This is a genomic window from Neolewinella agarilytica, from assembly GCF_900110645.1.
In the GTDB taxonomy this organism is placed as follows: Bacteria; Bacteroidota; Bacteroidia; order Chitinophagales; family Saprospiraceae; genus Neolewinella; species Neolewinella agarilytica.
This window is the reverse complement of record NZ_FOFB01000008.1, coordinates 173015-227453: the sequence shown is the minus strand read 5'-3', so window position 1 is coordinate 227453 and position 54439 is coordinate 173015. Positions and strand designations below refer to the sequence as shown.

Annotated in this window: 39 protein-coding genes (1 of these 39 only partly in view); 20 read left to right on the top strand and 19 right to left on the bottom strand. The window is 53.7% G+C overall.

Annotated elements, in window-relative coordinates:
• The first annotated feature begins 120 nt into the window (after positions 1–120).
• The 3 genes from clpX (at position 121) to BM123_RS09565 (ending at position 4409) form a co-directional block, all read left to right on the top strand.
• On the top strand, positions 121–1398 hold the full coding sequence (gene clpX / locus BM123_RS09575) for an ATP-dependent Clp protease ATP-binding subunit ClpX (RefSeq protein WP_245748490.1): 1278 nt from the start codon (positions 121–123) through the stop codon (positions 1396–1398).
• A gap of 174 nt (positions 1399–1572) precedes the next feature.
• Positions 1573–4068, top strand: coding sequence for a T9SS type A sorting domain-containing protein (locus BM123_RS09570; protein WP_090167675.1), 2496 nt, complete (start codon positions 1573–1575; stop codon positions 4066–4068).
• 47 nt (positions 4069–4115) lie between these two features.
• Positions 4116–4409, top strand: a complete 294-nt coding sequence (locus BM123_RS09565) for a rhodanese-like domain-containing protein (RefSeq protein ID WP_090167673.1) — start codon at positions 4116–4118, stop codon at positions 4407–4409.
• Positions 4410–4574: 165 nt separating this feature from the next.
• Here the strand turns inward: BM123_RS09565 and BM123_RS09560 are convergent, their stop codons facing one another.
• The 3 genes from BM123_RS09560 to BM123_RS09550 all read right to left on the bottom strand — a co-directional run bounded on the left by BM123_RS09560 (position 4575) and on the right by BM123_RS09550 (position 7702).
• Complete coding sequence (locus tag BM123_RS09560; RefSeq protein WP_090167672.1) at positions 4575–5102, bottom strand: GAF domain-containing protein; 528 nt, start codon at positions 5100–5102, stop codon at positions 4575–4577.
• A gap of 147 nt (positions 5103–5249) precedes the next feature.
• Positions 5250–6104 carry a DUF2911 domain-containing protein gene (locus BM123_RS09555; RefSeq protein ID WP_090167670.1) on the bottom strand — a complete coding sequence of 285 codons (855 nt, stop codon included), beginning with the start codon at positions 6102–6104 and terminating at the stop codon, positions 5250–5252.
• Positions 6105–6193: 89 nt separating this feature from the next.
• Positions 6194–7702 carry a glycoside hydrolase family 10 protein gene (locus BM123_RS09550; protein ID WP_090167667.1) on the bottom strand — a complete coding sequence of 503 codons (1509 nt, stop codon included), beginning with the start codon at positions 7700–7702 and terminating at the stop codon, positions 6194–6196.
• A gap of 229 nt (positions 7703–7931) precedes the next feature.
• On the opposite strand from BM123_RS09550, the gene BM123_RS09545 reads away from it, so the two are divergent.
• Positions 7932–11483: a M36 family metallopeptidase gene (locus tag BM123_RS09545; RefSeq protein ID WP_090167665.1), complete on the top strand. Its 3552-nt coding sequence runs from the start codon at positions 7932–7934 to the stop codon at positions 11481–11483.
• Positions 11484–11614: 131 nt separating this feature from the next.
• Here the strand turns inward: BM123_RS09545 and BM123_RS09540 are convergent, their stop codons facing one another.
• Both BM123_RS09540 and hisIE read right to left on the bottom strand, forming a co-directional pair.
• Positions 11615–12061 carry a GatB/YqeY domain-containing protein gene (locus BM123_RS09540; protein ID WP_090167663.1) on the bottom strand — a complete coding sequence of 149 codons (447 nt, stop codon included), beginning with the start codon at positions 12059–12061 and terminating at the stop codon, positions 11615–11617.
• A gap of 201 nt (positions 12062–12262) precedes the next feature.
• On the bottom strand, positions 12263–12877 hold the full coding sequence (gene hisIE / locus BM123_RS09535; RefSeq protein WP_090167661.1) for a bifunctional phosphoribosyl-AMP cyclohydrolase/phosphoribosyl-ATP diphosphatase HisIE: 615 nt from the start codon (positions 12875–12877) through the stop codon (positions 12263–12265).
• Between the two features lie 58 nt (positions 12878–12935).
• Between hisIE and BM123_RS09530 the strand changes: the two genes are divergently transcribed.
• A complete protein-coding gene (locus BM123_RS09530; protein ID WP_090167659.1) occupies positions 12936–13406 on the top strand; it encodes a hypothetical protein in 471 nt (156 codons plus the stop codon).
• A gap of 157 nt (positions 13407–13563) precedes the next feature.
• Here BM123_RS09530 and hisF read toward each other — a convergent pair whose 3' ends face one another.
• The 5 genes from hisF to BM123_RS09505 all read right to left on the bottom strand — a co-directional run bounded on the left by hisF (position 13564) and on the right by BM123_RS09505 (position 18278).
• Complete coding sequence (hisF, locus tag BM123_RS09525) at positions 13564–14322, bottom strand: imidazole glycerol phosphate synthase subunit HisF (protein WP_090167657.1); 759 nt, start codon at positions 14320–14322, stop codon at positions 13564–13566.
• A 234-nt stretch (positions 14323–14556) separates the two neighbouring features.
• Entirely contained in the window at positions 14557–15138 is a 582-nt protein-coding gene (locus BM123_RS09520; protein ID WP_090167655.1) for an energy transducer TonB, read from the bottom strand.
• A 204-nt stretch (positions 15139–15342) separates the two neighbouring features.
• Complete coding sequence (locus BM123_RS09515) at positions 15343–15771, bottom strand: nuclear transport factor 2 family protein (RefSeq protein WP_090167653.1); 429 nt, start codon at positions 15769–15771, stop codon at positions 15343–15345.
• A gap of 23 nt (positions 15772–15794) precedes the next feature.
• Positions 15795–17078, bottom strand: coding sequence for a PQQ-dependent sugar dehydrogenase (locus BM123_RS09510; protein ID WP_090167652.1), 1284 nt, complete (start codon positions 17076–17078; stop codon positions 15795–15797).
• 138 nt (positions 17079–17216) lie between these two features.
• Positions 17217–18278, bottom strand: a complete 1062-nt coding sequence (locus tag BM123_RS09505; RefSeq protein ID WP_090167650.1) for an AraC family transcriptional regulator — start codon at positions 18276–18278, stop codon at positions 17217–17219.
• A gap of 194 nt (positions 18279–18472) precedes the next feature.
• Between BM123_RS09505 and BM123_RS09500 the strand changes: the two genes are divergently transcribed.
• From BM123_RS09500 to BM123_RS09470, 7 genes are all read left to right on the top strand, one after another.
• Positions 18473–20164, top strand: a complete 1692-nt coding sequence (locus BM123_RS09500) for a hypothetical protein (protein WP_090167648.1) — start codon at positions 18473–18475, stop codon at positions 20162–20164.
• A gap of 238 nt (positions 20165–20402) precedes the next feature.
• Positions 20403–21050 (top strand): HAD family hydrolase, encoded by a 648-nt coding sequence (locus BM123_RS09495; protein WP_090167645.1) that lies wholly within the window; start codon positions 20403–20405, stop codon positions 21048–21050.
• 103 nt (positions 21051–21153) lie between these two features.
• Complete coding sequence (locus BM123_RS09490) at positions 21154–22725, top strand: glycine--tRNA ligase (RefSeq protein ID WP_090167642.1); 1572 nt, start codon at positions 21154–21156, stop codon at positions 22723–22725.
• A 129-nt stretch (positions 22726–22854) separates the two neighbouring features.
• Positions 22855–23214, top strand: a complete 360-nt coding sequence (locus BM123_RS09485; RefSeq protein WP_090167641.1) for a VOC family protein — start codon at positions 22855–22857, stop codon at positions 23212–23214.
• A gap of 56 nt (positions 23215–23270) precedes the next feature.
• The gene (locus tag BM123_RS09480; protein ID WP_090167639.1) at positions 23271–26213 is read left to right on the top strand and encodes a CHAT domain-containing protein; all 2943 of its coding nucleotides are present in this window, start codon (positions 23271–23273) and stop codon (positions 26211–26213) included.
• Positions 26214–26300: 87 nt separating this feature from the next.
• On the top strand, positions 26301–26753 hold the full coding sequence (locus BM123_RS09475) for a cupin domain-containing protein (protein ID WP_090167637.1): 453 nt from the start codon (positions 26301–26303) through the stop codon (positions 26751–26753).
• A 124-nt stretch (positions 26754–26877) separates the two neighbouring features.
• Positions 26878–28755: an ABC-F family ATP-binding cassette domain-containing protein gene (locus BM123_RS09470; protein WP_090167635.1), complete on the top strand. Its 1878-nt coding sequence runs from the start codon at positions 26878–26880 to the stop codon at positions 28753–28755.
• An 88-nt stretch (positions 28756–28843) separates the two neighbouring features.
• Here the strand turns inward: BM123_RS09470 and BM123_RS09465 are convergent, their stop codons facing one another.
• Both BM123_RS09465 and BM123_RS09460 read right to left on the bottom strand, forming a co-directional pair.
• The gene (locus BM123_RS09465; RefSeq protein WP_090167633.1) at positions 28844–29875 is read right to left on the bottom strand and encodes a hypothetical protein; all 1032 of its coding nucleotides are present in this window, start codon (positions 29873–29875) and stop codon (positions 28844–28846) included.
• A 279-nt stretch (positions 29876–30154) separates the two neighbouring features.
• Positions 30155–33034: an ATP-dependent Clp protease ATP-binding subunit gene (locus tag BM123_RS09460; protein WP_090167631.1), complete on the bottom strand. Its 2880-nt coding sequence runs from the start codon at positions 33032–33034 to the stop codon at positions 30155–30157.
• A gap of 165 nt (positions 33035–33199) precedes the next feature.
• Here BM123_RS09460 and BM123_RS09455 point away from each other — a divergent pair, with 165 nt between their 5' ends.
• Both BM123_RS09455 and BM123_RS09450 read left to right on the top strand, forming a co-directional pair.
• Positions 33200–33442, top strand: coding sequence for a hypothetical protein (locus tag BM123_RS09455; protein WP_090167629.1), 243 nt, complete (start codon positions 33200–33202; stop codon positions 33440–33442).
• Positions 33443–33793 carry a type II toxin-antitoxin system PemK/MazF family toxin gene (locus BM123_RS09450; protein WP_090167628.1) on the top strand — a complete coding sequence of 117 codons (351 nt, stop codon included), beginning with the start codon at positions 33443–33445 and terminating at the stop codon, positions 33791–33793.
• 2 nt (positions 33794–33795) lie between these two features.
• On the opposite strand, the gene BM123_RS09445 is transcribed toward BM123_RS09450, so the two are convergent.
• Entirely contained in the window at positions 33796–35232 is a 1437-nt protein-coding gene (locus tag BM123_RS09445) for a carboxypeptidase-like regulatory domain-containing protein (RefSeq protein ID WP_090167626.1), read from the bottom strand.
• Positions 35233–35829: an RNA polymerase sigma factor gene (locus BM123_RS09440; protein WP_090167622.1), complete on the bottom strand. Its 597-nt coding sequence runs from the start codon at positions 35827–35829 to the stop codon at positions 35233–35235. It abuts the gene before it with no gap.
• A gap of 72 nt (positions 35830–35901) precedes the next feature.
• Here BM123_RS09440 and BM123_RS09435 point away from each other — a divergent pair, with 72 nt between their 5' ends.
• Entirely contained in the window at positions 35902–37326 is a 1425-nt protein-coding gene (locus BM123_RS09435; protein WP_090167619.1) for a nicotinate-nucleotide adenylyltransferase, read from the top strand.
• A gap of 37 nt (positions 37327–37363) precedes the next feature.
• On the opposite strand, the gene gldD is transcribed toward BM123_RS09435, so the two are convergent.
• Both gldD and BM123_RS09425 read right to left on the bottom strand, forming a co-directional pair.
• Positions 37364–37963, bottom strand: a complete 600-nt coding sequence (gene gldD, locus BM123_RS09430; RefSeq protein WP_090167618.1) for a gliding motility lipoprotein GldD — start codon at positions 37961–37963, stop codon at positions 37364–37366.
• Entirely contained in the window at positions 37963–42099 is a 4137-nt protein-coding gene (locus BM123_RS09425) for a DEAD/DEAH box helicase (RefSeq protein ID WP_090167617.1), read from the bottom strand. Before BM123_RS09425 ends, gldD begins: the two co-directional genes overlap by 1 nt.
• A 210-nt stretch (positions 42100–42309) precedes the next feature.
• On the opposite strand from BM123_RS09425, the gene BM123_RS09420 reads away from it, so the two are divergent.
• Positions 42310–43851 (top strand): sodium:solute symporter family protein, encoded by a 1542-nt coding sequence (locus BM123_RS09420; RefSeq protein ID WP_090167614.1) that lies wholly within the window; start codon positions 42310–42312, stop codon positions 43849–43851.
• A gap of 127 nt (positions 43852–43978) precedes the next feature.
• Here the strand turns inward: BM123_RS09420 and zwf are convergent, their stop codons facing one another.
• Entirely contained in the window at positions 43979–45511 is a 1533-nt protein-coding gene (gene zwf / locus BM123_RS09415) for a glucose-6-phosphate dehydrogenase (RefSeq protein WP_090167612.1), read from the bottom strand.
• 166 nt (positions 45512–45677) lie between these two features.
• On the opposite strand from zwf, the gene BM123_RS09410 reads away from it, so the two are divergent.
• Genes BM123_RS09410 through BM123_RS09400 form a run of 3 tightly spaced genes read left to right on the top strand, consistent with a single transcriptional unit; the run spans position 45678 to position 48850 of the window.
• A complete protein-coding gene (locus BM123_RS09410) occupies positions 45678–46121 on the top strand; it encodes an RpiB/LacA/LacB family sugar-phosphate isomerase (RefSeq protein WP_090167700.1) in 444 nt (147 codons plus the stop codon).
• 20 nt (positions 46122–46141) lie between these two features.
• Positions 46142–47491 carry a hypothetical protein gene (locus BM123_RS09405; protein WP_090167610.1) on the top strand — a complete coding sequence of 450 codons (1350 nt, stop codon included), beginning with the start codon at positions 46142–46144 and terminating at the stop codon, positions 47489–47491.
• 3 nt (positions 47492–47494) lie between these two features.
• On the top strand, positions 47495–48850 hold the full coding sequence (locus tag BM123_RS09400) for a hypothetical protein (protein ID WP_139211825.1): 1356 nt from the start codon (positions 47495–47497) through the stop codon (positions 48848–48850).
• 332 nt (positions 48851–49182) lie between these two features.
• On the opposite strand, the gene BM123_RS09395 is transcribed toward BM123_RS09400, so the two are convergent.
• Together BM123_RS09395 and BM123_RS09390 are read right to left on the bottom strand one after the other, a co-directional pair.
• Positions 49183–51804, bottom strand: a complete 2622-nt coding sequence (locus BM123_RS09395; protein WP_090167606.1) for a hypothetical protein — start codon at positions 51802–51804, stop codon at positions 49183–49185.
• Positions 51805–51813: 9 nt separating this feature from the next.
• Positions 51814–52668 (bottom strand): GLPGLI family protein, encoded by an 855-nt coding sequence (locus BM123_RS09390; RefSeq protein ID WP_090167698.1) that lies wholly within the window; start codon positions 52666–52668, stop codon positions 51814–51816.
• Positions 52669–53505: 837 nt separating this feature from the next.
• Here BM123_RS09390 and gndA point away from each other — a divergent pair.
• Positions 53506–54439: the 5' portion of an NADP-dependent phosphogluconate dehydrogenase gene (gene gndA, locus BM123_RS09385; protein WP_090167605.1), read on the top strand. The gene runs 479 nt beyond the window's last position; only the first 934 of its 1413 coding nucleotides appear in the window; the start codon lies at positions 53506–53508; its stop codon lies off the right edge, out of view.

Here is a 54439-nt window from a genome sequence, read left to right as displayed (position 1 = left end):
AAACTCCGGAGGAAGGGTTGTCATAATCGAAGTGGTCAGATACCTCGAAGATGCAACTCGCCGGAGTTTCTACTTTAAAAATGGCTAAAGTCCAGTATCTGACTACTTGACTATAAAACTATGATGCGAGGCAAACGACAAGACGTATACTGTGCCTTCTGCGGCCGCGGAAAAAGCGAAGCCCTGGTGCTCGTTGCCGGCCTGAATTCTCACATTTGCGAAGTCTGCGTTGAGCAGGCTCAGGAGATTGTAGAGGAGGAACTGTATGGTGGTGTAAGACAAGAGACAGAACCCGTCGAGGAGATGAAGTCTCCAAAGGAGTTCAACTTACCCAAAGGCGTTACCCCCCGCAACATCAAAGAACACCTGGACCGGTACGTAATCGGCCAGGAGCAAGCAAAGAAAATCATTTCCGTAGCGGTCTACAACCACTACAAGCGCCTCAGCCACCCACCCACCAGTGACGATGAGGTGCAAATTGAGAAAAGCAACCTGTTGCTCGTCGGTCGTACCGGCACGGGTAAAACCCTGCTGGCTAAAACCATCGCCAAGTTTCTGGATGTACCCTTCGCCATCGTTGACGCTACGGTGTTCACGCAGGCAGGTTACGTTGGGGAAGATGTGGAAAGCATCCTGAGCCGTTTGCTTCAGGTTTGTGATTATGATGTAGCTGCTGCGGAGCGTGGCATCGTGTACATCGACGAGATGGACAAGGTGGCCCGCAAGAGCGATAACCCCAGCATCACCCGTGACGTAAGCGGAGAAGGCGTACAACAAGCCATGCTTAAAATGCTGGAAGGGACTGACGTGATGGTCCCACCCCAGGGTGGCCGCAAGCACCCTGAGCAAAAGCTCGTAAAACTTAATACAGAGAACATCCTCTTTATTTGTGGCGGAGCCTTCGATGGTATCGAAAAGGTGATTGCCCGCCGGATGAACAGCAAGGTAATCGGCTTCGGCAGCAACGACCAGAAGCGGATCGAAGAAGAAGACCTCCTGAAGTACGTAACCCACAAAGATGTACGCCGTTTCGGGATGATCCCCGAACTGATCGGCCGCCTCCCCGTGGTTACTTACCTCAAGCCCCTCGACCTGGAGGCCATGAAGCGCATCCTCGTAGAGCCTCACAACAGCCTCCTGCGTCAGTACCAGCACCTCTTCCGCCTGGAAGGTATCAACCTGACCTTCTCCGAAGACGTGATCGAATACCTGGCGGCTACCGCCCTGGAATACGAGCTCGGTGCCCGCGGCCTGCGCTCCATCTGCGAAGCCGTTATGACGGACGCGATGTACGAAATGCCCGGCCTGAAGGACGTCAAGCACTTCACCATCGACAAGGCATACGCCCAGGCCAAGCTTGAAGGCGGCATGCTGGAGATGTTGAAAGTGGCGGCGTAGATTAGTCGGTAGTGTTGTAGGCGGTAGATGGTAACGTAATTAATGCGCTAAGGAAATCCTCCTTCTCAATTCAGGCCAATGATCTGCTAACACGCACCAAAGTGCGCGTTCCTGCGTTGTTTAAGAGCTTGCGCGTGGGGCCATTCTCCGGCAGGCGCTATACCAAGTGAAATAATGAACGTACGACTACTCTTACCGGTCCTCTTCCTCGGGCTGGGTTTTTCTCCTCTTTTTGCCCAGCAGTTCGTCCCGCTTTCGGGCTACGACTTCCCCGACAACAGCCTGCCGGCACCCCTGACGCCAAAAGTAAATTGCGGTGATTTTGGCCTCGACGCTTACGAGTTATTCGAGGCGGGAGAAAGCCGTACCATTAAACTGGACCTGGACACCATCGGCCTCGGTCCCGGAATAACCTACAGTTGTGAAGGCTGTGCGGAAGCCGCTTTCGGTACCGCCGTTTTTGCCAACGACACATTAACCTATAGCGCGGACGCAGGTGCAGAGGAAGGCGTAGATGAGCTGAGTTTCACCGCCTGTAATGCAGCCGGCGAGTGCGCCATAGTCATTCCGCTTAGCATTCTTGTCCGGCGCGATAGCCGGACCATCGACCTGGGTAACCGGATCGTTCTGCCTGGCGGAGTGGTAGAAGTTGGCGTCCCACGGGAGATGCTGCCTTCGGAGGCTATTTGCCGGACGATCGAGACCTGCGCAACGGATTACGCTGGCCGGGAGCAACGCGTCGCCTTCCTGGAAGGGATGGACCGCGGCAATGATTTCCGCTACGTCGCCGCCCGTGCCGGCGGCGAAGACGCCGTCTGTGTCACCGTCTGCACCGCCTTCGGCCTCTGCGATGTTTACCGCGCTACTTTTACCATTGACCGGGAAGCCGTTGACCTGCCCTTCTTCGATGATTTCAGCTACAACGACTTCCGCCCCGCCGCCAACCTGTGGCAAAACGAAGATGTGTTGATTAACCGCAACTTCGCCGTCGGCCCACCCTCCATTGGGGTGGCCACCTTCGACGCGGTTGACTTCGACGGAAAGCCCTACGCCAGCGGCAGCAGTACGCCCGTTCCGCGGGATTACCTGACCTCCACGCCCATCAACATGGCCGGCCAAAGCGGCGTTAACCTGCACTTCCAGCTCCAGCCCCGGGGGCTGGGCAACCGGCCCGAACGACAGGACAGTTTCCTCGTGCAGTTCCTTTCGCCGGAGGGCAACTGGTCTACCGCCCTGCGAATAGAGGGCGTCCCCATCACGACGGGAAACAACACTCCCCTTCCCTTTGAGTCGTACACCCTGACGATCCCTGACGAGATGCTCTACAACGGTTTTCAGTTCCGCTTCGCCAACAAAAGCAGCGAAGTGGGCGCCGTCGATATGTGGCACCTCGACTACGTAAGGCTCGACGCAGAACAGAATCCACCACGGGATTTGGCCCTGCAGGCGGAGGCCTTTTACCTGACGGAGCCTTACACCGCCATCCCGATGCGGCACCTGCAGGCTGGGGGCGAAGCGCTCTTCCGTGATTCCATTACCCTCATACTGGAGAACCTTAGCGCCGGGGCTACGGATGATATTACTGTTGACAATGGTTTGTCCAGGCTGCGTGTTCAGGGCGGCAGTAATGACCCCATTACCGTGGCGGCCAGTCCACTGCTACCATCTGCTTTTGGAACGGGTGGCTCCGGCGACAATGAGTTCGCTCCCGGGCAGCGACTTGATCGGACCATTCTCTTTTCAAAACTAGGAAAGGTTTATACTGACATTGTCGGGTATCTGCTGACCGTTGCCGACGAAAACCTGACCCACAAGCTGGAGACCATTTATCTTTTCAACAACAACGGTGAGACTTCAGGTGCCTACGAACCCGGTATTACGGACAATAACTTCTCCTCCGTCACCACCTGCTTCGGCGAATACATGGCCTACGATGACGGCACGGCTGAGGTAACGCTGGAAGGGCAGTCCGGCACCACCATCCTGCAGGAATACAATGCCTTTGTGGACGATCAGCTGACGGGCATCCAGGTACGCATCCCGCGCGGGTTAGGTGGACTGGGCGATCAGGACATTCGTCTCGTTGTCTATTCAGGAGATACGATGCCGACAGACCTGATCTACAGCGAAGACTTCCCCATCCTGTACGCAGAAGACTTCCACCTCGACAGCTTGCAGGGCTACACGACCTACACCTTCGATGCGCCCGTTGACCTGATCACCGGTGCCTTCTGGGTAGGCTGGGAGCAGCAAAGCGCCAGCCGGTCCATTGGCGTGGGTTTCGATCGGAACAACAGCCCTGAAGAAGTACAGTGGTTCGACGTTGGCAACGGATTTCAGCGCCTGGGCGGCACCACTACGGGTGCCATCATGCTACGCCCACTCCTGGCTGGCTTTGCCGGCTTCCAGACCAATACCGATGACCCCGCCCAGCAGGAGCCCCTCATCGAGGTCTTCCCGAACCCTACGAACGGAACCTTGCACCTGCGGCCGCGCCAGCTTTCCGCTACCCAAGTGCTCCGCTACCGGCTTTTCTCTTTCAGCGGCGCCCTGCTGCGGGAAGTCTCGAACGCAGACCGGCTGGAGCTCGGCGACCTGCCCGCCGGCATTTACCTGCTCGAAGCCAGTGACGGAACACGCTGGAGCCATCATAAAATCGTTCGCCGTTAATCCATTTCCGCTAACGGGGTGTTTCCCACACAAACAACAATAAATTGATGGACGTAACTATTCAGGAACTCAAGCAACGCGAAGCCGAAGGCAAGAACGATTATGTATTGCTGGACGTACGCGAAGACTACGAACGAGCTGAATTCAATGTAGGAGGTATTCATATCCCCCTTGGCGTACTTACGGCTTCTTTCGATAAGCTGGCCAACCACAAGGATGACGAGATCATCGTCTACTGCCGCTCTGGCAAACGCTCCGGCATGGCCCAACATCTATTACAGCAGTCGGGCTTTACCAACGTTCGTAATTTGGAAGGAGGCATGTTGGCTTACCAAGGATAGAGGCGCTACGTGCTTTTTGACACAAAGGCACAAAGGCACAAAGTTCACAGAGAGTCTTTCCGATAATAAACGGTCTCTCTGTGATCTCTGTGCCTTTGTGCTTCTTTGTGTCAAAAAAAGCACTTTAGTGCTAGTACACTGGTCTATTTCGATAGAACACCATCATTATGCCTTGGTAAAAACGGCTATCAGCAGTTGCTCCAGCTCTTCCTGATCCACCTGATCGAATGAAGCCTTTAGCGTGCTGTCCACATCAAAGACCCCCATCAGGGAGCCATCTGCTCTGCGAACGGGCACAACAATTTCTGAGCGGCTGTTGGGATCGCAGGCGATATGTTCCGTTCCTTGTTTCAGAGCGTGAGCATCGTCTACTATTTTGGTGACACCACTCGCGGCAACTGTTCCACATACTCCCCGACCAAATTCTATGTAAAGGCAGCCCAGTGTCCCCTGATAAGGACCAACGACGAGCTGGTTTTCTCCGCGAACGAGGTAAAAGCCTACCCAATAATAATAGGGCAGATAGGTTTTCAGCAAGCAATTGATGGTCACCATTTTGACCGTTTCGTTCTGCTCGTCACCAATCGTTGCCAGAATGGCGGCACGTGCTTCGGCGTAGGCCGTTCTTTTCTCCGGGCCGCTCAGATTTTGAGAAGGCTTGATGAAGTAGGGCATTTCAGCGGTAGCGGACATGGTTAGTTTGGTAGTGGGATAGTAATGATAGTAGGATAGTATTAACCCCTGAGTCAAAAATTAGATGCAAGCCTTTTGTAAAAAAATGGGGCCGCAGATTTCTCTACGGCCCCATTCTTTCAGGAATTAAAATTCTACGGGAGAACCTTACTTCATCATGGCTTTGAGCGACTTTTCGTTCATGCGAACGTAGTCCATGTTACCCGCCTTCTTGGCCAGCTCCATAGACTTTTTGAAAGCAGCCATGGCCGTTTCTTTCATGCCAAGGTCAGCGTGGATGAGTGCCTGGCGGCGTACCATCCAGTAGCGAGGAGTGTCACCACCCATTTCAACAGCCTTGTTGATGTAATCAAGGGCTTTCTTCTTGTCGCCATTGTCCGCGAGGAAAGAAGCTGCCTGGTAGTAATCGTTCATGCTCGGGCCGGCCATTACCTGATCGATGTTAGCCATAACGGCTTCCTTCACTTTAGTTTTTACGGGCAGAGCAACCATGGTTTCGTCCCACTTCATAATGATGTCGGCACCTTCCATAGTGTAGTTCTGTACTTCAATGGTGAAGGTTTCCACCTTAGAACCATTTTTTTTGCTCATTGCCTTGGCAACAGCGATGGGATCTTTGCTGGTGTAGCTGTTCCAGCTGCCACTTTCGTAGGGGTATAGCATTACCTCCCAGCTATCCGCCATTGGTTTGGTGAGCACGGCGTAGCTACCGGCCTTGAGTTCTGCACCGCCGACCATGACGTCTCCGCCAAAGGTGAGCTTGGTCGCCTGGTTAGCGCCCGTGCGCCACACTTCGCCGAAGGGAACGAGTCCGTCTGCAGCAAAAATTTTGCGGCCCTTCATGCCGGGGCGGCTGTATTCTACGTGTACATCGGTCAGGCCGATGGTGGTTTTCATTTTAACGGTAGGGGATGCGGGGGGCGTCTTGATCTGAGCCTCCAGGGAAACGGTGAACAGCAACGCGAAAACGGCTACTGCGAGTGTGAATAATTGCTTGCGCATAGTATGATGGTATTGGTTTAATTAGCTGTGCCCTACAGGACACTTAACAGTAAGGCAGGAGCCTGCCAAAAGGTTTAACCTGAGTTCTGTTAACGGGCTACTTTGGCAACGGACATATTCCGGTGAAAACGATCCATCGGGACTATACGGTAGACATACTGCACCAATGGGTCCGCCAGTTTATCATAATAGTGCAGTCGGTGGCACCCCTGATGATAAGGGGTACGATGCAGCAGTGTCATCGGGGTTGAATCGCTCCCCCGGTAAATGGCGTAGTAGTGAGGAAGTTGGTCTTTCGGCGTTTTCTTGTTCACTTCCCAAACGACGAGATTCCCCTTTTCCGTCCGCTTCTGTTTATATTGTTTCACTTTGGTGGCCACCACCGGGACGGTAGTGTTACGGGCCGGAGGCAGCGCCATAGTTGGATAAAGATCTGCCAATCTTTGGGCCAGCCCAAAGGGATTGTTGAGGATGGATTTCGTGCTGAAATAAACACTCCCGCTACTTCGCCCAAGCTGTTCGTTCAGGGAAAGCTGTCGGGGCATTTCTTCCAGGTCATGCCAGGCCTGGTCATCGTTACTAGCCACTTTATAGGCGGCATGGCCGATGTATATCCGCACGCCCGGCGGAACATTGCCCGCCCACCAGCTGGCCAACACCCGATAACTGGCGGGAGGATAATCCATGCTCCAGTAGAGTTGTGGCAAGAGGTAGTCAACGGTGCCTGCTTCGGCCCAGGCCAGGGCGTCTCCGTAGAGGTCATCATAGCTGCTAACGGAGGCCCGGGTGGCGCTGCCCCGCAGCGGGTCCTGGCTTTGGTTACGCCAGACCCCGAAGGGGCTGATGCCGAACTGTACCCATGGTTTGGCGGCCTTGATCCGGCGGTAGGTTTCGGCCACGAAGGTGTTAACGTTCTCCCGGCGCCAGTCGGCCAGCGGCCGGCCCTGTCCGTAGCGATACCAGGTGGCCTGGTCAGGGAAGGGGATTCCGGCGGCGGGATAGGGGTAGAAGTAGTCATCAAAGTGAACCCCGTCGATGTCATAGTTGGCTACCAGCTCATCAATTACTTCACCGAGGTGGGCGCGCACGTCGGGCAAGCCGGGGTCGAGGTATCGGCGTCCGTTGTAAGTACGGACCCAATCCCGATGAGTATGATAAAGATGGTTGGGGGCAAAGTTCGTCGAGTCCAGCGACATAGCGACCCGGTAGGGGTTTACCCAGGCATGAATTTCGACGCCCTGTTTATGCGCCGTTTCTATCATGTAGGCGAGGGGGTCAAAATTGCTGACCGGGGCTTTGCCCTGGACGCCGGTGAGCCACTCAGACCAGGGCGCCAGCTTAGAGGGATAAATGGCGTCTCCGGCCGGGCGAACCTGCACAAAGATGGTGTTCATCCCCGCCTTCCGAAGGCGGAAGAGCTGGGAGTTAAAATCAGCCTGCAGCGTAGCTGCACTAACGGTAGGATTTTGGGGATAATCGATGTTGAGAACAGTGGCCATCCAGACGCCGCGCAGATCACGGTCTGTGTTTTGGGCGCTGACGCAGGTGCAAAGAAGGGCTAAAAGCAGCAAGGCTGGCAAGCGGGATATGTCTTCCATATTCCCAATTACCGACAAAAAATTAACATTAGGCGACAGTTGGGGCGCTTGTCAGGACAAATTTCTCCCGATTGATTAGCTTTGACAGCTATTGAGGAGGGTCTCCTTCTTCACTTTTACGTTTTGAATTGTGCCCTGAGCACATGAACTATCACTGTACTACGACCTGGATGATTTGTTGTTTTCCTCATCTGTGTCAATCAAACCTTCCGTTAAAGACTAGTTGAACATGAGAATATTTCCTACCCTTTTCTCCCTGCTCCTGTTGCTGGGAACCGCTACGCTAGTAGCACAAAACGATGGCCAGGCGGCCATCGACTATCTCCGCAATAAGCATGAAGACCTTGGCCTGACGGCGGAGGATGTTGCGGAGCTGGAAATCACTGACAACTATGTCTCCCCCGGAGGCGTCCGCCACATCTACGTCAACCAACAGTACCGTGGCCTTTCGGTGAACAATGCTCAGGTCATTCTCCACTTTCGCGGAGACCAGCTGGTAGCCAGCAACAATGGTTTTGTGGCCAACCTGGCTGATTACGGCCTCCCCCTTGCACCTGCGGTGAGCGCCCAACAAGCCATCTCAGAAGCGGTCAACACGGTCTCCCCCACCTTCGGCAACGCCGTACTGCTCAGCGAAACGGATGGTGAGATGAGCTTTAGCTGGTCCGCCGTCTCCCAAAAGCCGCTTCTGGCCAAACTGATGATCCTCCCTACTGACGAAGGCGCGCGCCTCGCCTGGCGAATCGTTATCGACCAGCACGCTGACCGGGCCGACTACTGGCTGATGATGATCGATGCCACCGATGGCCGTATTCTGGATAAAGACAATCTGGTGCTGAAGTGTGATTTCGGCACCCCGCATCACACACACAATTACAATACGGCCTGCGCCAAAACCGACGCTACCGCCGAGCTGCCCGTACATGAGCAACTCATCGAGTCGTTTGCCAAAACAACTACTGTTGCTGACGGTGCCAGCTACCGGGTCTTCCCCTTCGGCGAAGAATCTCCGTTACACAGTGATGGCCGCGTGCTGGAAGTTGACCCGGCGGACTCCATTGCCTCTCCCTTCGGCTGGCACGACACCAACGGTTTGGACGGCCCGGAATTCACCATTACCCGTGGCAACAACGTTTATGCCTACCCGGACCGCGACGACAACGACGACACACCCGATCCCGGCATTTTTGCCGATGGTGGCGACGAACTCGTTTTTGACTACTACTTTGCCGATGAGGAAAACGAAGACACCATCCTCAACGCCTCTCTGACCCAGGTTTTCTATACCACCAACAAAGTTCACGACTGGCTTTACCATGCTGGCTTTGACGAAGAAGGCGGCAATTTTCAGCGTAATAACTATAAGGGTGGCGGCGTAGATCGCGACCCGATCATGGCAGAAGCCCAGGATGGCTCCGGCACTAACAACGCCAACTTTTTCACTCCTGAGGACGGGCAGTCGGGTGTAATGCAGATGTTCTTGTGGGAGGAAACAGGTAATATAATGACCGTAACCGAGCCCGCTTCTGTCTCCGGCCCATACACTACCGGAACGGCTGGTTTCGGTCCGGTAATCGGCTCTATACCCACTACAGGCCAGCTAGTGGAAGTTGCTCCGGCACTGGCTTGTGACCCCGTGACTAACGGAAATGAAATAGCCGGTAAGATGGCATTGATTACCCGGGGGACCTGTAACTTCTCCCTGAAAGTTTTTAATGCACAAGAGGCTGGTGCCGTCGGTGTTGTCATCTGTAATGATGCAATGGAAGGTTCCCCAGACGGTCGTGGTGGCACGATCGGCATGTCCAATGGCAACCCTGAGCTTACTGTCACCATCCCGAGTGTTTTCCTGAGTTTTGAAAACTGCCAGCCCCTGCGCGTATCACTGGCCGCTAATGACAGCATCTCCGTTACCTTCCGGTCTACTGCTCCGCCTCCGCGCGATGGTGATTTTGATAATGGAATTGTAGCACATGAGATCGGTCACGGTGTCAGTAACCGTCTCGTTGGTGGCCCCAGTAACATCGGCTGTGTGTTTAATGGTGAATCTCTGGGAGAGGGTTGGTCTGACTTCTTTACGCTGGCCTCCACCCCACAGACCCTGGTGGACAACCCCGACGGAAGCGAGCCAAGGGGCATTGGCAACTACTCTACCCGTGGGGCTATTGACGGTGCAGGAATTCGCGAAAAACGCTACTCTACCGATTTTGCCATTAATGACTTCACCTACGATAATTTCATTACGGCCAATAATGCCTCGCCCCATAACCGGGGAGAAGTTTGGGCCGTCACCCTGTGGGATCTCTACTGGGCCATGACCGAAGAATACGGCTATGATGATGATCTGATTCACGGAACGGGCGGCAATAACAAGGCCGTTGAGCTGGTGATTGAAGGGATGAAAGCCACCAGATGTGGCCCCGGTGCCATTGATGCCCGTGATGGGATCCTTCAGGCAGACGAGTTGATCAACGATGGTGCTAACCAGTGTTTGATCTGGGAAGTCTTCGCCCGTCGCGGCATGGGCTTTTCCGCCGACCAGGGTAGCGCAGAGGACCCCACGGACAACGTCGAGGCTTTTGACCTGAGCCCCTACTGTATTGGTGGGGTACACCTGACGAAGACCGCTGACGTAGACGTTATCAATGCCGGCGAGGGCGTTACCTACACCCTGAAAGCTACCAACTTTCGGGACTCGGTAACTTCTACCGTAACCATTACCGACCAGATCCCAGCAGGTATGACTTTCGAAGAAGGCTCCGTTCGTGGCAACGACAACTTCACCGTTGAAGGCAACACTATTACTTTTAACGTCGGCGAAATGGAATTCGAAGACGAAGAGACGATCATCTACTCCGTCACCTCTGACCCCGAGTTGGGCTCCACGAGCTACTTCTTTGACGGCTCCGAAGACGGAGATGATAACTGGGAACTGGAAAGCCTGGACGGCAACGTTCTCTGGGAGCAAACAGACACGACCCCATACGAAGGCGTACTGGCCTGGTACATCGTTAACGTTCCTTCAGTTCAGGATCAGGTATTGCGCACCTTCCAGCCTGTTCCCGTAACCGGTGACAATCCCGCGCTGCGCTTCTTCACAAAGTACGAAACCGAAGCAGGCTGGGATGCCGGTATCGTGGAAGTCAGTACGGACAACTCAACCTGGACCCGCGTTCCGGACAATTTCGTCCGGGGTGGTTACCGGGGTGAAATATCTGCAGATGGCTCTGCGGCTCTGCAGGGTACGACCTCATTCTGGGGCAACAGTGGGGGCTACGTAGAGAACATCATTGATCTGAGTGCCTACGCTAACCAGAGTATTTACTTCCGCTTCCGCTTCATCTCAGATGCTGCGGTAAACGCACGAGGCTGGTGGATTGATAACATTGAACTCCTCGATGTAGTAAACTATGAGAGCGCCGCCATCCTTACTTCTGACCAGGGAGATAACTTCCGGGCCGAAGTGGGCAACCTTGGTGTACTCGCACTCGGCGGAGACGCTACGGACACGGATGATCCGCAACTCGGGCAGACGCAGGTGAGTGTATTCCCCAACCCGGCCAACGAAGTCGTCAACGTCAACATCACCGCTGAACGTGCCGGTGAGGCTACCGTACAGCTCTTCAGCATTGATGGCCGGGCCGTATTCACCAACACCCTTAATCTCGCACCTGGCGCTACGCTGACAACGATCAATACCTCCTCGCTTCCCGCAGGTGTCTACGTTGTTCAGGTAACCGGTGATAGCCGGGTAAGTACGACTAAAGTGACCATTCAGTAACTCTTAGGGGGAGGACCTTGGTTGCTGAGCATAGCCGAAGTACCAGGTCCCGACCAGCTAAAACAAGAAGGCCCGCCCCGAATTACTCGGAGGCGGGCCTTTTTTATTTTCGGGACACTAAACCGTGAGGTTTATCCCAGTTTTTGCTTTACGAGTGAAGCGATGGTTTTGCCATCCGCCCGGCCAGCGGCCTGCTTATTGGCCATGCCCATCACCTTACCCATGTCTTTCATGGAGCTGGCACCGGTTTTGGCGATCACCTCATCGATGAGGGCACCGAGTTCGTCTTCAGAGAGTTGCTCGGGGAGGTACTTACTGATCACTTCGATCTCTTCCCGTTCCGTAACGGCCAGGTCTTCCCGGTTTTGTTTGGTGTAAATATCCAGGCTGTCTTGCCGGCTCTTAACGAGCTTTTGCAGCAGGGAGATCTCTCCGTCGGCGTCCAGCACCGTACCGGAGCCATCCGTCTTCTGCAGCATAATCGCACTCTTGATGGCGCGGATACCGCGCAGGCTTACTTTGTCTTTTGCCTTCATGGCCGTTTTCATGTCGGCGGTGATGCGCTCTTCTAGCGTCATGGGTGGGGAATGTTTTGATTCTTAAAGAGAACGTTTTAGTGGGCGGGGAAGGTTGCGCTTTATCAAACGGCTTCGCCTTTCAGGGCTTCGGTTATAATCTTTGGGGAGTTTAAAAGCGAAGCGTCTGAAAAGGAAAAGAGCGAAGCGATTTTTCCTGTCTAAAAGCTGGCGAAGCCGCGTCTAAAAGGCGCGCAGCACCGTCTACTTATGTCGTGAACGTAAAACCTCCCGTACATCCTCCAGCGAATATCCTTTAGCAGCCAGGAGTACAATATAGTGATACATCAGATCAGCGGCTTCGCCGAGGAACAAGTCACGATCGTCGTCTTTGGCTTCGATTACGAGTTCAACGGCTTCCTCGCCTACTTTCTGAGCAACCTTGTTGATGCCCCGGGCCAGGAGCTGGCTGGTATAACTTTTTTCGCTGGGGCTATCCCGACGATGCTGAATGGTTCGTTCCAGGTGATCGAGAAACTCTCCCTGGTTAGCTTCTCCCCAGCAGGTATCGCTACCGGTGTGACAGGTGGGGCCATCCGGACGAGCCTGAATGAGAAGGCTGTCTTTATCGCAGTCCGCCGAAATGCTAACAAGATGGAGGTAATTTTCGCTGGTTTCACCCTTTGTCCAGAGCCGCTGCTTCGAGCGGCTGAAGAAGGTAACCTTACCCGTCGCCAAGGTCTTATCGACCGCTTCCTGATTCATATATCCTTGCATCAACACCACTCGGGTGGTGGCGTCTTGTACGATGGCCGGGAGAAGACCGTCAGGGCTCTTGGCAAAATTCAACTCCGCAACTTTGTTTGGGGATACCAACATTACTTATTTACTTTAGGGGCACAAAATTACCTAAACCACTTAACTAAACACCCACCTTATGACTGATGATTACGGAACTATTGATGCCGGCATGAGCACAACTGGTATTCAGCTTACCTCTACTGACCTCATCAACCTCAAAACTGCGGGCAAATGGGGTCGGTTCATTTCCATCGTTAGCCTCGTTTCCATCGGGTTGATGATGCTAGGCCTGCTTTTCTTTGGAGGTACAATGATGGCCCTGGCGAGTTCTGATCTAGGCGCTGCCGGAGCATTGGGAGGTACCGCCATCCTTATTTTTTACGGTTTGCTATTCGCTCTCTACATCTACCCTACGGTTATGCTGTATAAGTTTTCCACTAATGTCATTAAGGCAGCAGATAATGGAAACCCTACTGCAGCCAGCGAAGCTTTTGCTTCCCTGAAGAGCATGTTCAAGTTTATGGGTATCCTTCTGGCCATTATACTTGGGTTGTATGCATTATTCTTCATCCTGGCACTCCTTGGTGGCGTCGCTTCGATGATTTAGGAGCCGGCGCGGACGCAGGTGCAGTGGGGGGGGGATTCGTAGCAAAGGAATCATCCGTAAATGACAGGCCACTAGCAGGTGATTACGTAACGAGACCCGGAGGGTCATTCGGTTCAGCGATGGGCTTTAGCCCATCGTTTTCGTTAGTCGGCCGCCCCTACACCGGCCGCACCGGGATACCTTCCTCTCCCAAATAATCCTTTAGTTCCTTGATGCCCACTTCTCCGAAGTGGAAGATGCTGGCCGCCAGGCCAGCGTCCGCTTTGCCGGTGGTGAACACCTCCGCAAAGTGCTCCTTGTTACCCGCTCCGCCGCTGGCGATGATGGGGATACTCAGCAGGTCACTCATCCGGGCCAGAGCCTCATTGGCGAAGCCAGCCTTAGTGCCGTCGTGATCCATGCTCGTGAAGAGGATTTCTCCGGCACCTCGTTCCTGAGCTTCCTTAGCCCAGTCGAAGAGCTTATGCTCCGTTTTGATGCGCCCGCCGTTGAGGTGAACGAACCATTCGCCCTCCACGTTTTTCGCGTCGATGGCGACCACTACGAACTGATTACCGAAGCCGTAGGCCAGCTCATCGATCAGTTCCGGGCGGCGGACGGCGGCCGAGTTGATGCTCACCTTATCCGCACCAGCGTTCAGTAAAACATCGACGTCTTCAATCGCCTTGATTCCGCCTCCAATGGTAAAGGGAATGTTGAGATGACGCGCAATGTCCCGGGCTAAATCAGCAAGCGTCTTTCGGCGCTCGTGGGTCGCCGTAATGTCGAGGAAGACCAACTCGTCAGCGCCAGCCACCGAGTATTTAGCGCCCAGCTCAACGGGGTCGCCCGCGTCGCGGAGGTTAACGAAGTTGACACCCTTAACGGTACGGCCGTCTTTGATATCCAGGCAGGGAATGATACGTTTGGCGAGCATAAAGGAAGTTCAGAAATTGCTACAACGCTTAAGGGAGCCTAGGGTTGCACCACATTACCATTCTACAACATTCACCGTCACCTCATCACGATCGCCGCAATTCCTACCAAAGGAGGCCTTAAACCTGATGTTAAAAGCCCGGTGACGGGTTCAACGCATTAACAGCTTATTGACGGAAGAACCATTGCTTTTTATCCCTTAGCTGGCACCCTGCGCTCCGTCGCCCCACCCTTTTTATCCGAAATGGTCGGCGTCCATCTGATTGATCGCCATCTCCTGATCCAGCCCTTCGCAATCGCTGCAGCGGAGGCCAAAAGAAAGCTGCAGTTTTAACTCCATGGCTCTCGTTTTACCATCAATTTTTCCGGGATTCCAACGCAGGCGTTTGCCCTGCATTAAGCCAAAGACCCGCATCACTTCAACCGTGAGAGCCGGGTCCGTAAGTCGGGTTGGGCTAACCTCCCGAACCTCCCCTCCCTGATCAACCGTAAACGTAATGCCCACCCGGCCTCGCTTGCCGGCAATGGCTTGCTCATTAATGTTTGTGCGCAGGTAATGGGCCAGGTTTTTCTGACTTCGGATCGCCCGCTCAGCGTATTCAGCCGACTCCACGCCTGGAAACGTAGGCAGCTCCGCAGGCAGTTGATTAAGGTAGTTAGCCGCCGACGGGCCATAGGCGTCCACATGAAGGTCTCCCTCCGGCGGCAGGTTTTCCAAAGCGGACATACCACACCGGAATCCCGGATCAAAGGCCCAGGCCAGGAGGCAAAGTAGCAGGGCGAGAAAAAGGCCAAAGCGGAGATAAGGTGTAGTCATTTTGCTGTGTTTCAGGTTAGTAGAAAGATAGTGAGAGATGCTCAAAGGGTTGGCACATTGGCAGAAGCTTTACTTTTCCTTAACGGGACAGACGCCGTCAAGCGGCCCGATCGTTGGGCTCATTTTCAAAAAAAGGAGGAATGTTCCCCGGCGCTTAGCGCAGTGTAACCTAAGAGCTCTGAAGGCCGGGGAACATGGTCCTGTTTATTTTGCGGGGTGCTGGCGAGCGTAAGAAACCTTCGCCATGATCAGCCACTTACCGTCAATTTTCATCAACGTCATATAATCGACGAAGGTGAAGGTGGGGTATTCAATTTCTAATTTCGCAGAAGCGGCATAGCCGGACACGTCAATGCTGACAATACGTGTCTGCCGGTCTTGTTTCTCTCCCGGTTTCATCTTGCCAAAAAATTCCAGACAGTTGGCCTCATGGTAAACACCGTCTTTCAGGTAGCGGATTTTAGCCGACTCGTGAAAAGCCTTTTTCAGCGTTTCGAAATCGCGGTTCGTGCCGCCGTCGAGGTAATAGCCTACGGTTTGCTCCACGAGGGCGTAGTCTGATGAGGTATCCTGCGCGTTGGTGGTGGCCAGAACGGCAAAGAAAAGAAGGGTGAAAAGAAGTACTTTTTTCATTAGTACGGTGGTTTGGTGATTAATTATTGTTCGTTATTCTTGTTTCGGACGCGAATGATTTTGCCGTCCTCTTCGTCCGTCAGCAGATAGATTTTCCCCTCCGGGCTAATGACGACCTTACGGGTTCGGGAGCGATCATCTACCAGCAGCTCCTCCAGGCTTTTAACCGTTCGCCCTTCAGTGCGGACGCGCCACAAGCTGCCGCGCGAGAGCCCCGGCACCAGTAGATCACCCCGCCAGGAAGGAAACTCATCACCGAAGTACCAGGCCAGACCGGTAGGCGCTACGGTCTGTAGCCAGTACCAGGCCGGGCGGGTGGTTACTACGTCCAGCTCCGGCGGCGAATAGCCGCCGCGGTATTTGCCCGTGGTCTCCAGTGGCCAGCCGTAGTTAGCGCCAGCACGCAGGACATTGATCTCATCCCCCTGGATCGTGCCGTGCTCCGTAAACCAGATATCACCGGTATGTGGATGCAGGGCCAGCCCCTGCGCCGCACGAATGCCCCTGGCGTAGAGGCCGGGAACTGCATCAGGGCCGAAACCCGGGTTATCCGCCGGAATGGAACCATCCGGATTGATCCGGTAGATTTTGCCCCGCCGGTCCGCAACGTTCTGCGCCACCGTTTCTGCGGGTTGCTCACTGTCGAAGAAGAGTCGTTCTCCGGCGGTGACGTATAGTTTCCCGTCAGCGCCGAAGGTGAGGCCACCTCCAAAATGAAAAAGAACCGGTGTGAACGGACCAACGGTAAGCAGCGTTTCCAGGCCCGTCAGCGCATCGTCTGCCAGTCGGCCCCGCACCACCCGCAGGCCATAGCCGTGGATGCTTTCCTGCGCAGCGTAGGAGAGGTACACCCATTGGTTTTGCTCAAATTCAGGATCGAGGCAGATATCGAACAGCCCGGCATTGAACTTTACCCGTTTACCATGGGCGCTGTTGAATGCTGAATTCGGCGGCAGGGCCAGGGTGTCAAACAGTAGGCTATCGGCCAGATCCGCAGGTAGACCCTTGACGGGTATCCGATCGCCCGTCATCAGGTTCACCCGCAGCAGTTGTCCGTCTTTTTCATTGAGCAGCGCTTCGTCTTCCGTCAGGAACTTCATCGACCAGGGCCGGCGCAGCCCGGCCATTACGGTTTCCTTCACCGGCCGCGCCACTCCCGGACTCCCGGACTGTTTGACTACTTGACTATCTGACTCCCTGACTACTTGACTCCCTGACTGTTTGACTCCTTGACTATCAAAAGCGCGGTCGCAGGTGCAAAAGGAAAGTAGCAGCAGCAAAGAGAATCCGGTAAGCAATGCCTTCATGGGGTATTGTGGAGTTGTTTCCACAAAGGACCGGTCAGGCAGCACAGTTCCCTAATAATTGGGTCGTCCAAAGGTCCAGAATCATAATTCTGGAGGTTTTCGTGGTGTTTTACCGGGTTTTAGCCCGTAACCGTTCTTTTACTCCTGGGGGCGGGTAACGGTCAGAAGTTGCTTTCGGTACCGGGCCGGCGTTGTTCCGGTCTCTTCTTTGAAAGCCGAGTAAAAGGCGGATTTGGAGCCGAAGCCCGATTCTTCGCCAATCGCTTCCAGGGTAAGGTGGTCTTCCGTCAAAATGGATCGCTGCGCATGCTTCACCCGGTAAGCATTAATAAAAGCGGCGAAGCTCTGGCCAGCATTATCGTTCAGCAATTGAGAAATTTGGTGCGGCGTACTATCCACCGCTTTAGCGAGATCAACCAGCTTAAAGCCCCGGTCCAGATAAGGCTGCTCCGTTTCCATCAGTGTCTGACAACGTTGAAGTAAGTCTTCTGCTTCGGTGGCCTCAATTTTACGGTCTCCATATTTGGGTCGTTCTTTCACCAAAAAGCCGGCCTGCCGGCGCTGAAGCACAAACCACAGAATGAAGAGATAAAACACCAATGAAAAAGACAGCGCCCCGGCAATGTAGCCCGCATAGGCCCCAAAACGAAAGGCCAGGTGGACAATTAGATTGCCGGCAAATACATTCACCCACCACAATTCGATGACTGACCACTTCTCCCCTTTCCGGAAAATCGGCCAGAGTACATAGGCACTTGCCAGTATCCCCAGAGACCAGACATTATAAATGCCGTAACCAATGAGATTTGTTTCTCCATTCCAAAAAGCGGGGTATTGCGCATAGGGCCGCCAGTAGCCCACTCCCAGAATTATGACTGCCAGGGTGACAAAGCCAAACCACCAGCTACGGGGGATGCGCTCCAGCCCGTCCCGGCTGGCCTTCAGGTACGCCCACAGCAAAGGGCCGATGAAGAAGCAGGCCGTCAGACCAAACTGCAGATACTCCGCTGCCAGCGTCCGGTCAAAGTGAAAGAAAACAGATTTCCCGATACGGATACTCAGGGCCAGCAGCAAGAGGCCCAGCAGCCGGTTGCTCAAACGCCCGGGTCGCAGAAAAAACAGGAGATAGATGGAGAGCACCAAACCATTAAAGGCTCCGAGAGCGGAGAAAAAAAAGAGGAGCTGTTGGCTGACTTCCATAAACGGCAATTTCGGCTTTTACGCCAAAATAACGTACTCAACTGCAGGAACGATGGACCTTTTAACATTCTCTCCGTGTTTTACACACTACTCCCTCGTCTCGGATTAGTGATCAAAACACTTTCTCTGCGTCCCGCTTTTTTCTGTTTGCCATTGCCCTTACCTTACCTCAATCAAACTTCAAAGACCCTGTTATGTCCTTTTTCAAAAGACTTTTCGGCCGGAAGAAAGAACCGAAAGTTGAGCGGCGGCCTACTGATTCTACTCCTGCTTCCACACCAAAACCTCCTAAGCCCGCATCGAACCCAAAAGTCGAGGAGCCCTTCGTGCCAGGGCAGTCTCGTGCTGCAGCAAGGCCCCTCTACCACCACCTTCCCGAAGGAACGCCGGAGCCCACGCTCAAGGAGACCACGAACCTGCTGCGCATCGATGCCATCCTGACCATGGCTCACTACACCGGCGAAGAGCATGACTTTGACTGTGGCCCCGAAGATCTGTTGATCCGAAAAATGACGGACGATAACGCCATTCTGATCCCGATGGTACTGACCCATAAACAAACGGGGCTGAAACACCCCGTATTCTTCGCCTACACGGAGGAGGAGGCCGCTTACTTTCCTTATTATGCCCGGGAAATGGCCAAAGAAGACGGCTGGGGTGCCGCCCACTATTACGGAATTGTTCCCTTTGAAGAATTGCCTGCGGGAGACGAACTACCCCGCCCGGAACCCATCGGATTCATCGATCTTTTTGAGCTAAAAAAGGATTTTCAGCCACCGGAGGGCAACTACTCACTCTGGAACCGGACAAGCCGTGAGAGCTTCCTGCCCAACAGCCCGTTGCTTCCCATGTTGGACGTCATCTACACCCGACTGGCCGGATACGAAAGTCTTTTTGCCGGCCTGTTGATGTCCTCCTGGCAACGTAAGGAGTTGGATGGCAGAATGCAACTGCCGCAGGAAGATTTTACCATGGCACTAATTGGCCCGGAGAAAGTGCCTACGCTGGTTACCTTCAGCGAAACGCGGGGAATTGTGTTCAGTACCCCGACTTCCGTCAGTCCGACCTACCGAAATCGGCTGCATAAACACTATATGGACTTTGCCGTCCAGTTTGCGGACATGATGGACCAAAAAGAAGGACTGGAAAAAGACCCGGAGCCCGCTGGCGGATACCCCCTAAAATGGTTTAAGGACCTGCAAGAACAGATCATTACCCGCCACCAGGGCGCCCACATCATTGTTCCTTTTCAACTGGGGGATAAGGTGGAGGCCTTCTCCTCTGACATGCAGTATGATGTCGATGATATCCCGATGGCCTTCGTCTTCCCGCGCGTCATTCACCTCAGGGCGGAAGACGTTAATCCACAAACCTCAAACATTCGGGTAGGTACGAATGATGGTAAACCCCTGGAGGCGGAGGTTTATTCCGTACCATTCGTCGGGCAGCTCCACATTGCTTATGCAGTAGACCGGGGCGATCATTTTACCTACGTCAACAAAAGTCATTTTACGGCCATGACGCCCGCAGATCAGGAACGCCTGCATGAAGTTGCCCTGGAGAATCTGGCCAATGAGATCAGCGGTAACATCTCCTTCCGGGGTTCTCCAGATCTTTTCGGCATTGTGGAGGGCACGGGAGACTACGAAGCAGCCACGATGTTGTTACCCGCCTTCTGGGAAAAACTGGAGCCCGTCTTCGGTGGAGATTTAGTAACCATGGTCCTCAGCCGGGGCCAGGTGCTCGTCTCCCGGCTAACCAACGCCGAAGGCATGGAGAAAATGCAGGAATTTGCGGCCAACCTTAAGGAGCAAATTCCGGAACATAAATACTATGATGACTCGGTTTACTACCGGGGGCCGGTGGGCACCTGGTCGGTTACTTGAATAGCAGGGTAGTCGCGATAGCACTGGTGGCAGGTGCCGATCCCGGTTGAGATACTGTCCACAGTACCTCAGCCGGGTTTCGCTCATTAATTGGTGTTATTTGGGCGCAGACGCAGGTGCAAACAACCTTCATAATGACAGCCAGCTAAGACCGTGCTTCTTCCAGCATTGCTCTTTCAGCTCTTCCTTGCACCTGCGGCCGCGCCATCCTTAAAGAACTGATTTACTACTTTCGTCCATGCCAACACCCGAATGTATAATTTTTGATTGCGACGGTATCCTGGTGGACAGCGAGCAGATCACCTTTTCGGTACTGTCAGAGATGAGCCGGGAGATCGGGGTAATACTCACCGAAACAGAACTGGAACATCATTTCCTGGGTAAGTCCCTGAACAGTATCATCCGTTTTCTCGGGGAAGAGACCGGAAAAAACCTGGCCGACACTTTCGAGTCAGAATTCCGGCAGCGCACGTTTGATCGGTTTAAAACGGATCTTCAGCCAGTCGATGGTATCAGTGCATTGCTGGACAGAATACGGGTGCCGGTTTGCGTTGCTTCCAGCGGCCCGCCAGCGAAAATCAAGATGAATTTAGCCCTCACCGGGCTAACAAATTATTTTGGCGATAAGGTCTTCAGCTGCTACGACCTGAAGCGCTGGAAGCCCGATCCCGCCATCTTCCGGCATGCCGCCCAAACGATGGGTTACCGCCCCGGGCAATGTGTTGTCATTGAAGACAGCCCCACCGGCGTACGGGGCGCCATCGCCGGAGGCTTCCGGACCTATGCGCTGAGTCGGCACGGGAACGAACAATTGCTCGCAGACGCCGGGGCTACGGTCTACCACCATCACCGTGAGTTGTATGATCTTCTCTTTGCGGAGGGATAATGATGAATCAAGCCCAAAATCCCTCTAATAGAAACACCTTCGTCCGCAACTTCTTATGCCGTTGATCTGATTATCTTTGCGCCCTGATTAAAGTAATTACCCCATGTCTACTGTATTCGCTGACTTCAAGAAACTGACCTCCCACGCTAAAGACTACGGCTTCGTATTCCAAAGTAGTGAGATCTATGACGGCCTGAGTGCCGCTTATGATTACGGTCCCCTCGGCGTACTGCTGAAGAACAACCTGAAGGAATACTGGTGGCGCAGCATGGTGCAGCTGCACGACAACATCGTTGGCCTGGATGCCGCGATCTTCATGCACCCGAAAACCTGGAAAGCTTCCGGTCACGTCGATGCTTTCAATGATCCGCTGGTAGACAATAAGTTAAGTAAGAAGCGCTACCGTGCTGATGTGTTGATTGAAGATCACGTGGCAAAAATCGAGGGTAAGCTCAATAAAGAGATCGCTAAGGCTAAAAAACGCTTTGGTGATGCCTTCGACGAAGCGGAGTTCCGGGCAACGAACGGCAACGTGAAGCGCTACCTGGGCCAGATGGACGAGATCAATCAGCGCCTTGCTACCGCCATGACGGATGGCAATATGGAAGAGCTACGGCAGATGCTGATTGACCTGGAGATCAAAGACCCGGAGTCTGGTGCAGCAGACTGGACGGACGTACGACAGTTCAACCTCATGTTCTCCACCCAGCTCGGTAACATTGCCGGCGAGGAGGGCAAACTCTACCTGCGCCCGGAAACGGCGCAGGGTATTTTCGTCAACTTCCTGAACGTGCAGAAGAGCACGCGGCAGAAGCTCCCCTTCGGTATTGCCCAGATCGGTAAGGCCTTCCGCAACGAAATTGTTGCCCGCCAGTTTATCTTCCGCATGCGGGAGTTTGAGCAGATGGAGATGCAATTCTTCATTCAGCCCGGCACGCAGAAAGAATGGTACAACAAGTGGAAAGAGACCCGCATGAAGTGGCACCTGGCTCTTGGTCACCCGGCAGAGAAGCTGCGATTTCACGACCACGACAACCTGGCACACTACGCTGATGCTGCGGTTGATATTCAGTTCGACTTCCCCTTCGGCTTCAAGGAGCTGGAAGGTATCCACAGTCGCACCGACTTTGACCTTGGCGCGCACATGGAACTCTCCGGCAAGAAGATGACCTACCACGATCCGGAGACCAAGGAGAGCTACGTTCCCTACGTGCTGGAAACGTCCATCGGTGCTGATCGCCTCTTCCTGGCGACTATGAGCCATGCGCTGCGCACGGAGCAGGTTCCCGGTCAGGATGACCCGACCAACGTACGCGACGTGATGAAGCTCCACCCTGCTCTGGCCCCCATCAAGGCGGCTATCATGCCCCTGAAGCGAAATAAGCCGGAGATCGTGAAGGTAGCTAAAGACATTTTCAACGACCTGCGCTTCCGCTTCGACGTGCAGTATGATGACACCGGTGCAATCGGTAAGCTCTACCGCCGGCAGGATGCCGTAGGTACACCCTTCTGTATCACCGTCGACTTTGACACCATCGAAGAAGGCGAAAACAAGGGCACCGTCACCGTCCGCGATCGCGACACCCTCGAACAGACGCGAATTAAGATCGAAGACCTGGCGGCTTTCATCGGCCCCAAAGTGGATATGGGAGCGTTGCTGGCTGCGGCGCAGTGAGGTAGTACTGTAGTTTTGTAGCCGGTAGTAATGTAGTAGGGCTGCTGCATATCGGAGAAAATAATGTCTTGCCGCCTATGACATGCGGCAGCCCTACAGCCCTACAAAACTACATTACTACACTCCCCCATGACCAAATTCCTCGCCACCATCCCCGTCCTTTCCTCCGGAGACCTTGCTCGTGACATTGCCTGGTATGCGGAGAAGACGGGTTTCCAGAACGTGACGGAGCAGGAAGGCTATGCCATCTTGCAGCGGGAGAACATGGAGTTTCACCTGCAATGGCACCAGGGAACGGAAGACGACCCCGTGCTGGCGGGCGTCATGCGTATCTGGGTGAAGGGCATTCTGCCACTCTTCGAAGAGTTTGTGCAAAGAGGAACCGTCGGGCCGGAAAAACTTCAGATGAACACTCCCTGGGGTACGAACGAGTTTGGCTTCTACGACCTGAACAACAACGCTATTTTTGTGATGGAGGATGTTAGCTGACGATAGTTATACTCCCTTGGGCCTATCTTTGGGGTCGTCCCTACACCCCATAAGCTATGAATTACCACCGTTGCACCGGTTCTCGCTGGGGAGCTCTCCTCTTTTTTTTAATCGCCGTCAGCGCTACACTGTCGGGCCAAAGCCCTGAGCAATTGCTTGAGGCAGAAGAGTACGCAGCTGCTGCGGAAGCTTTCTGGCAAAGAGGTAGCCGTACGGACCTGTTGAAGGCCGGAGAAGCCTGGTCAGCAGTAGATAGTTTTCTGCCCGCAAGACAGGCCTATGCAGCCCTGATGAAAGAGGACAATGGTACGCCCATCATCGATAGCTTAAGCGGTTTGGCGCAGCATAAAATCGGGGTGTCGCATTACAACGAATACGACGATGCCGGCGCAGCATCAGCTTACCGCAAGGCCATCCTGATCCGGGACGAGGTGTTCACCCAGGCGCACAAAGATCAGGCCCACAGCCGCAGAAACCTCGCTAATTGCCTGAGTTACCTGGGGCAGACGGACTCTGCCACCTTACTGCTTCGGGAAGCCATCGACATTTATGAAACCGTGCAGCCAACCGATTCGGTAAACTGGTTGCGGAGCCTTCAGGATTTGTCTCAGGTATCCGCTCAGGTGCGGGATTATCAGACGGGAGTGAGTGCTTCGCGACGAGCGATTAGCCTGCTCCATAAAACGTCAGCGGCGGACGTATACGATGCGCACTACGTCTACTATACCTCCGGGGTGACCTTCTACACCTTCCAGGAACTTGAAGAAGCCGCTACTGCCGCCAAAGAAGCCTTGAAATACGGCGAAGAGATCGGCGACCCGCTGGAAATAGGGCAAACCCTCAACCTGTTGGGAGCCATAAACGACGACCTGGGCAATGACCAGGAAAAGATCGCTTACTGGGAACGGGCCATCAATTACCTGACGGAGAACGAAGTCGGGAAAGCAGAGATTGGCCGCCTGCACTTTAACCTCGCCCGGGCGAAGGGAGGAACCGGCGAAATAACGGCTGCCTTCGGCCACGTTGCCGAAGCACGCGCGCTGTTGACAGAGGACGCGCCAGACTACCTCCCCCGCCTATTTAGTGTTGAAGGCGTCGTGTTCCGGGAAACCGGCAACCATGAAAAAGCTTTAGCGGCCTTCAACGCCGGCCTGCAACTGCTGGCACCCTACGCCGCGGACGAACTGGCCTACCCCAACCCCGACAGCCTGAGCGCGGATGAGCTGGAAACTGCCGCTGATTTGCTGGGTGACCGGGCCAGGACACTGGTTTCCCTGGGCCGGCCGGAGGCGGCCCTGACCGACTACACCCTGCTGTTTGCGCTGCAAGACCAACTTCGCACCCGCGTCAGCGCCGACGAAAGCCGCAGCTACCTCAGCCAGAACCTTCGCCCTTACTTTGACCAGGCCATCACCTTGCTCTATGGTCTGCACCAAAAAGAACCCGCTGCCGGTCATGACTGGTCCGCTTTTGAACTCAGCGAACGCGCGAAAGCCTACACGCTCCTTGCTAATCTGAAACAAAATCAGGACGCTATGCCCCGGCAGGAAGCGGAGCTAAGAGCCCGCATCGCAGAACTGGAGCGAAGCCTCGACACGAAGGCAACGAACGAGGAACTCCTGGCCGCCGCCCGGCTTCAGCTTGACCGCCTGGTGCAAAGCAAGCGAAAAGAAATAGTCACCCCTGATTTTGGGATTGACCGTCAGGAGTTGCACTCATTGTTATCAGATACGGGTTCGGACCTCTTGGCTTTTCACCTCGGCAAAAAAGACGGCTACCGCTTCTATTTTTCTACGGACGGGCAGCTACAGTTTACGGCGCTCCAAAACACGGCTGCACTGGCGCCGAGTATCCGGCGCTGGCGGGCCTCCATCCAGGAAGGAGCTTACCGCCGCAAGAGTTTGCTTAGTGCTGAAGAACAAGGTGCCTTCGATGAAGTATTTCTGCGGGAAGGGCAGTTTTTACTCCGCCAACTACTGTCTGATGAATCGCTGGATTTAGGAGAAAACCTCTGCATAATACCTGACGGCCCACTGGCCTTACTGCCCTTTGGCGCCCTTCCTTTGACGGAAGAGAAGCCTCCGTTGAATTACGCCGGCCTGACTTACTTGCAGTCCGCTCATCGTATCCGCTACGCCTATTCAGCCACTGTTTTGCGGGAGCTGTCCGAACGACCTGCGGTGAGTTACCAACATAATTTACTGGGCTTTGCGCCTTCCTTTGGCGGAGAGGCCAGCGCGGAGGCGGTGGGCAGGTCTGTTTCCCTGGCCGCCCGTTTAGGAGAGCGGGCGCTGGTGGGGCTGCAGCCCCTTCGCTTTAACCGGGCTGAGGTCGAAGACATCGCAGATATGGTGCCTGGCACCCGGATTTTCGTCGGAGACAAAGCCACCCGAAGTCGGTTCCTCGAGGAACTCGGGGATGGGCAAATCCTTCACCTTTCCACTCACGGCATGGTGAATGCGGCGGACCCCAAGCTCAGCTTCGTGGCTTTCACCCAGCGGGGAGACAGCCTGGAGCTGGAAGAGCTGCTCTACTACAACGATCTGACCGCGCTGCCACTGCAGACCGAATTAGTGGTCCTCTCCGCCTGTGAAACCAGCCTGGGAACTTACGTGCCCGGAGAGACGACGCTCAGCCTGGCCACAGCCTTCACGGCCGCTGGCGCCCGGAGTACACTGACAACGCTCTGGCAAGTGGACGACGCGGCCACCCGTGACCTGATGGTGGCCTTCTACCGGGAGCTTGCCACGGGCAAAGACCGCAGCGAAGCACTGTCGGCCGCTCAGCTGGCCCAGCTGGAGGGCGGGGATTTTGCGCATCCGTACTTCTGGTCAGCCATGACGCTGTATGGGGAGGCCGGGGCAATTGATTTTGCTGGCGGAGGAATAAACTGGTACTACTTAGCTGGTGCACTCGTGGGTTTCCTCCTCATGGGTGGGTACGTACTCCATTATAACAAGCAAAAGCGGGGCGCGGACGCGGGTGCAGGGAAAAGCTAAAAAGCAAGGTTTTGTGGCTCGGGTTATTCCCAGCTTACGGAGTGGGTAAACTCCCGGGCTGCTCGTTCCGTTGGAAAAATAAAAACCATGCCCAAATCTACCGATCAACCCGTCATTAATTACTGGCATGTATACACTGACGATTCCGGAACGAGCCGGCAGCAAAAGCGCCAACTTACGGGCTTTACGCTCGAAAGCATGGGAGGAAACTCCGGTAGCCAGTGGAATAATGAATGGCTGAAAGGGGCCAGCCAGATAATCTTCAGCGAGCTACCCGCTGACTTCGACGGTGACTGGCATGAAAACCCTCAGCCGCAATGGATCATTCCCCTCAGCGGAGGCTGGTGGGTAGAAACTATGGACGGAACACGGACAGAGATGCGCGTAGGAGAAATCTCCTTCGGTGCTGACCAGGGAACAACAAACCAGAAAGGCCACCGCTCTGGTGTACTGAACGGAAAGCCCTGCCAGATGATGATTGTCCAGTTCCCCGAAGAGAAAAAAATGAAAGGCGGCACGCCTGCCCCCGACGAGCTTTAGGCCAATCCCTAACCCACAACGCCGTACCTTCGCCGTTCTTTAGTCAAATAGTTCGGATGTTGATTTTGCTGGTAGTCGAAGTGATTGCTTAGCGAACCAACGGACGGACTAAAATACCTGCAATTTGGTTTACCTCGAACTCACGAAAGTCTCCAAAATCTACGGCGAAAAGGTTCTCTTTGATCAAGTGAATCTACAGGTGGCGAAGAACACCAAAGTAGCCCTGGTAGCCAAGAACGGAACGGGAAAGTCTACCCTGCTGCGGGTAGCCGCAGGTATCGACTTGCCGGAAGGTCTGGGCTCAGAGATTTACGTGCACAAAGATGCCCGGATGGCCTACCTGCCGCAGGAGCCGGACTTCGGCGTAAACGATACGGTGATGGACGCCGTCTTTGACTCCGACAATGAGATGGTCAGGGCCGTGCGCGACTACGAGGAAGCACTCTCCCGCAGCGATCAACCCGAAAAACTGCAGGACGCCCTCACCCGGATGGATGAACTCCAGGCCTGGGACATCGAGGCCCGCATCAAGGAAGTATTGAGCAAGCTCAACGTCGACCGCTTTGACCAACGGGTGAGCACCCTCTCCGGAGGCCAGCGCAAACGCGTGGCCCTGGCCAAACTCATCATCGACGAGCCCGACCTCATCATCATGGATGAGCCGACCAACCACCTCGACCTCGACATGATCGAGTGGTTGGAAGAATGGCTGCAATCAACGAACCTCACGCTCCTGATGGTAACGCACGATCGCTACTTCCTGGAGCGGGTCTGCAACCGCATCATCGAGCTTGACGGTGGAAACATCTACCACTACACCGGCAACTATTCTCAGTTTCTGGAGAAAAAAGCCACCCGCGAAGAAACCGAGTCTGCCGAATTGGCCAAGGATAAAAAGCGGATGAAGAAAGAGCTCGAATGGGTGCGGCGGATGCCCAGCGGACGGGGCACGAAGGCGAAGAGCCGCATCAACGCCTTCCACGAACTGAAGAGCAAGGTGGGCTCCTTCCGGCAGGAGGAAGAGCTGAAACTGGAGATCGTCGGTCAGCGGCTGGGCAGTAAGATTCTGGAGGCGCATAACATCAGTAAATCCTACGGCGACCGGACTCTGGTAAAAGGATTCAGCTATAAATTTCAGAAAAAGGAACGCGCCGGTATTGTGGGCCGCAACGGGGCGGGTAAATCCACCCTGCTGCACATGCTCACTAAAGAGCTGGAGCCGGACACCGGCAAGGTCGTCCACGGCAGCAACACCGTCTTTGGTTACTACACCCAGGACGGGATTAATCTGGACCAGGATAAGCGCGTCATCGAGGTGGTCCGCGAGATCGCGGAGTTTATTCCGCTGGCGAAGGGGCTGAAGCTGACCGCTCGTGCCCTGCTGGAGCGCTTCATGTTCAACTCGAAGCAGCAACAGGTTTACGTAAGTCAGTTAAGCGGTGGTGAAAGGCGGCGACTCTATCTGCTCACCATCCTGATGAAGAACCCCAACTTCCTCATTCTCGATGAGCCGACGAACGACCTGGACATCATGACGCTCAACGTGTTGGAAGAATTCCTGATGGACTTCCCCGGCTGTGTGCTCATCGTGTCTCACGATCGCTTTTTCCTGGACAAGATATGTCAACACCTCTTCATCTTCGAAGAGGATGGTAACCTCCGCGACTGGAACGGTCTTTACACCGAGTACCGGGAAAAGCGCAAGGAGGAACTGGCGGAGCAGAAAGCCGTCCTTGCCGAAAAAACGTCCGCTGCACCTGCGCCCGCGCCCAAAAAAGCAGAACAGCCCCAGGAGCACATTTCGCAGGAGCAACGCAAAGCCATTCGCCGCGTAGAAGGCCAACTCAAAAAGCTGGAGGAGGCGAAAGCGAAGATCAATAAGCAGTTTCTGGATCCCTCCGGGCTCGACAACGAAAAAATCGCTGCACTTGGCAAGGAACTCGCCGAACTCAACGAACAGATCGAGGAGAAGGAAATGGAGTGGATGGAGTTGGTGGGATAGGGATGTCTTAGTCTTTTGGTTCGTTGGTATTTTGGGCTGCCGCATGTGGGAAGAGACAGTCCAAAACACCAACGCACCAAAAGACTAACTACCCAAAACTCTGCCTGAAGTCCTTCTCCAGCGCCAGCCGCAAATGCGCCTGCAGCACGTCTCCCATCGTATTACAACGGGCGAATCGACTCGTTTGATGGTGGTCATTTAGCTCTCGTCGCAGCTGCCGGATTTTTTCGGGCTCGGAGATTTCGTCTTCCGTAATCACCTTGAGCAAATCCCGTACGCGACGGTTACCCGCCTTGATGCGGGCCCCGATCATGGCCCGTTCTTCCAGCTGGTATTGCCGGACGGCCTGCGGACCGATGTGCTCGATACCCATCAGAATGATGGGGTTATTCTCTTTAAAAAACTGCGGCAGGTAGAAATTTTTCTTCCCCTCGTAGCATTGCTGATCGAAGTCGATGGCCCGGAAACGAAACTGGCTTCCTTCGATGTCTGGCGTGATGTCAATCACGTAGTTATAGGCCCGCATATCGCCCAACAGGCGCACGAAACAACGCTCGTTGAACTTGACGAACTCCTTCGCCATCCGAATCTGGTTGAAGGTGATGTCGTCCAGCTTATCCTTGAAAAAATCATCGCCGGGGATGCCGGCAATGTGCTCTTCAATCAGTGTCGGCCCGTCGATGAGATAGCGGACGCTTTCCGGGCTCAGCAATTCCTCCAACTCCAGGCCGTAGACGCGGTTAGCGTCAGATTTCTTAACGTAGAAGTGATCGTAGTTATCATTGAGCCGGTTGATGATCCGGACGCGAAACGGGCGGGTGTTACCGAACAGACAGTAATCTACCCGGGCTACTTCCAGGTGCTCCAGGGCCGTCATGTCCCCATCCATCCGCAGTAAAGCGTAGATTTTCCGCAAGCCGTTGAGGATAAAATCCCGCTCGTGTTCTTCGTAATAAATCGTCTGCCAGAGGGTATCTTCCCCTTCATGGTTGATCAGGGCGGCGGTTTGGCTGAACCGATCCAGGTCTTCGTATTGCAGCGGCAATTTCACCTCGCGACGATGTTGGCGCAGGTAATTGCGCAGTGGCTCGCGTACGGGGATGATGGGCTTCTTTTTCATCGTCCGCTCAAGGTAACAACTGCAACTTTAGTCCACGCTCGAATGGTTACCTATTTGCGGCTGTTTTCGGTTTTCCGGGCGCAAAGCGCAGGTCCAAAGAAAGCTTAAAAGCAGGGGGGATCCCACCGCAAGACTTACGTTATGTTGTTTGGTGGCCTCCATCGTCTTCGCGGGTGATGGGGGCTGCTTTTTTAGTAATGTAGTATTGTAGTCGGTAGTAATGTAGTCCCTTTTAGCATGTGTGCCGGGCACTACATTACTACCGGCTACAATACTACATTACTTTTTCTTCTTCTCCTTCTTCACCGCCTCCGTAGCGTCCAGCAGTTCCTGCGTAGCCTTCTTCAGCTCGGCCACGTTTTCTTTGCTTTCCTCTTCGGCCTTTTCGCTGTCTTCTGCTTTCGGCTTGGATTTTCCTCCGCGTCGGCTCCGCTTCCGCGGCGCTTTTTCGGCCTTTTCCTTTTCCTCTGCTTTAGCCTTTTCGGCCAGCACGGCTTTGGCTTCAGCAGCGGCTTCCTCGTCTACTTCGGCAGCGGGCTCTTTCTTCGGGAAGGGCTTTTTACTGAAGGTGAGCTTGTCCTTACCAGCGTCGGCGTAGATGGTGTCTCCGGCGACGAAGTTACCCGCAATCAGGTCTTTACTCAGTTCATCGGCCAGGTCAGCCTGCAGTACGCGCTTCATCGGGCGCGCACCAAACTGCGGGTCATAGCCCCGCTCTGCAAGCCAGTCCAGGGCACGTTCGCTGATCTTGATCATCATTCCCTGGCGGGCGAGCATCTTCTCCGTCTTACGCAGCAGCAGACGGGCAATTTTCTTGATCTCTTCCCGGGAAAGAGGCAGGAACATAATACGTTCATCGATCCGATTGAGGAATTCCGGACGGAGCTCCTCTTTTAGTGTATCGAAGACTTCCTCTTTGGTAGTAGCGATGATTTCGCCCCGGTGCTCGTCTCCGACGCTGGCCAGGTCTTCGAAGTTCTCCAGAATCTTATCCGCCCCCATATTGGAGGTCATGATGATGAGGGTGTTCTTGAAGTTGGCTACGCGGCCACGGTTATCCGTGAGGCGGCCATCATCGAGCACCTGCAGCAGGATATTGAAGGTGTCCGGGTGAGCCTTCTCGATCTCGTCGAGCAGAACGATAGAGTAAGGCCGTTGGCGAACGGCTTCGGTCAGCTGGCCACCTTCGTCGTAACCAACGTATCCGGGAGGGGCCCCCACCAGGCGACTCACGGTATGCCGCTCCTGGTATTCGCTCATGTCGATGCGGGTGATGGCTTTATCGTCGTTGAAAAGGACTTCAGCAAGCGCCTTGGCCAGCTCCGTTTTACCGACACCGGTAGGGCCCAGGAAAATGAAAGAACCGATGGGCCGGTTCTCATCCTGAAGGCCGGCGCGGGAGCGCCGGACGGCATCAGAGACGGCGCGCACAGCCTCGTCCTGACCGATGAGCCGCTTGTGCAGTTCATCCTCCAGTTTGAGCAGTTTTTCGCGCTCGCTCTGCAGCATTCGCTGAACGGGGATACCGGTCCAGCGGCCCACTACTTCGGCGATGTCGTTAGCCGTTACTTCTTCGTTGGTGAAGCGCTTGTCATCAGGCAGTTCTTCTAACTCCTTTTCAGCCGCTTCGATCTGCTTTTGCAGGTCCGCTAACTGTCCGTAGCGAATCTTGGCGACGGTCTCAAAGTCACTGGCGCGTTCTGCCTTGTCGGCTTCCAGTTCCAGTTCTTCCATTTGCTTTTTGAGGTTCTGGCTATTGTCCACCAGATCCTTCTCGTTGCGCCAGCGGGCCCGCAGGCTGTCACGGCTTTCACGGGCGTTGGCGATCTGCTCTTCGATCAACTTCAGCTTGGGGGCACTGCCCTCCCGCTTGATGGCTTCTTTCTCAATCTCCAGCTGGCGCACTTTACGGTCGGCTTCGTCGATTTCCTCCGGTACGCTATCCAGCTCCAGGCGGAGACGGGCGGCAGACTCATCGATCAGATCGATGGCTTTGTCTGGCAGGAAGCGATCGCTGATGTAGCGGTTACTTAGCTCAGCAGCAGCAACGAGGGCTTCATCGAGGATCTCGATCTTGTGGTAAACTTCGTAGCGCTCCTGCAGTCCCCGCAGGATGGAGATCGTGTCTTCCACACTGGGCTCATTGATGCGTACGGTTTGGAAACGACGCACGAGGGCCTTGTCTTTCTCGAAGTACTTCTGGTATTCATCCAGGGTCGTTGCCCCAATGGTGCGGAGGTCTCCACGGGCCAGCGCAGGCTTCAGGATGTTAGCCGCGTCCATAGCGCCGTTGCCTCCACCAGCACCGATGAGGGTATGTATTTCGTCTACGAAAAGTACGTAGCGGCCGTTACTGTTGGATACTTCCTTAATGATGCCCTTTAGGCGTTCTTCAAAGTCACCCTTGTATTTCGCGCCGGCCAGCATGCCGGCAATGTCGAGCACAAATATTTCTTTTGACTTCAGGCTTTCCGGCACGTCGCCCTTAACGATGCGCCAGGCAATACCTTCCACAATGGCGGTCTTACCAACTCCAGGCTCACCAATTAAGAGCGGGTTGTTTTTCTTGCGACGGCTGAGGATTTGCAGTAAACGACGGATTTCTTCGTCACGCCCCACAATGGGGTCCAGCTTTCCACTCTCCGCCCGCTGGTTGAGGTTGATCGTGTACTTTTCTAAAAGATTGTAAGTGTTGTCGTCTCCGGGCTCACTAACGGTTTTCCCTTTACGCAGATCCTGAATGGCGCCGCGGATACCATCGTTGGTGGCACCAAGCTCCTTCATAATGCGAGCTCCTTTATCACTGGCTCCCTGTATGATGCCCAGCAACATGAGCTCAATACTGATATACTGATCACCAAAATCGGTCAGCATTTTCTTCGCCCGACTCAGGGCCCGGTTGGCGTCATTCGTCAGAAATTGCTTCTGCGCTCCCTTTACTTTCGGATAGTCCGTCAGGGTTTCTTTGATCTCCCGCCGGACGGCAGCGGTGTCAACGCCCACTTTCTTGAAGATAAAATCAGCAACGCTTTCGTCAACCGTGATGATTCCGGCCAGCAGGTGAGGTGTATCCACCTGTTGCTGATCCATCTCTTTAGCAATCTTTTGGGCCTGAATGATGGCCTCCTGAGCTTTAGTAGTGAAATTCTCGTACGTCATAGGGACGCAAGATAAGGTTGAGCAGCGGTATCTTTCAGGTCAGGCGACAAGGAAGATCGGATTGACGACGGGCCAAGCAAATCCATCGACCAAATGCTGAAACTTTAACAACTTCACATTGGTTTCAGGGTATACCTTTACGATATACTCAAAATATATACTGGCATGAAAACCATTTCGCTAAAAATTGATGATCACATCTTCCAGGAGACGGAGAAAATAGTGGGTGAGCTGCAGCAAGCCCGCAACCGCTATATCAACGAGGCCCTGGCTAGTTACAACCGCATTCAACGGCGTAAACTGTTGAAAGAGCAACTCGCTTTTGAGTCTGAGCTCGTTCGGGAAGACTCCATGGAGGTGCTGGCGGACTTTGACGATACATTACTGGAAACTTTACCCAAGGACTAAATGAGCTATCAACGATTTGAGCTCTGGCTGGCGAATCTTAATCCACAAAGCGGAACGGAAGTCGGTAAAACCCGCCCCGTCGTGATTGTGCAATCGGATATGCTCAATGCCGCCGGCCATCCTTCAACGATGGTTTGCCCACTAACGACCAATCTGAAACCCAAAGCCACCATCTTGCGCATTCACCTGAATGAAGGAGATGGCGGTCTTAATGGTCCGGGAGACATTCTGGTGGATCAGGTGACGGCTATCGATAACCGGCGTTTCCGCCGGAAGCTGGGAGATTTGCCGGAGGCAGCAGCGGAACAATTGGTGGATGCGCTTCGGATAGTACTGGACCTGGAAGATTAGCCCTACTCAAACACCACCTTAAAATAAACCCGGACCGGCTCCTCCCCCTTCACTACATTCCAGATGGAGGTGTTCATGATGGTGGTGCCGATGTAATCCATCGTCGCCTGCTCCGGTTGGCCACGGAAAATGAAGTCACTGAGCATTCCGTCCGTATCCACCAGGAAGCTAAACTTGATTTTACCCGCAGGAATACCCTCGGGTTTGTTTTCCTCAATTCGTTTACGAAGGGCATTGTACCCTTCTTCGGGCAGCGCGTAACCGGGCGTGTCGTCCAGTGGTATCTTAGTGGATTCCCAGGATTTTTTCCACTCTGCGTAGTCCACTCTTTTTTCTTGTTCCAGGGTGATTTGCAGGTCAGCGCCCAGGCTTTTTACGTCGACACGCTCCTCGTTAAAATCGGGATGAGAGATATCCAGCATGGTTGCTGTTGCATCCGCAGAAATTTGGAAAACACCGTTGCTATCCGTTCGCTGACCGATGGGCAGGCCAGGCTGACGTACCAAAGCATTGGCAACAGGTTCTCCGTTTTCGTTGGTAACGCGACCGCTAAGTATTGACGGACCATTGCTAATGCCCGCAGTTGTAGCTGCAGTAACGGACATATCATCCGCTTCCGCCCGGGAGCGTTGGCTGCGGCTACGGGAAACGGATGCCCGTTCCTGTTCCGCTCGTGCTTCCAGTTTAGCGGCAGCCTCGTCAGTCCGTTGCACGGCAGCGGGGGACGGGCGGCGGATTGCCGGTGGAGCCGTAGGGGCAGCCGTCGTAGGAGCGGCGACGAAAACCTCTTCCGCAATGTCGTCATTCATCTCTTCCTCTTCAGCAGTAACCGGGGGCGAAGGAGGTGGGGGCGAGCTTACCACTACGTCTTTTTGTTGTCGGGGGGCAGGCTTTGGAGCAGCAGCGGAGGTAGCGGCGCCGGGGCGCAGGTCCGATGGTTCGTTTTCAGCAGCAAGGGGAGTCGGGGCTTCTGCCTCAGCGGCCTGGTCGGGCTCCGGGGCGGGAGAAAACTCCGGGGCGGGCGTTTCCTGAATGGGCTCTGTCTTCATGGCTACATCCGTTGCGAAGGCTTCTTCCTGAAAGCGGGGCAGCAGAAAAACGGCCGAGATGAGCAGTAATAAGACGGCGGCGGCAGCGTAGTAGCGATAGCGTTGGAGGGGGCGAACAACGGCGCCTCCAGCGGGGCTTTCACTGCCCTTAACCTTACTTTGCACCGGCGTCCGCGCCCCTTGTCCTGCCTGCTGGCGAACGCGGGCTTTCATCCGCTCCACCCGTGCCAGATGGTCTTCTTCCGGAGCGGACTGCAGGCCCTGCATAGCGTCCCGCAAAGTCTCGTCCTTCCGGGCCAACCGCTCCAGCTCCGCCTCCTCCGGGGCGGTGATGGCGCCGCTCAGGTAGCGACGCAGCAACTCGGTGATGTTAGGATTCGTTTCGGACACTTATTCGGTTGATTTTTCCCGCCCTTCCAGGCAGGTTTTAAGGTTACGGCGGCCGTTCTGCAAATGAGAACGCACTTTGCCTACACTTAGGTCTAGCTTTTCGGCAATGGACTGATAGCTCTCGCCCTCCTGCAGGTAAAACATCCGCACGCAGCGGGCTTGTTCTTCCTTCAGTTGCTTCAGACAGTGATACAGCGGGCGGGTATCGTTGTTGGTTTGATGATTTGATTCAGTGGATAGATGCAGCAAGCGGTCGGATTGCATAAGCTCCGCGTCGTTATTTCTCAGCGGGTCCCGTTTTTCGCGACGGAGCTGCATCAGACAGTGATTGCGGACGGTGGTTTGCAGCCAGGATCTGAAATTTTTGATTTCGTGCTTCGGCAACTTTTCCATCAGCACGGCCCAGATTTCCATGCCTGCATCTTCCGCCCGTTCCGGTGTGCCGAGGTAACGAATTCCCAGAGCGTAAATCAGCTCCGCATGCCGCTCGTAGAGCGGCAGGAGATCATCCGCCGCGCCGCTTTCCTGAAAGCGGGCGAGGAGATCGGCGTCGGCCGTGTCTGGATTAGCCGTACCGGTGTTTAGGTTTCGGAGCATGGGATGGGCAAGATACGGAGGAAGAAGGGCAAACGCCGTATCTTGCCCTCACGTTTCACAAGCCTTCCTTCCATGCCCCAACGTCAATTACTCGAGACCGATCAGAAAGCCCTCGAAATCAATCTGAATCCGAAAATCTACGGCACCTTCGCTGAGATTGGTGCGGGGCAGGAGGTTGCCCGTTACTTCTTTCAGGTCGGCGCTGCCGCTGGCACCATTGCCAAGACGATGAGTGCTTACGATAAAGTGTACTCCGACCAGATTTATGGCGTTGAGCCCTCAGGGCGCTACGTTTGTGAAAGCCGGATTCACAAAATGATGGATCACGAATACGAATTGATGGTCGACCGGCTGCGACACGACCGGCCGGATGCCACCTTCTTCGTCTTCGCCGATACCGTAGCGGCAATCAACTACAGCCGGACCATTCGGGGGAACGGCTGGTTAGGGCTTCGCTTTCAGCTGGATTGTGCCGCTAACACCTATAATGACCTGGCCTTACACGTTCGGATGCTCGACAATGACAACCAGCTGCAACAGCAGGCTATTGGCATTCTGGGGGTAAACATGATCTACGCTGCTTACAATTATCACGACGATCCGGAGACTTTGGTCCTCAGCCTGATGGACGGACTGAAGGGGCGTATCGCCATCGACATGATCGTGCTGGAAGGACCAGACTTCCCGGTCGATAACCGTTTACTGAGCCTCTGGTTGGTAAAGCATGGCCTGACGGACATCACGATGTTCAACCCTGCAGGCCGGAGCATCCACCCCAGTGAGTTTCTGTACCGTAAATCCGTGATGGTCGTTCGGGGAAGCTTCCGCCCCACCACCCTGGTCAACGAGGATATGCTGCGGGCGGGCTATAAACAATTCCGGGAATCCGAGGGCATCGACCCCACTAAAAGCTTCCTGCTCACAGAACTAACGCTGGACAACCTCCAGCACAGCGCTGAGCTCAACGAACGGGATTTTCTGCACCGCGCCACACTACTCAATGAACTGGGGCAAACCGTTATCATCTCCAACTACGAGCGGTACGGCGATTTGATCGAATACCTCAGCCTCTATAAAGTAGCCCCGGTCGGCATCGTGCTGGGCGTTAATGAATTGCTGCAGCTCATTAACGAAAGGTTCCGGGACAATCAGGACGGCCGGCTGTTGGCGGCCTTCGGGGAGATCTTTACCCGTAACGTGAAGCTCTACATCTACCCCGCCCGGCAGGAAGGGTCTTCTGACCTGATGACGGCGCAGAACGTGCCCATTCCGGAGGGTGTAAAGTTCCTGTACAAGCACCTGCTGGATAGCGGGCAAATTGTTGACCTGACGGATTTCCATGCAGAACACCTGGACATTTACTCCAAGAATGTACTGAGCATGATCCGTGCCGGAGAAGACGGTTGGGAGAAAATGGTGCCGGAGAAAGTAGCGCGTATCATCAAAGAGGACAACCTCTTCGGGTACCCAAGTGAAAAACTGGCCTTTGATTATTAAAAGCTGGTTTGGGAATTCGCTCTAAGGCGAACCGTACTTACTGCTCCCACTTAAAAGTTTCCACCATCCGGAAGATGTCCTCCTTAGCGTAAGCAATGATGGGAGCGAGAGAATCTGGCCGGACTTCCGCATCGAAATACAGCGCTCCGCGCAGGAAATGGGTCGTGCTGTCCGTCAGGAAGAACTGAAACGGGCTGGCCGCTGCGCCTGCAATATCAAAAGCTACCCCGTGTACATCTGCATCATCGCGATGGATGGCAATTTCCTGGATGTCGCTCGCCCGTTTATTATGAACGTTCATTAGTTTGAAGGCCTCATCTCTTAGCCCCTCAAAGGCCTCGTAGGAGTCGATGGGGTAATAGGAAAAGTGAACACTCCCGTTGAGAGCCTCGTCAAAACGAAGGTCAAACCAGCAAGAGTCCGGCGGAACTTCTTCAAAAAAAGTGTCTTCTTTTACCATAAAAGACGAGACGGGCTTTTCGAAACTGAAGGAGCAGTAGTCGTTTTTTGCCAACTCATATTCCTGAACCGGGTAGTTCACCCGGGGATAAGACCGGGGCTTAGGCACGGGAAGAACCTCTTCTCCACAGGCGGTAAAGAGAAAAGAAAACAACAGAAGGTAACAGAGATGGCGCATTAACCGAACTTGATCAGATCGAGCAGATCGTCAGCGGAGAGGCTGGCACTTTGTTCTGTACCTGCCAACAGGCTGTCTGCCAGATCACGTTTTTGATGGTGTAATTCAACGATCTTTTCCTCGATAGTATTTTCACTGACGAAGCGATAAACGGTAACGGGACGCTGCTGCCCGATCCGGTGCGCCCGGTCACTGGCCTGATCTTCCACGGCGGGGTTCCACCAGGGATCAAGGTGAATGACATAGTCAGCTGCCGTAAGCGTAAGCCCTGTTCCACCAGCCTTGAGGCTGATGAGGAAGACGTCTCCATCTCCGCGCTGGAATGCCTGAACGGCTTCATCCCGTTTTTTACCGGGTGTGCTACCGTCGAGGTACTGATACTCGATTCCTTCTTCACGAACCCAGTCTTCCACCAGTTTAAGGTGGCGGACGAACTGAGAGAAAATCAGCGCCTTATGCCCGCTTTCCACGATTTCCCGCACCGTTTCAGCCAGTAACTCCAGCTTGCTGGAACCGATGTTTACCGTCGGGTCCACCATTTGAGGGTGGCAGGCTGCCTGGCGCAGCTTCATCAATTCAGCCAGAATCTGGAAACGCTTGTTGGGGCCTTCGCTATCGTCAATCTGCTCAAGGGCACGCTGCCGCAGTGCTTCGTAGAAAGCACGTTCCGGAGCCGAAAGCTCAACGGTAAGGGTAACTTCTGTCTTCGGTGGCAATTCTTCGAGCACTTCTTCCTTCCGGCGACGAAGAATGAAGGGTTGAATGAGCCGGCGGAGTTGTTGCCGGCGTTCATTGTCGTTGTTCTTCGTGATCGGAACGGTGTACTTATCGTTGAACCGCTGGAAGGTGCCCAGTAAGCCCGGGTTGAGAAACTGAAACAGGTTCCAAAGTTCTCCCAGGTGATTTTCAATCGGAGTACCGGTTGTGGCAACCCGGAAATCACCCTGAAGGCTCATCGCTACCTGGCTGCGTTTCGTGCCTCGGTTTTTGATGGCCTGCGCTTCATCAAGAATGATACAGCCGAATTTTTTTGCCGCCAGTGCCTCTCCTTCGAAGGGAAGCAAGCCATAGCTCACTACCAGCATATCGTAGGGCCCTACGGAGGCGATGACTTCTGCCCGGTCTCCGCTTCCCAGCAGCACCGGGTTGAGGGTTGGGGCGAATTTGGCTGCTTCCCGCACCCAGTTGCGGGTAACGGAGGCGGGGGCAATGACCAAGGCCGGGCCTTTTTCGGCCCGGGCCTGGAGCATGGCCAATCCCTGGATGGTCTTACCCAGTCCCATGTCATCGGCCAGACAGGCCCCTACCCCCCAATCAGCCAAACGCATCAACCAGCGGAAACCGTCGAGCTGATAGGGCCGTAGCTCCGCCTTAAAGGTGGAGGGGACACGAGCGATGGTTTGCCCTACGGACTGTATCCGTTGCAGGCTTTCCCGCCAGGCAACGTCCACTTCAAAACCGCCGAGTTGATCGGCAACATCGTCCAGAATCCCCGCAGCCAGCGGGTGTAGTTGCAGGCCGTCTTTGCCGTTGCTCAGCAGCCCTTCCATCTCGCGCAATTTGCGGCGGAGGTTTTCCGTAAGGGCTACATACTGGCCTTCGCTAAGCTGGATAAATTTGCTCTGTTCGTTTTCCGCCACCTTATCCATCAGCTCCCGGAAGTTGATGACCTGATTGTCGTCGACTACCAGCTCTCCTTCCACGTCAAACCAACCGGCTTTCTCTTTCACCCCGAGGCTCAGGTCCCCGAAGTCGACACTACCCACCAGGCGTATTTTCTCTCCGCGGGGGTGCTCTAATACGATGTGGTCCAGTGCACGTAATGGCTGCAGTTCGAGCAGGATGTTGAGACAGTCTTCAACTTCATCAACCTGCCATTCGTAATCCCGGTGCACCAGTTTTTGCAGCGTCGGGGTATCGATAATAACTTTCTCGGCAGCCTCCAGCTCCCGGGCCATATTGCGTTCAGCCAGGCGGCGCTGGCCATCTTTTTCACCGATCACTTTGCTGCGGCCACGGCCAGGCTTAAAGTATTGGTCATCGTCCGGAAGCGGCTTTACGAAAAACTCCACCTTAAAGGTTTCTCCAATAGGGAGAAGGTGGACGTAAGTCCGCTCGTCTGTCTTCGCCTCATCCACGTCATCAATTACGCCACTCAGGGTGCTTTGCACCTCGACAACCTTGCTCAGGTTTCTGCTCACTTCCTGCAAGCGGTGACGGGCCCTTTTGGGTATCTCCAGTCCATCGCCAATTTGTCGGTGGATATTATCATGGGACTCATTGACTTCAATGACCTGATACCGGGTAGGCGTCTCCTTAACGACCTGAACGCCCGTACCGCTGAATTCCTGCGCGAAACGGAGGTAAAGGCGATTATCACCTTCTTCAATCAGAAGCTGAGGGTTTCTGCGCACCAGGTCTACGCCTACCGCAGGGTTCTGGATGAGGTATAGGTTAGGGTGGCCCACCAATGCCAGTAAGGCATCCTCGTAGCGGATTTGATAATGGCCGTTAGGGTGATACTTGCTGTAATCCTCTTCAATGGCCTGGGCGACACTGACGTCTTGGGGAGTCATGCCCGCCACTTCTCCCTGCTTGACGCGCTTGAGGGCAACTTTACGGCCCTTGGACCAGCTCCCGTTTTTACCAAGTGTTTGCTCACGCGGTTCGAGCTCTTTCTTTTCAAAATCCACGAACCAGACAAAACGGGCAGTCTTTTTTGACCGCTTATCATTACGCTGTTCTGAGGGGCCCATGCTGGCCAGGACCTCGAGCGCTCGTTCCCAGGGCTCAATGCGAGGCATCGCATCGGACAAAGAAAAGATGTGCAGTTTTTCACTGAGTGCATCCGCCCGGGCGGCAAAAGCTTTACGCGCATCCTCCTCAGGATGCCGGGAAGCCAATACTTTGGTGATTTCCATCTCCACCCAGTGGTAGCCGTTCACCTGGGCTTTGTCCCGCAGAGCGTCCAGCATCTCCAGGTAGGCTGTATCGACCGGGTCGGTGGAACTGTCCGTCCACATCCGGTAAAGCGCCTGAAAGGTGTGGGTAAAAGCATTTTTCTCCGCCCGCATCAACCCATCGCTTGCTACCAGTTGGGCATGCTCATCATTACGGAGGTAGGCGAATAAGGATCGCAGAACCAGATAGGTGCCTCCGAGGCGCAGGTTCTGCGTTGGGTCAATGCTTTCCAGGTGGCGACCAATCCCTTCCGCACTTTTAACCCCGCCGTTCCGCAGCAGTGCCAGCAGATAAAAATATCCCGCCAGGTGAGCGGGGAACTTGCTGCCAAATTCTCTTTCATATCCCTTCCGAACATCGCCAATTAGCTCCAACGCTCCTTCATCATCGTCCCGCAGAACATGATAAACAAGGTTCATAGCGGCCTTACGCCAGGGCTCCGTTTCCAGGTCAGCCCAGAGTTGTAGCCGGCTCCAGGCCCCTTGTAAGACGAAGGCTTCACAGAGCAGCTCGCGGAGAATCCCGGCGGAGGGTTCCCGGATGCCATCATATTGTTCCAGAAATTCTACCAAAGGAGCTAGTGGTTCCAACGTCAGAATTGCTTTACGGAAAGCGTTGCGGACATTGATTTCCTGCCAGGCTGGTAATAGCTTGTCAACCCAGCGGGCATCGAACTCGGCGAAAAGCGGATTAATGAAAATACCCGTTTTTGCCTGATCGGGATAGAAGGTTTCCGTCTCTTTCTGCAGCCGGTCAAAATTAGCCTCTTGCTGCAAGTAAAAAGCGATGCGAATTTCACGCATCAGCGCGAATGGGCTGGAGGGTTGCCAGTAGGTCTTGTAGGGTAACTCCCGACGGACCTCATTGAGCAGGTGAGGAAAGTCCGGCCGGCGGCTGGCACGCCGCATGATGGACTCACTGTGCTCTTCGGCAATGCGCCAGGTGCGGTCGTCATGTCGGTCGGCAATACCCAGTTCGTGCAATTTATGGACAATCTGCTCCGTAACTGCATGGGTAAAACGAGACTCGCCAACTGGCGGCTGCAGGCCAATTTTGTTAAGAAGTCGGGATAGGTCAAGCACGGAACGTTCTTCGTAAACCACGCTCAGGGCAGTGGCAACGTCTCGTTCGGTGGCAGAAAGGTTTGTCCAGATCTCGCGAAAAACTCCGTTCATTCGGTAGGGGGTTAACCCTTTCTAAAGGCGCGAACGGAAGCATTAGTTGTCCCTTAGAACTGTTTTTTTATCTGGGGGAACTTTCATGCGCGAACGCAGGTGCCAAAGAAGACCGGAGGAGCCTTGCCAACTCCCTGTAATTGAGGGTTTAATAATAAAGAAGTAGATTGAAGTCTGGCCATTCAAAAAAAGAAAAATTTTATTAACTGCATGGACTATTTGCAGGAGCACTTTTTCACCCTTTTCCTCACCTTGCTCTACGTTGGCGGCTGCCTCTATGTAGGATGGCACTTCAAAAAACAGGCTTCTGCCGGGGTAGCAGATTACTACGTCGCTAAACGTAAGATTCCCGGTTGGGTTATCTCACTTGCCTTCTTTTCCACCTCGGCCAGCACCAATACTTACATCGGGCAGGCAGGCAAATCTTTTCAGTATGGACTGAGTTGGGCCTGGATGGGCTTCATCTGGACGGTCTTCTGCATCATTTCCTGGCAGTTACTCGGCCCCAGAATGCGGTTACATACCGCCCGGCTGCAGTCTTTCACCATCCCCGACTACTTCCACCTCCGCTATCAGAGCAGCCTGGCCAGATACATCCGGCTGCTATCAGCCGTCATTATTTTATTTGCTACCATATGGTACATGGCGGGCATTGCCAAAGGATGTGCCGTAGTACTCGAAACCGTCCTTGATGTCCCATATCTCTGGGGTGCAGCTGCGATTTTGTTCATCACCTGCGCTTATACGATCTGGGGAGGTATGTATTCTGTTCTGTGGACGGATGCTATCCAGGGCATTATCATGTTTGGTGTGGCGATCCTTATGCTGACTTTACCCTTCATCTTCGTCGGAGGTGTGGAAGAATTGTTCATCGTCATCAGCCAGACCGACCATCCAACGAAGGGCGGAGAACCGATGGGTAACGGGCTGGTCACCTTCGGCCATTTAGTCTCTTTTCTGTACATCCTCGGCATCGGGCTTTCCATCGGGATGAAGCAGATCTCCGAGCCCAAAAACCTCATTCGATTTTACTCCGTAGACAACGCCAAAAGCATGCGGTTTGCCATGATCTGGACACCGGTCTTTCTGGGCGTCTCCCTTATTTGCGTCATGGGCCTGGGAGCATTAGTACACGGTATGGTTAATCAGGAAGAAGCCGCCTACCTGATTCAGGACACCGACAAGGTGATTGGCTTCATGCTGGATAAATTTGACAACAAAATTGTCAGCGGTATCTGTGTAGCCGGTCTGTTTGCTGCGGGAATGTCTTCCCTCGCCTCCGTCATCATCATTATCGGCACCGCCATGGTGAAAGACATTTGGCACGTGCTGCGGCCGATGGAGGAGAACAAACTCATCCCCCGCACGAAGTGGGCCATGTTCGCCTACTGTGTTTTTACCTTTTTCCTGGTGTGGCTGCTGTCCGTTTATCCGATTGCGGGTATCGTAGAACTGACGGCTTTTGCCGGTGCCGTTTTTGCCGCCAGTTTCTTTCCGGGTATTTTCGGAGGCCTGTACTTACGATGGGGCACAGATGCAGGTGCCATGGCAAGTATGGTGGCAGGGATGGTGGTTAACGTCGTCTGGCGATTAGCCTTCCGGTTTAATTACGAGTCATTACGCGACGTGCACGAGATCATCCCGGCATTCCTGATGTCCTTTCTGGTTTACGTCATCGTTAGTAAGCTCACCCCAAAGAGAGTCCCGGGCAAAGCGTATCTGGAGATGGTCTTTGGGAAGGGAGAGGAATAAGAAATAAGGCGAATTTCCGGATGAGGTACTGTGGACAGTACCTCATCCAGGGCTTCCACTGCTTTACAAGCTCCCATCGCACCCGCGTGCGCGCCCCCTGCTGAGCCTGCAGAAGTACCGCCATTTCTTACTGCTTCGTGTAGTGTTTTTTATCCGTCAGGGTAGCCGTAGGATTTCGCCAACCGGCCCCTTCACCGATCCAGAGCGCATCCGCCTGCAAGGGTCCCCAGCTACCTGCGGGGTAGCTGTAAATGGGCACTTCGTCGTTCTTCCAGGCTTCCAGAATCGGATCGATGAAAGCCCAGGCGGCTTCGACACTGTCTCCGCGGGCATAGAGCGTAGGCTCGCCTTTCATACAGTCCAGCAAGAGCCGGGTGTAGGCCGCCGGCACATCGTTCTTCGTCAGGTCGCGGTAGAAGAAGTCCATGTCCACATTCTTAACGCGGAAACCTTCTCCCGGTACCTTCATTCCGAACTCAAGGGCCATGCCTTCATCGGGCTGGATACGGATGATGAGCTGGTTGTCACAGCTCATAGCGTAATCATCGTACTCCGAAAAAATAGCCTGCGGGGGGTTCTTGAAAGTAATTACCACCTCCGTCAGTTTCAGCGGCAGGCATTTGCCCGTCCGCACGAAGAAAGGAACGCCCGCCCAGCGCCAGTTGTCGATGAAAAACTTCATCCCTACGTAGGTTTCAGTCTTACTGTCATCGGGTACTCCGGGGGCATCACGGTAAGCGATTTCTTTTCCTTTTTCCGTTACCCCGGCCGTGTACTGACCACGTATGACCTGATTCTTCACGTCTTTACGGGTGATGGGACGCAACGACTGGAACAACTTCAGTTTTTCGTTACGGATGCTGTGTGCATCTGCGCGGATGGGGGGCTCCATGGCTACGTGCGCCAGTACCTGCAGCAAGTGATTTTGTACCATGTCCCGCATGGCGCCACTCTCGTCGTAGTAGCCGCCACGGCTGCCAACACCAACGGTCTCTGAGGCCGTAATCTGAACAGATTGAACGTAATTACGATTCCAAAGCGGCTCAAAGAAGCCATTAGCAAAGCGTGTCACCAACAGGTTTTGCACCGTCTCTTTCCCCAGATAGTGGTCAATTCGGTAGATACTGTTTTCCTCAAAATGCGTCTGAATATCCCGATTGAGCTTAACGGCGGACTCTTCGTCGTAGCCGAAGGGCTTCTCCACGATGAGTCTGGCCCAACCTTCCTTAGTCTCGTTAAGACCCGCCTTTGCCAGTGCTGCAGGAATGGTGCTGTAGAGCTTTGGCGGGGTGGACAGATAGAAGATGTAATTCTGGCCAACCTTCAATTCTTTGTCCAGTTTTTTCAGCCTGGCCGCCAGGGCTTTAATGTCTTTCTCGCTGTCGTAAGAAGCCAGATCCTGATAAAAGAGCATTTCTGAAAACTCCTTTACCTGTTCGTCCGTAGCGTCCTTTTGATCAAAATGTTCGTTGTTGAAGACCACCTTGTCGCGGAAGGCTTCATCGGTAAAGTCCGTACGAGACGCCCCCAGCAGGGCGAAATTTTTCGGCAGATAGCCGCCACGGAAAAGATCAAAAACCGCTGGAACAAGCTTACGCTGTGCCAAATCTCCGGAAGCGCCGAAAATGACGAGAACGTGAGGATCAAGATTATTGGGCATAATGAAAAGTCATTTTGGGGCGTGTGGGCTCTGACAAAGTAACGCCAGGTATATTTATCTATCAAAGGTGACGACTTTTAGGAAGGTTTACGCCCTAATCGAAGTAATTTTGGCCCAAGTCCGTAAAATTTACGTTTTCCAAGCGGATAAATTCAACTATCTCGATATGACAATTGGCATCGCTACCGATCATGGCGGCATCGAACTCAAGCAACAAATTCAGGCTTACCTCGAAAAGAAGGGCTTCACCGTAAAGGACTTCGGAGCCTTTGAATACGATGCGGCGGATGATTTCCCGGACTTCGTCATCCCCCTGGCCCGCGCCGTTGGCGCGGGGGAAGTAGACCGGGGCATCGCCTGCTGTGGCTCGGGCGTAGGGGCCAGTATTGCGGCCAACAAGATTAAAAACGTACGGGCCTGCCTCATTAACGAGTCTTATTCCGCCGCTCAGGGCGTTGAGCACGACGATATGAATATGATCTGCCTTGGCGGGCGCGTGATCGGAATCGCGCTGGCGGAGACATTGGTAGACGCTTTTCTGGAGGCGGAGTACGCGGCGCTTCCCCGTCAGCTGCGCCGGATGGGTAAAATCGCCGATCTGGAGAAGTAATTCTTATCTTTCTCCTCGCTATGGAGGAGAGCAAACATACTCAGGAAGACAAACAGACCGCCAAGTCATGGCTGGACTATTTGCAGCAGGAAAGCTGGCAACTCGAGTTGTTGATCAGTGGTTTCGTCATCTTCTTACTCATTGGTGGGTGGCAACCGCTATCCGAGCTAGAGTACGAAGCGATGCTGCTGGCCAATACCTCCAATAGCTTCCGAACGGTAATCTTCGTTTATTACGTTCTTCGCACCGCCTATTTTTCCTTACTGATGTGCCTCTTGATTCACGTCGTTTTGCGCGGCCTCTGGATCGCAGCGGTGGGTTTACGCTCCGTTTCCGGAGAGATCGACTATGAAGCGCTAAACTTCAAAACTCGCTTCACCCAAAGGCTGAAGAGGCGAATAGGTTCTTTTGATGAGTACATCAACCGCCTGGAACGCTTCTGTAGTGTTGCTTTCACTATTGCTTTCCTGATCCTTTTCTGTTTTCTCTCCTTAGTAAGCTGGTCGTTGGTAGCCATTGTCCTCCAGCGTGGCTTCCTTTTAATCGTTGGGGGAGAATGGCAGGGCACGGGTATCCTGGGCGGGGCTGGAACGATGAGCCTGGTGGTGATACTATTCAGCTTCATCTACTTCATTGATTTCATTTCCCTTGGCTGGTTAAAAAAGCTCCGCTGGGTAAATCGCCCCTACTACTACCTCTACATTTTTATGGGCTGGGTTACCCTCGCCCGCTTTTACCGGCCGCTCTACTACAACCTGATCGACCATCGGTTTGGTCGTTACCTGGCCTTACTGCTCCCCTTCGTGATTGTACTGATTTTGGCAGGTGCTTCCATTGAACAGGTTAAATACGCCTACTTTCCGGTGATGACCGGTGATGGTAAGGTCTGGCAAGACGCCAATAATTACGACGACGAAGAAGGCAACGATTTCAACCGCATCTGGCGGACAAGCCTAAAGAGCAGATATGCCTCTCCCAGCGGTTGGATCGAAGCCTTCGTTCCCTATATCCCCGTAAATGATGACCCGCGCTTACTCCTCATCGACCCTACGCTGGACGTAAGCCAATACACCGGCACTAAGCTCAATGGGGCTTTCACGATCGGTCAACGAAGTAACCCCGATGCGGACTATGAACGCATTCTCAACGCCTTCAGGAAGAAAACCCGGCTGTACATTAACGACAGTCTGTACCATCATGTCACTCCGCTCTTTCACTTTCATAATCAGCGAAAGCAACCGGGTACCTCCTACATGATCCCGGTACATGATCTCCCGCCTGGCCGCCACGAGCTTTTAATCAAAACCAGAATCATTTCGGGAGATACGCTCCGGTGGAGCGACGGGCGCACTATTTACTTCTACAAATAAGCTATGCTGCCAATGGAAGAAAAGAAGAAACGTCTCACCAACTGGCTGAATACCATCCAGCAAGACAGCTGGCAGCTCGAACTTATCATTAGTGGGGTGGTAATCTTCCTCCTGATCGGGGCCTACGGGCCAATTGTTGACTATCAAAGACCTTTACTGATCAAGGTGATTGGCGGCAACATGGCGAGCCAGTTGTTTGCCGTAGGGTATTTCATTCTCCTCATCTCCTACTTTACCCTGCTGGCATCTTTCCTCTTGCATTTACTGTTGCGGGGGCTATGGATCGGGGCTATCGGGCTGCGCTCTGTTTCGGATGACTTTGACTTTGAAGTACTGAATTTTCAGCCCAGATTTGATGGCTGGCTACGCCGACGGCTAGGCTCATTTGACGACTACATCGAGCGCTTAGAGAATCAGTGCAGCATTGCCTTCTCTCTTTCCTTCCTGCTTTTTTTCTGTGTCATAAGCCTCGGAACCTACCTGCTGTTTGTGGGCATGATCAACCAGTTGATTGTACTACTCAACGGTGGATTTCCGGAGTCTGGATCCCTGGCTTTTTTCGCCCTTCAGTTCGTTGCGCTGATGGGCTACCTGCTGGGCGGGGTATACTTTGTTGACTTTGTAACCTTCGGGTGGATAAAAAAACGAAAGTGGCTGCAAAGAATCTACTTCCCCTTTTATCGCTTCATGGGCTGGGTTACGCTGGCTCGCTTCTATCGCCCCTTTTACTATAATCTGATCGACCTGCCCTTTGGTCGAAAACTCGTTCGCTGGCTTTGGGTCATCATTCTGGCGGGGCTTTGTGTGAGCTCTTTAGTGCTGGTCCGCAATATTTATTTCCCGCTGCAAAACAGGGACGGCGCAGACCGGGTCAACCCGGGTAACTACGAAGAGAATTTCATTGCCCGACCAGGGTTTGATGCGGAAACCGTTATTCAGGCGACCATCGGGGAACGCATTCTTACCAGGGATTATCTGGATGTTTTCGTTCCCTACATCGGGCAGATGGACAATCGCCGCATAGAAAAGAAGTTTCCCGGGCTGGAGCCGGCCAGAATCCACAGTTTCGTGCTGGAAGGGATTGTGGGAATCGGTGACCAGGAAAACGACAAAGCGGATATGGACAGCCTTTTGCTGGCCTTTACGAGCGGCTTGCAGCTGTACGTAGACGATAGTTTGGTGGTGGCACCGAGCTGGCGGTTTTATCATCACCCGAAGCGGGAGCAGCCGGGACTCTTGTATACCATGCCGACATACCAGTTGGGCAGAGGGGAGCATTTGCTGAAAATCCGGAAAGAACGGGTGGTGAGCGACAGCCTCGTCTGGCGGGACAATGCCTTCATCTATTTCTACCATTAGGGCGACGGCGCGCGGGTGCCGTGAAGGGGTAAAAGGAGCAAGGGCAAAAGCGCCGCCAGCTTACCCTTGCTTTTTTATAATCCACTTTGCACCTGCGGCTGCGCCCTGCAGTAAATGGTAATCAGGGTTTATATTCTTGGTGCTTAAATGCAGGGTGTTCCGTCTATTGGGGATGAGCCGTGACGGTTTTTTGGGGCCTTATCTGGGCTAACCGCCGGAGGCAGCTGCGAAGCAAACCCCAGACCTGTGCTACGAAGCTCTTGCGAGCTAGCTTCTAAAAACCGTCATGCCCGTAACTCAATAAAGGGAACACCCTATGCTTAAATGTACCCTCAAAGCGTGCGCTTCAGGCTCACGAATAATTGCCGGGGACGGAGCCGGAAAGAGGAAGCAGAAACCGCATACACATCAATGCCTGACCACTGATAAGTTTCCGTTCCGAGTAAGTTGCGCGCTACTAGGCGCAGCTCCCAATTATCGTCAAATACCTTGCGCTCGTAACTCATGCTGAGGAGGTTCGTCGTTGCCGTCCGATCGTCGTTACGAAAATTTTGGTAGGTGTATTGTAACCGGGTAGCTCCCCAGCCATCGGGCAACTTCTGGTAGTAACTACCCCCAAGCTTTTCCTGCCATTGCACCAGACTGGCCAGGTCACTGAAAGTGCGGACCAACTCAGGAGACAGCCGGAAAACCGCGCTGGAGAATACCTGCTCCATTTCCAATTTCAGGCTAAACTGATCGTAAAACTGACGACTTACCCGGCCATTGAGCACAATCGGGTAGTTCGCCAGGGTATACTCCGTATTCAGCCGTAATTCGAAGCCGGAACTAACGGCCCATACCAGTCGATTTCCCCAGGCATAGCGCCTCCTCGTATTTCGTTCCTGTACAAGGCTCTGGCTCTGGCCGGTGGCATCGAAGCTGGCTTCGGCGAGTAGATCAGTGGACGTAAAACCTGCGCTGAGGTTAGTCTGGTAGCGAAGAGTAGACGCCAGGTTATTCCCCCTAAAGCTTACGGACAGCTGGTGTGCCCGGGAGCGGTTCACGTCGGCAGCCGTGCGGTCAAAAAACCGGTTGCGGCGCAGGATGTAGCCCTCAAACAACTGGTTGTCGCGTTGGTAATCCAGGTTGAAGCTGTAGCCGAAGGAAAGGAATTGTCCCTTCGGGAAACGGTAGCTGTAGCCCAGGCCAGGCTTCGTCACCAAGAGGTTTTGGCGTAGGGCACCCCGTCGGAGTCGGTCTTCGTAGGAAAACAGGTCAAGGGAAAGTGGCAACGTGAGCGTCCAGAAATGACGGTCAGTTTCCCGTTTGAGCTGTTGGTAGAAATAGGGGCGCAAAATCCGCTGGCGGGTGTCGTTTTGAAATAAGGCTGCGGGTAGACGTTCAGACCCCGACCGGTCCTCCTGCAAGATAGAGCCCAGAGTTTCTCGCTCGAATTTCAGCCCCACCCGGCCGCTGGCCTGCCATCGTCCTTTCCTGGTTGCCAGGCTGGTGTACACGTTACCAGTCAGCGCTGTACGCCGGGCTGTTTGCCGGGCCGTATCCAAAGTGAGTAGAGGTAGCTCCGGCACCGAAACCACTAGTGGTGCAACGGCCAGCGCCACATCCTGCTCCTGATAGTTGAGGTTGCCCCAGAGTTGGAATGCTTTTTGTTTATGGCGTACAATGGCCTGGAAGTTTCCGTCGACCTCCCAATCTTCCTGCCCGAATTGTTCCGGAACGAACGCGCCGTTAACAACATTATCGCCCAGGGTTTCGTCCTGATTGGCTTCTACTTCCACCGTACTGTTGAGGTAAAAGCGCTTGCGGTTAATTTCGTAGAGCAGGCGGCCGTTGAGGCGGTCAATTTGTTGGCGGGCGACTAAGCTTTCGCTGAAGGTTGCCGCGTTGTTATCGTCTCGAAAAACAGTAGTGTTACCCCCCTGAAAGTCTATCGCGTCGGTAACGACAAAGCCATTCAGTTTGAACTGACTTTGGTCCTTGATTTTGCGTAAAAAGCTCAAGCTGCCGGTATATTCCTGGTTATCGAGATAGGCTTCGGTCGGTAAGCCAAAAGGTTTGCGAGCGAGGGTGGGTGACAGCAGGGGCAGGCGGAAATCCGTGTCCTCGTAAAAGTTCTGATAATCATTGGCTCGTCGCTTACCAATGTTGTTCACCGAGCCAATGGCGTTGAACTGCTGCTGGCGGGTGAAACCGAAGCCCGTTCCCTGAGCGTCGTAGAGCGCCGGGGAAAGCCCAAGGCCACCCTCCATCGTTCCCGCGAACGTAATACTGGACTTCAGACGAAGATTGATCGCCGCGTTTGGCGGCACGATGATGGAATCCAGCGCCCGGATGGGTTGGTGACGTTCCAGTATTTCAACGTCGCGGATGGCGTCTACGCTCAGGTTGCGGGTCGCGATGGCGTAGCGGCCTTCCAGTAGATCCAGCCCCTCAATGTAGAACTTGGAAATCGGTAGGTCCTCATAACTGATCTGCCCCTCTGGACTGACGGTGATGCCCGGTATGCGTTGGAGGAGCTGTTCGATGTTCTGGTCGCTTTTCTCCCGTAGCTGCGCCACGTCAAAGATCAGCGTATCGCCGCGCCGGGTTACGGCTTGCTGGGTGACTTCCATGGTGGGCAGCTCGTAAGTGCGCGGTAAGAGCTGCCAGTTGAGTTCCTGCGACCGATTGGGTAGCCACTTTCCCTCAGCGTTTTGGGTCAGGTGCTTCACTTCCACCCAGAGCGAGTCGAGGCCAGGCGGTAGGAGCAGCTGATACCTACCCTTGGAATCAGTGATCGCAAAAGCTAAAATATTCCCCTCCAACCCGTCTTTAGCCATCAGGTTGGCACCGACTAGTGGCTCGCCGCTTATTTCCGTCACTATCCCCGTCAACTGGTTTTTCTGCCCCCAAAGTGTACCGAAGTAACAGGCGGCAAAAAAGAATATCAGAAGGAGTAAGTGGTGCCGCATATGCTCGGGCTAGTTGTTTTGCTCTAATAGCAAATCGAAGCGTTTTTTAAATCCATTCTTCCTGCGGAGACGTACCTCTTCTGGCTCTTGTCCAATGAGCCCAGGTATCTTAGGGTTCTCTTTTCTTTCTTTCATGGTTTGGACAAATACCTCCCGACTAACGGGCGTACTGGCGGACAGCATAAAGTAATCATTCCAAAAGCGTTCGTGCGGTTCTAAACTTACCCGTTTAAGCGTAAAACTGTACCAATTTTGCTCGTCGCTTATTTTCACAATTAAGCCGGGCAAGCCAGCGAAAACGTAGGGACCGTCGGAAATAGGAATATCGGGGTTATACCAGGCCACGTAATTACGGCCACCATAGCATGTTGTTGCCTGATAACAGCGCATTCCGGCAAGGGTGTCCTGAACGGCAGTTAGCTGCCAGTCTTGCGCTAATGGTTGTTCAAGGTGCTGAGGAGTTAAGTCGTAGATCGACACCATTTTTGAATGACCTTTACCAAAATCTTTTATTATCCTGTATTTATCAGTATGCGGCTTTTGCCATTTTGCCATGGTGGCATCGAGTTCGTCCAATACTGCGTTAAGTTTATCCTTAGGAAGTGATGCAGTATTCAAACCAGGGTAGCGTTCTTCAAATGAGAGGATTATGGAGTCGTTAAAATGAGCGTTAAAATCTTGAAAACGTCCTTCATCACCCGCCCGTATGGCGAGGCATTCATAGCCATGGTGGTATTCGTTGGTAGAGGTATCTCTTATGTACGAAAGGTCGTAGATTAAAGCATAGTCGACTGTTTTAGTCAACTGCGCACAACAAACACTTCCAAATGCAGAGATACAAGCTAATAGGATCCATTTGGTCATAATAAATAAAATAAAAAAGTGTGGGGACGTAGCAAAAACGCTATTTCCCCACATAAATATTGTTATTAGATCATTCAGTTATCTGAATACATATTTTAAGGCGCCCCTCCGCCGCTGCCATCGCCGCATATACCCCTGATTATGTTGTAGCGTTGGACTTGAAAGGGTGGAAACCACGGACACGGACAATGTTGAAACCTAACAGTTGCTCCACAGTAAGTCCTTACAATATATTCCTCACAACCGGCTAAGCAAGGGTGAGTATCTTCCATAGGAACGGTTGAATCAACCAAGCTGTACTCACTCAGGCACAGGTTTTCTTCGCTACCATCTGTAGCAAGCGAACTGGTGTTTGTCATAGACAACCCAAAGGTCATCAACAAACTCAATAAAAATAATTTTATGAAAACAAGATTCAGGAAAGTAACAGGGCTAAAACTCAAGCTTATTCCAAAGCAGAAAATAAGAGAGAAAAATTAACATTGTTTACTCTCATTTATTAGATGCCACAATTTTAACAACAACAACAACAACAACCAAGCAATTCATAAACATTAACTTATATCGAATTTAATAAATGTGTTTTGCAAACTGAAAGTCCAATTGTTGAGTAGAAACGAAATTATTCTGTTGCAACGATTTTTTAATAAAGCCAATTCTCTTCAGGTTGTTTGCCCGGTAATCTGAACGGAAGGAATTAGCCCTACTACCTGTCTTAGTACCCCTGCTTCTCGTCCAATCTTTGCACCTGCGGCTGCGCCCAAAAACGAACAAAGCCGAAAGACTTACCTTTGCAGATAAGGGAAGTACCCCGGTAACCACAAAATATATCCAGCAATGACTCACGAACTCTACGACTTTGGCATGATTGGCCTTGGCGTTATGGGAAGAAATTTCCTCCTCAACGTCGCTGACGACGGCTTCGCCGCCCTCGGCACTGACATCAACGAAGACTCCGTAAACGCCCTCAATGAAGAAGGCGAAGGGATGAACGTCAAAGGTGTCCATACCCAAAAGGAATTCGTGAGCCTGCTGAGCACACCCCGTAAGATCATGTTACTGGTGCCCGCCGGTAAAATTGTTGATGCCGTCATTGAAGGCCTCTTACCTCTGCTCGACGAAGGAGACATCATCATCGACGGCGGCAACAGCCACTATGACGATACCAACCGCCGCTACGAGTATCTGAAGACGAAGAACATCCGCTTCCTCGGCACCGGTGTTTCCGGTGGCGCCGAAGGCGCCCGCCGCGGCCCCAGCATTATGCCTGGAGGTGACAAGTCCGCCTGGGAAGTCGTTAAGCCTATCCTCGAAACCGTTGCGGCTAAGGTGGACGGTGAGCCCTGCGTTACCTACATCGGTGAATCCAGCTCCGGCCACTACGTAAAGATGGTCCACAACGGCATCGAGTATGGTCTGATGCAACTCATTGCTGAAGCTTACGATGTACTCAAGCGCGTTGGCGGTATGAGCAACGATGACATGAGCGCCCTTTTCGACAAATGGAACAAGGGCCGCCTCAACAGCTACCTCGTTGAAATCAGCGCCGATATTCTGAAGCAGCGTGACGATGAATTAGATGGTCACCTGCTGGACGTCATCCTCGACAAAGCCAAGCAAAAGGGCACCGGTAAGTGGACAAGCCAGACGGCGATGGACCTCGGCGTCCCCGTACCAACCATTGACGCCGCCGTTACTATGCGTGGCATCTCCGCTTTCAAAGAGTTCCGGCAGGATATGTCCACGCTATATGGCGAGATCCACCCCGACG

Excerpts from the sequence above, each read along its gene's own strand:
- clpX (WP_245748490.1), top strand. The coding sequence starts at position 121 with ATGATGCGAGGCAAACGACAAGACGTATACTGTGCCTTCTGCGGCCGC.
- BM123_RS09570 (WP_090167675.1), top strand. The coding sequence starts at position 1,573 with ATGAACGTACGACTACTCTTACCGGTCCTCTTCCTCGGGCTGGGTTTT.
- BM123_RS09565 (WP_090167673.1), top strand. The coding sequence starts at position 4,116 with ATGGACGTAACTATTCAGGAACTCAAGCAACGCGAAGCCGAAGGCAAG.
- BM123_RS09560 (WP_090167672.1), bottom strand. The coding sequence starts at position 5,102 with ATGTCCGCTACCGCTGAAATGCCCTACTTCATCAAGCCTTCTCAAAAT.
- BM123_RS09555 (WP_090167670.1), bottom strand. The coding sequence starts at position 6,104 with ATGCGCAAGCAATTATTCACACTCGCAGTAGCCGTTTTCGCGTTGCTG.
- BM123_RS09550 (WP_090167667.1), bottom strand. The coding sequence starts at position 7,702 with ATGGAAGACATATCCCGCTTGCCAGCCTTGCTGCTTTTAGCCCTTCTT.
- BM123_RS09545 (WP_090167665.1), top strand. The coding sequence starts at position 7,932 with ATGAGAATATTTCCTACCCTTTTCTCCCTGCTCCTGTTGCTGGGAACC.
- BM123_RS09540 (WP_090167663.1), bottom strand. The coding sequence starts at position 12,061 with ATGACGCTAGAAGAGCGCATCACCGCCGACATGAAAACGGCCATGAAG.
- hisIE (WP_090167661.1), bottom strand. The coding sequence starts at position 12,877 with ATGTTGGTATCCCCAAACAAAGTTGCGGAGTTGAATTTTGCCAAGAGC.
- BM123_RS09530 (WP_090167659.1), top strand. The coding sequence starts at position 12,936 with ATGACTGATGATTACGGAACTATTGATGCCGGCATGAGCACAACTGGT.
- hisF (WP_090167657.1), bottom strand. The coding sequence starts at position 14,322 with ATGCTCGCCAAACGTATCATTCCCTGCCTGGATATCAAAGACGGCCGT.
- BM123_RS09520 (WP_090167655.1), bottom strand. The coding sequence starts at position 15,138 with ATGACTACACCTTATCTCCGCTTTGGCCTTTTTCTCGCCCTGCTACTT.
- BM123_RS09515 (WP_090167653.1), bottom strand. The coding sequence starts at position 15,771 with ATGAAAAAAGTACTTCTTTTCACCCTTCTTTTCTTTGCCGTTCTGGCC.
- BM123_RS09510 (WP_090167652.1), bottom strand. The coding sequence starts at position 17,078 with ATGAAGGCATTGCTTACCGGATTCTCTTTGCTGCTGCTACTTTCCTTT.
- BM123_RS09505 (WP_090167650.1), bottom strand. The coding sequence starts at position 18,278 with ATGGAAGTCAGCCAACAGCTCCTCTTTTTTTTCTCCGCTCTCGGAGCC.
- BM123_RS09500 (WP_090167648.1), top strand. The coding sequence starts at position 18,473 with ATGTCCTTTTTCAAAAGACTTTTCGGCCGGAAGAAAGAACCGAAAGTT.
- BM123_RS09495 (WP_090167645.1), top strand. The coding sequence starts at position 20,403 with ATGCCAACACCCGAATGTATAATTTTTGATTGCGACGGTATCCTGGTG.
- BM123_RS09490 (WP_090167642.1), top strand. The coding sequence starts at position 21,154 with ATGTCTACTGTATTCGCTGACTTCAAGAAACTGACCTCCCACGCTAAA.
- BM123_RS09485 (WP_090167641.1), top strand. The coding sequence starts at position 22,855 with ATGACCAAATTCCTCGCCACCATCCCCGTCCTTTCCTCCGGAGACCTT.
- BM123_RS09480 (WP_090167639.1), top strand. The coding sequence starts at position 23,271 with ATGAATTACCACCGTTGCACCGGTTCTCGCTGGGGAGCTCTCCTCTTT.
- BM123_RS09475 (WP_090167637.1), top strand. The coding sequence starts at position 26,301 with ATGCCCAAATCTACCGATCAACCCGTCATTAATTACTGGCATGTATAC.
- BM123_RS09465 (WP_090167633.1), bottom strand. The coding sequence starts at position 29,875 with ATGAAAAAGAAGCCCATCATCCCCGTACGCGAGCCACTGCGCAATTAC.
- BM123_RS09460 (WP_090167631.1), bottom strand. The coding sequence starts at position 33,034 with ATGACGTACGAGAATTTCACTACTAAAGCTCAGGAGGCCATCATTCAG.
- BM123_RS09455 (WP_090167629.1), top strand. The coding sequence starts at position 33,200 with ATGAAAACCATTTCGCTAAAAATTGATGATCACATCTTCCAGGAGACG.
- BM123_RS09450 (WP_090167628.1), top strand. The coding sequence starts at position 33,443 with ATGAGCTATCAACGATTTGAGCTCTGGCTGGCGAATCTTAATCCACAA.
- BM123_RS09440 (WP_090167622.1), bottom strand. The coding sequence starts at position 35,829 with ATGCTCCGAAACCTAAACACCGGTACGGCTAATCCAGACACGGCCGAC.
- BM123_RS09435 (WP_090167619.1), top strand. The coding sequence starts at position 35,902 with ATGCCCCAACGTCAATTACTCGAGACCGATCAGAAAGCCCTCGAAATC.
- gldD (WP_090167618.1), bottom strand. The coding sequence starts at position 37,963 with ATGCGCCATCTCTGTTACCTTCTGTTGTTTTCTTTTCTCTTTACCGCC.
- BM123_RS09425 (WP_090167617.1), bottom strand. The coding sequence starts at position 42,099 with ATGAACGGAGTTTTTCGCGAGATCTGGACAAACCTTTCTGCCACCGAA.
- BM123_RS09420 (WP_090167614.1), top strand. The coding sequence starts at position 42,310 with ATGGACTATTTGCAGGAGCACTTTTTCACCCTTTTCCTCACCTTGCTC.
- zwf (WP_090167612.1), bottom strand. The coding sequence starts at position 45,511 with ATGCCCAATAATCTTGATCCTCACGTTCTCGTCATTTTCGGCGCTTCC.
- BM123_RS09410 (WP_090167700.1), top strand. The coding sequence starts at position 45,678 with ATGACAATTGGCATCGCTACCGATCATGGCGGCATCGAACTCAAGCAA.
- BM123_RS09405 (WP_090167610.1), top strand. The coding sequence starts at position 46,142 with ATGGAGGAGAGCAAACATACTCAGGAAGACAAACAGACCGCCAAGTCA.
- BM123_RS09400 (WP_139211825.1), top strand. The coding sequence starts at position 47,495 with ATGCTGCCAATGGAAGAAAAGAAGAAACGTCTCACCAACTGGCTGAAT.
- BM123_RS09395 (WP_090167606.1), bottom strand. The coding sequence starts at position 51,804 with ATGCGGCACCACTTACTCCTTCTGATATTCTTTTTTGCCGCCTGTTAC.
- BM123_RS09390 (WP_090167698.1), bottom strand. The coding sequence starts at position 52,668 with ATGACCAAATGGATCCTATTAGCTTGTATCTCTGCATTTGGAAGTGTT.